This is a genomic window from Pseudomonas putida (assembly GCA_029953615.1).
Classification (GTDB): domain Bacteria; phylum Pseudomonadota; class Gammaproteobacteria; order Pseudomonadales; family Pseudomonadaceae; genus Aquipseudomonas.
This window is the reverse complement of the sequence record CP124529.1, coordinates 2,415,616-2,473,286: the sequence shown is the minus strand read 5'-3', so window position 1 is coordinate 2,473,286 and position 57,671 is coordinate 2,415,616. Positions and strand designations below refer to the sequence as shown.

The following is a 57,671-nucleotide window of genomic DNA, read 5'->3' as shown; positions in this document are numbered from 1 at the left end:
CAGGGTACTTAGATGTTTCAGTTCCCCTGGTTCGCCTCTTGCACCTATGTATTCAGTACAAGATACTCAGCTTATGCTGAGTGGGTTCCCCCATTCAGAGATCTCTGGATCACAGTCTGTTTGCCGACTCCCCAAAGCTTATCGCAGGCTACCACGTCTTTCATCGCCTCTGACTGCCAAGGCATCCACCGTATGCGCTTCTTCACTTGACCATATAACCCCAAGCAATCTGGTTATACTGTGAAGACGACATTCGCCGAAAATTCGCACGTTGCGCTTTCGCGCAGAACTCACAAATTTTACCTTAGCCTGATTAACCAGCAGTGAAACTGGTCATCAGTCTATATCTATCACATATCCGAATTTTTAAAGAACGGTCTGACAAAAGCCAGAAATCAACATTCGATGCGAATGTTCATTTCCAGGTTCTGATCAGGAACAACACAAGACCTGTTCAAGGCCCTGATCGTCTTCAACCATGAATCAAGCAATTCGTGTGGGAGCTCATCAGCAGGCTGATGTCGTCGATTAAGGAGGTGATCCAGCCGCAGGTTCCCCTACGGCTACCTTGTTACGACTTCACCCCAGTCATGAATCACACCGTGGTAACCGTCCTCCCGAAGGTTAGACTAGCTACTTCTGGTGCAACCCACTCCCATGGTGTGACGGGCGGTGTGTACAAGGCCCGGGAACGTATTCACCGCGACATTCTGATTCGCGATTACTAGCGATTCCGACTTCACGCAGTCGAGTTGCAGACTGCGATCCGGACTACGATCGGTTTTGTGAGATTAGCTCCACCTCGCGGCTTGGCAACCCTCTGTACCGACCATTGTAGCACGTGTGTAGCCCAGGCCGTAAGGGCCATGATGACTTGACGTCATCCCCACCTTCCTCCGGTTTGTCACCGGCAGTCTCCTTAGAGTGCCCACCATAACGTGCTGGTAACTAAGGACAAGGGTTGCGCTCGTTACGGGACTTAACCCAACATCTCACGACACGAGCTGACGACAGCCATGCAGCACCTGTGTCAGAGTTCCCGAAGGCACCAATCCATCTCTGGAAAGTTCTCTGCATGTCAAGGCCTGGTAAGGTTCTTCGCGTTGCTTCGAATTAAACCACATGCTCCACCGCTTGTGCGGGCCCCCGTCAATTCATTTGAGTTTTAACCTTGCGGCCGTACTCCCCAGGCGGTCAACTTAATGCGTTAGCTGCGCCACTAAAATCTCAAGGATTCCAACGGCTAGTTGACATCGTTTACGGCGTGGACTACCAGGGTATCTAATCCTGTTTGCTCCCCACGCTTTCGCACCTCAGTGTCAGTATCAGTCCAGGTGGTCGCCTTCGCCACTGGTGTTCCTTCCTATATCTACGCATTTCACCGCTACACAGGAAATTCCACCACCCTCTACCGTACTCTAGCTCGCCAGTTTTGGATGCAGTTCCCAGGTTGAGCCCGGGGCTTTCACATCCAACTTAACGAACCACCTACGCGCGCTTTACGCCCAGTAATTCCGATTAACGCTTGCACCCTCTGTATTACCGCGGCTGCTGGCACAGAGTTAGCCGGTGCTTATTCTGTCGGTAACGTCAAAACAGCAAGGTATTAGCTTACTGCCCTTCCTCCCAACTTAAAGTGCTTTACAATCCGAAGACCTTCTTCACACACGCGGCATGGCTGGATCAGGCTTTCGCCCATTGTCCAATATTCCCCACTGCTGCCTCCCGTAGGAGTCTGGACCGTGTCTCAGTTCCAGTGTGACTGATCATCCTCTCAGACCAGTTACGGATCGTCGCCTTGGTGAGCCATTACCTCACCAACTAGCTAATCCGACCTAGGCTCATCTGATAGCGCAAGGCCCGAAGGTCCCCTGCTTTCTCCCGTAGGACGTATGCGGTATTAGCGTTCCTTTCGAAACGTTGTCCCCCACTACCAGGCAGATTCCTAGGCATTACTCACCCGTCCGCCGCTGAATCAAGGAGCAAGCTCCCGTCATCCGCTCGACTTGCATGTGTTAGGCCTGCCGCCAGCGTTCAATCTGAGCCATGATCAAACTCTTCAGTTCAATACTGCTTGGATTTTTAAGAAACCCTAAACTTGGCTCAGCAATCTCAAATGACTATGTGATTTCTCGCATGGCCACTTGTGATGCTGATAATCTTTTTGACTATCAGTCCGTACTCACAAGCACCCACACGAATTGCTTGATTCGATTTGTTAAAGAGCGTTTGGTTAAGAGCTTTTCGTCTCAACCGAGGCGCGCATTCTACGCTTTCCTCATTTGCTGTCAAGCGTTTATTTTGAAGTTTTTTGCGAAAACTCGTTTAGCTTCAAACACTTGACTCGCTGCGATCTCTCGTAGCGGGAGGCGAATCATACAGCGTTTAGAAGCGCTGTCAACCACCATCTCAACCGCTATCGATCATTCGACCGAAGCACTCCTGATACTACCTGAATTGCTTAACTAATTGATTTTCAAGAAGTTTTGCGCTTCGACTACGTCAGAAGTGGGGCGCATTATAAGGGGATTCGAAACCGCGTCAACCCTTAATTTCAAGAAACCCTGAAATCGCTGAAAAGCAAAGCGGGGAGGCCTGACGGCCTCCCCGCTTTTCACCAAGGCCACACGCCCTTAAAGCACGCCGGCACTGCGCAGCCGTTGCACCTCATCGGCATCCAGCCCCAATACATCCTCCAGCACCACCTCGGTATGCTCACCCAGCAGCGGCGGCGCCCGACGGTACTCCACCGGCGTCTCCGACAGCCGTATCGGGCTCGCCACCTGCGGCACACTTCCCGCCAACGGATGCGGAATGTTCACCGCCAACCCGCGCGCCAGCACCTGCGGATCCTGGAACATCTGCGCCAGGTCGTTGATAGGCCCGCACGGCACCCCAGCAGCCTCCAGCTGGCTCACCCACTGCGCCGTGGTCTTGAACACCGTGGCCTGGCGAATCAATGGAATCAGCTCGGCCCGGTTGGCCACTCGCAGCTTGTTGGTAACGAAACGTGGATCGTCCGCCCATTGCGGCTGCCCGGCCACCTCGGCGAACTTCCGGAATTGGCTGTCGTTGCCCACGGTAAGAATGAAGTCGCCATCCGCCGTCGGGAAGTCCTGATAAGGCACGATATTGGGGTGGGCATTACCCAGACGACGAGGCGGGTTGCCCGTGGTCAGGTAATTCATGGCTTGGTTCGCCAGGCACGCCACCTGCACATCGAGCAATGCCATGTCGACATGCTGGCCCACCCCGGTCTGCTCCCGATGGGCGAGGGCAGCGAGGATCGCCACCGTGGAATACAGCCCGGTCAGGATGTCGGTCAGCGCCACCCCAACCTTGACCGGCCCCGCACCTTCTTCACCCTCCGGGCGGCCGGTCAGGCTCATCAGCCCGCCCAACCCCTGGATCATGAAGTCATATCCCGCGCGCTTGGCATAAGGCCCGGTCTGGCCAAACCCGGTGATCGAACAATAGATAAGCCGCGGATTGATCGCCTTCAGGCTCTGGTAGTCCAGGCCATAGGCAGCCAACCCACCGACTTTGAAGTTTTCGATGACGATATCGGACTTCGCCGCCAGTTCACGCACCAGGCGCTGCCCCTCGGCCTGAGTGAAGTCGATGGTCACCGAGCGCTTGTTGCGGTTGGCCGACAGGTAATAGGCCGCCTCACTGGTGTTCTCACCCTCGGCATCCTTGAGGAAGGGCGGCCCCCATGAACGGGTATCGTCACCACTGCCAGGGCGCTCGACCTTGATCACATCAGCGCCAAGGTCAGCGAGGATCTGGCCAGACCATGGGCCGGCCAACACGCGAGAAAGGTCCAGCACCCGCAGATGTGATAGCGCGCCCATAGGCTGGCTCCTTATCAATAGAAGGCCTGGATGCCGGTCTGCGCACGCCCCAGGATCAGTGCATGCACATCGTGGGTACCTTCATAGGTGTTGACCACCTCCAGGTTGACCAGGTGACGGGCTACGCCAAACTCGTCAGAAATACCGTTGCCACCCAGCATGTCACGCGCCATGCGGGCAATATCCAGCGCCTTGCCGCAGGAGTTGCGCTTCATGATCGAAGTAATCTCCACTGCAGCCGTACCTTCGTCCTTCATCCGCCCCAGACGCAGGCAGCCCTGCAGCGCAAGGGTGATTTCGGTCTGCATGTCGGCCAGCTTTTTCTGGATCAACTGGTTGGCCGCCAACGGACGGCCAAATTGCTGACGGTCCAGGGTGTACTGACGCGCGGTGTGCCAGCAAGCTTCGGCGGCACCCAGCGCACCCCAGGAGATGCCATAGCGGGCCGAGTTCAGACAGGTGAACGGGCCTTTGAGGCCGCGCACATCCGGGAAGATGTTTTCCTCCGGCACGAACACGTTGTCCATGACGATTTCGCCAGTGATCGAGGCGCGCAGGCCGACCTTGCCGTGGATCGCCGGGGCGCTGAGGCCTTCCCAACCCTTTTCCAGGACAAAGCCGCGAATATCACCCGCATCATCCTTGGCCCAGACCACGAACACATCGGCGATCGGGCTGTTGGTGATCCACATCTTGCTACCGGTCAGGCGGTAGCCGCCATCGACCTTCCGGGCACGGGTGATCATCGAGCCCGGGTCGGAGCCGTGGTTAGGCTCGGTCAGGCCAAAGCAACCGATCCACTCTCCGCTGGCCAGCTTGGGCAGGTACTTCTGCTTTTGCGCCTCGGTACCGAACTCGTTGATTGGCACCATCACCAGCGACGACTGTACGCTCATCATCGAACGGTAACCCGAGTCGATGCGCTCTACCTCGCGAGCAATCAGGCCGTAGCACACATAGTTCAGGCCACTGCCACCGTATTGCTCGGGAATGGTGGCGCCCAGCAACCCGACCTCACCCATTTCACGGAAGATCGCCGGGTCGGTCTGCTCATGACGGAAGGCCTCGAGCACACGCGGGGCCAGCTTGTCCTGGGCGAACTGATAAGCGCTGTCACGCACCATGCGCTCTTCTTCAGTGAGCTGCTGATCGAGCAGCAGCGGGTCGATCCAGTTGAAGCTTGCTTTACCGGCCATGAGCGAAATCCTCGAAATAGGGGGCAGTTTCTTGTGCCTTTGAGCCTAGGCCTGATCGGCCGCCGGGACAAACGAGGATTGCGCACCAATTAGTGATAATTTATCACTTCGTAAATCGGCAAAATGCCATATTGACAGCCTTACGAGTGAGGTTGACGTACATGCGCCGCAAGATTCCCAGTACCGCTGCCCTGGTTTGCTTCGAGGCGGCGGCGCGCAACGAGAGCTTTACCAAGGCCGCCCAGGAACTTGCCCTGACCCAGGGCGCCGTCTGTCGGCAGATAGGTGGCCTGGAAGCCTTCCTTAATGTGGAACTGTTCCGCCGCTCTCGCCGTGGCGTGAAGCTGACCGAAGCCGGCCTTTCCTACAGCCGCCAGGTGGCAGCCCAACTGGACGCGGTAGAGCGCGATACGCTGTCGGTAATGCGCCAGCAGGGCGCCAACGTGATCGAACTGGCCGTGGTGCCTACCTTCGGTACTCAGTGGCTGCTGCCGCGGCTCAAGGACTTCCAGCAGCGCCACCCGGAGGTCACGGTCAATCTCACCAACCGCACCCGGCCTTTCCTGTTTGCCGACACCACCTTCGATGCTGCCATCTATTTCGGCGATGCCGACTGGTCCGGGACCCAGTCGCACCGGCTGATGGGGGAAAACCCGGTACCGGTGTGCAGCCCGGCGCTGCTGGGCGGGCAGGGTGCGCTTGACGCGCAGCGCATTGCACAACTGCCACTGCTGCAGCAGAGCACGCGCCCCTATGCCTGGCGGCAGTGGTTCGACAGCGTCGGCATGAATGTGGAGCGCGACATGACAGGCCCGCGCTATGAACTATTCTCGATGCTCGCCCAGGCGGCCATGCATGAGATGGGCATCGCCCTGATTCCGCCGTTCCTGATCCAGCGCGAGTTGGAGGAGGGTAGGCTGGTGGTCGCTAACAGGCATGCCCTGAGCAGTGACAAGGCCTACTATCTGATGATTCCGGAGCGCAAGGTGGAGTCGGCTTCGCTACGCGCGTTCCGTGACTGGCTGGTGAGCCAGGCTCAGGCGTACACGGCAAAGACGTAGGGAAGCGCGACAAGCTGACCCCGTAGTCAAATATTTTAAACACCTACAGATATATGTATTTGTCGCATCTGCATAAACTGTTATGCAGGCGCAAAAATCCTCTTCAACCCTGCTTAAAGCGCGGCTTTGCGGGCTATTTTGCGACATTCACAAAGCCGTAAGCGAATTGACCGGAAATTTTTTGGTTTTTTCTCCTAATCTGCCAATAGCCTGTGTTTGACGGGCCGCAGCCTGACCGTTGCGACATACGGTCACAGGGTGACTTGTAGTTTTGACTTCGTTTCGCTCCAGAACCGGTTGAAGGCCCCTGGCTTCGTCTGCAAAATGCTTCGCCCGCCCGGGATTCGGCGGGTCGGCGCTCCACAGCCGCCCCAGCGCACCATCCGAAGTGTGCTGGCTTTTACAAAGACAAAAGGTCACCGCAGGAGAAATAGTCGTGCACATTGGTGTTCCTCTCGAGACGCAGACCGGTGAGACAAGGGTCGCTGCGACCCCGGAAACCATCAAGAAACTGATTGGCCAGGGCCATCAGGTCACCGTCCAACGGGGGGCAGGGCTCAACGCCAGCATTCCGGACAGTGCCTATGAGGCCGTGGGCGCTTCCCTGGGGAACGCAGCCGATGCCTACGGCGCTCAATTGGTACTGAAAGTGGTCGCCCCCAACGACCAGGAACTGGCCCTGATCAACAGTGGCAGCGTCCTGGTGGGCATGCTCAATCCCTTCAACAGCGAGCTGATCGGCAAGATGGCCGAACGCGGAATTACCGCCTTCGCCCTGGAAGCCGCGCCGCGCACCTCACGGGCGCAGAGCCTGGACGTGCTGTCGTCGCAGGCCAACATCGCCGGTTACAAGGCGGTGTTGCTGGCTGCCCATCACTACCCACGTTTCATGCCCATGCTGATGACCGCCGCCGGTACGGTAAAGGCCGCGCGCGTGCTGATCCTGGGCGCGGGTGTTGCCGGCCTGCAGGCCATTGCCACGGCCAAGCGCCTGGGTGCAGTGATCGAGGCGTCCGATGTACGCCCGGCCGTGAAGGAGCAGATCGAGTCGCTAGGCGCCAAGTTCATCGACGTGCCCTACGAGACCGATGAGGAGCGTGAGTGCGCCGAAGGTGTCGGCGGTTATGCCCGGCCGATGCCGGCCAGCTGGATGCAACGCCAGGCCCAGGCCGTGCACGAACGCGCCAGGCAGGCGGATATCGTCATCACCACTGCGCTGATCCCGGGGCGCAAGGCGCCGACCCTGCTCAGCGCCGAAACCGTGGCACAGATGAAACCCGGCTCGGTAGTCATCGACCTCGCAGCAGCCCAGGGTGGCAACTGCCCGCTGACCGTCGCTGACCAGGTGGTAAAGGAGAACGGCGTGATCATCGTCGGACCGACCAACCTGCCGGCTCAGGTGGGCGCCGATGCCTCGGCACTGTATGCCCGCAACCTGCTGGACTTCATGAAGCTGCTGTTCGACAAGGACGGCGCGCTGGTCATCAACCTCGAAGACGACATCGTCGCGGCCTGCCTGATGTGCCGTGATGGCCAGGTCGTCCGCAAGAACGGCTAAGGAGCACGACAATGGAAGACATGCTGATTTCCCATGGCATCTACAACCTGATCATCTTCGTGCTGGCCATTTATGTGGGCTACCACGTGGTGTGGAACGTCACGCCGGCGCTGCACACGCCGCTGATGGCCGTGACCAACGCTATCTCCGCGATCGTCATCGTCGGTGCCATGCTGGCCGCTGCCCTGACGGTAACCCCGGCCGGCAAGCTGATGGGCACCCTTGCAGTGGCCTTGGCCGCGGTCAACGTGTTCGGTGGCTTCCTGGTCACCCGTCGCATGCTGGAGATGTTCAAGAAGAAAACCAAGAACGAGGCGCAGAAGTAAGCATGAGCATGAATCTGGTAACGCTCCTCTACCTCGTCGCCTCGGTGTGCTTCATCCAGGCGCTCAAGGGCCTGTCGCACCCGACCACCTCGCGGCGCGGCAACCTGTTCGGCATGATCGGCATGGGCATCGCCATCGTCACCACGGTCGGCCTCATTTATAAGCTCGGGGCCGAGCTTGCTACCGCCGGTATCGGCTACGTGCTCGTCGGCCTGCTGGTCGGCGGCACCGCCGGCTCGATCATGGCCAAGCGCGTCGAGATGACCAAGATGCCGGAACTGGTCGCCTTCATGCACAGCATGATCGGCCTGGCTGCGGTGTTCATCGCCATCGCCGCGGTGCTGGAACCGCAATCGATGGGCATCGTTGCCGCCATCAGCGACCCGATCCCCACCGGCAACCGCCTGGAGCTGTTCCTCGGCGCAGCCATCGGTGCCATTACCTTCTCCGGCTCGGTGATCGCCTTTGGCAAGCTGTCGGGCAAGTACAAGTTCCGCCTGTTCCAGGGCGCACCGGTACAGTTCGCCGGCCAGCACAAGCTGAACCTGATCCTCGGCCTTACCACTATCGCCCTGGGCCTGCTATTTACCTTTACTGGCCATTACAGTGCCTTCACCCTGATGCTGGTTTTGGCCTTCATCATGGGTGTGCTGATCATTATTCCGATCGGCGGCGCCGACATGCCGGTGGTGGTGTCGATGCTCAACAGCTATTCGGGCTGGGCCGCTGCCGGTATCGGCTTCTCACTGAACAACTCGATGCTGATCATCGCAGGCTCCCTGGTCGGCTCGTCCGGTGCCATCCTCTCGTACATCATGTGCAAGGCGATGAACCGTTCGTTCTTCAACGTCATCCTCGGTGGCTTCGGTGGTGATACCGATGCCGGCGCCGCGCAAGGCTCGAAAGAGCAGCGCCCGGTGAAGTCTGGTTCGGCCGACGATGCCACCTTCCTGCTCAGCAACGCCGACAGCGTGATCATCGTCCCGGGCTACGGCCTGGCGGTAGCCCGCGCCCAGCACGCGCTGAAGGAACTGACCGAGAAGCTGAGCCACAACGGTGTGACCGTGAAGTACGCGATCCACCCGGTGGCGGGCCGTATGCCCGGGCACATGAACGTGCTGCTGGCCGAGGCCGAAGTGCCGTACGACCAGGTGTTCGAAATGGAAGACATCAACGCCGAGTTCGGCCAGGCCGATGTGGTGCTGGTGCTGGGCGCCAACGACGTGGTCAACCCGGCGGCGAAGAACGATCCCAAGTCGCCGATCGCCGGCATGCCGATCCTCGAAGCGTTCAAGGCCAAGACCATCATCGTCAACAAGCGCTCGATGGCCAGCGGTTATGCCGGCCTGGACAACGAACTGTTCTATCTCGACAAGACCATGATGGTGTTCGGCGACGCCAAGAAGGTCATCGAAGACATGGTGAAAGCGGTAGAGTGACAGCGGCCGCTGCAAACCAGCTGATATAAAGGAAGCCCCGGTCAGAATCTGCCGGGGCTTTTCTTTTATTGATCCGGATCAACGGCTCTATTCCCGGGCTTCTCATACGACCATGGTCGTGGGACGGCAGGGGGCGAAGTCTCTAGACTGCGCTGCAGTAGTTTCAGTAGCCCGAGATAACAATCCATGTACCGTGATCGTATCCGCTTGTCCTCCCTGCACAGCAAGGTAATGAGTGCGGCTGATGCCGCTGGTCTGATCGAGGACGGCATGACCGTCGGCATGAGCGGTTTCACCCGCGCCGGCGAAGCCAAGGCCGTACCGCATGCACTGGCCGAACGTGCCAAGCAATCGCCACTGAAAATCAGCCTGATGACCGGCGCCAGCCTGGGCAACGACCTGGACAAGCAACTGACCGAGGCCGGCGTGCTGGCTCGCCGCATGCCGTTCCAGGTCGACAGCACCCTGCGCAAGGCCATCAACGACGGCCAGGTGATGTTCATCGACCAGCACCTGTCGGAAACCGTCGAGCAACTGCGCAACCAGCAGCTGAAGCTGCCGGACATCGCGGTCATCGAAGCCGTGGCCATCACCGAGCAAGGCCACATCGTACCAACCACCTCGGTGGGCAACTCGGCCAGCTTCGCAATCTTCGCCAAGCAGGTAATTGTCGAGATCAACCTCTCGCACAATACCAACCTCGAAGGCCTGCACGACATCTATATCCCGACCTACCGCCCGACCCGCACGCCAATCCCGCTGATCAAGGTCGACGACCGTATCGGCAGCACCGCCATCCCGATCGACCCGGCCAAAATCGTCGGCATCGTCATCAGCGACCAGCCGGACTCGCCGTCCACCGTACTGCCACCGGATGACGAAACCCAGGGCATCGCCGACCACCTGATCAACTTCTTCAAGAAAGAAGTCGAAGCTGGCCGCATGACCAACAAGCTCGGCCCACTGCAGGCCGGTATCGGCAGCATCGCCAATGCGGTGATGTGCGGCCTGATCGAGTCGCCGTTCGAAGACCTGACCATGTACTCCGAAGTACTGCAGGACTCCACCTTCGACCTGATCGATGCCGGCAAACTGAGCTTCGCCTCGGGCAGCTCGATCACCTTGTCGACCCGCCGCAACGCCGATGTGTTCGGCAACCTGGAGCGTTACAAGGACAAGCTGGTACTGCGCCCGCAAGAAATTTCCAACCACCCGGAAGTGGTCCGTCGCCTGGGCATCATCGGTATCAACACCGCGCTGGAATTCGATATCTACGGCAACGTCAATTCCACCCATGTCTGCGGCACCAGGATGATGAACGGCATCGGCGGCTCGGGTGACTTCGCCCGTAACGCCCACCTGGCCGTGTTCGTCACCAAGTCGATTGCCAAGGGTGGCGCGATTTCCAGCGTGGTGCCGATGGTCAGCCATGTCGACCACACCGAGCACGATGTGGACATCCTCGTCACCGAGCAAGGCCTGGCCGACCTGCGTGGCCTGGCGCCACGGGAGCGCGCCCGGGCGATCATCGACAACTGTGTGCATCCGGACTACCGCGCGGCACTGAACGACTACTTCGATCGTGCCTGCCAGCGAGGCGGCCATACCCCGCACATCCTGCGCGAAGCGCTGAGCTGGCACGAAAACCTGGAAGAAACCGGGCGCATGCTGGCTAGCTGATGCAGTGGTGGTACGGAACGGCGGCCCCGCTTCCGCTGTTCCGGCCTCTTCGCGGGCTTGCCCGCTCCCACAGGTCATGTGCACCCCTCAAGGGCAGCCCATTACCAGTGGGAGCGGGCAAGCCCGCGAATGGGCCATAGCAGTCAAACCCTTCTCTCGATGCACTCTGCCGCCTTCACTAGAACGAACTGTACTACTGTACTGGTATTTTCACGCCTTCCCGGCTGGCAAATCCCCACCCTTGGCTAAAAACGCACCAAATATGGGCGGACCAGTACAGTTGCGCCAGTTTCGGGTGCAACAGTAGGGTTACACAGTTAACTGGACCATCGTCTTTCAACTGAACTGTATCTACTGTTATGGACGACAGAGGAGGATCATTGGCATCAGTTAAATCACTACCTAATCCCGCCATAAGCGGAAGGATGAAACATCATGGAACGTACCCTCAGTTCCGGTCTGGTTTTCGAAAGCAACGCCCAACAATCCAACGCTTCGTTGCCGCTGCGCGCCCTGTCCACCCTGCTGCTGTGGCAGCGCCGCATGGCTAGCCGCCGTCAACTGGCTCGCCTGGACGCCCGTCTGCTGGCCGACGCCGGTATCAGCGAGTCGCAGCGTTACGAAGAGCTGAGCAAGCCTTTCTGGCGCTAAGCTCCGGCTTGCCGGCTTCGGCCGGCACCGCTAATTCCCAAAACCCGTCGCAGGTGACTGCGACGGGTTTTTTGTTTGCAGGCGGCATGATAGAGCCTTTTCCAAGCCAACCTGTACAGTTTCAAGAATACATAAACAAACCATAACAGTTTGTTGGCGCGCTGTTCATTAACATCCAGAAACACCGGCGCGTGATACGCTTGGCGTAACAGTCTGTTAGAACGCACTGTTGAAAAGTACCGCGACGAGCTGTGCGAGCGTCCGATAAAGCAGAACCACCCGACCCTAGTCCAGGAGTCCACGATCATGTCCCGTAAATACCTGATTGGCGCCGCCCTGATGCTGAGCCTGGCCGGCACCGCAAACGCCACCAGCTTCGTTGTCACCACTGACGCCGTCGTGGGCGCAGTAGCCGCGTCCACCGATGCCACTTCCGATATTTCATCCTCGTTCCGTGACGACAAGATCGTCCAGGCTGCCCGTGACGACGCCGCCAGCTTCGTTGGCAGCCAGGGCGACATCCGCGGTGCAAAGCTGGAAAGCGCTTTCCTGCACATCCGCTCGCAAATGCCAGCCCTGCAGGCCAGCGACGCACAACTGGCCCAGGCCATCCTGGCGCTCTGACCCGCGCTGAGCCGTTCGGCTGTGCTGGCCATTACCAGCACAGCCGTACCCATCTTGGTTGCCCACGTTTCCAGCTGTTGTAGAAACCATGCGTTATCTGTTGCCGTTGCTGTTCGCCGTTGCTGGCATGGCCAGTGCCCATGCCATGGATACCACCACGCAAGGCCTGGTCATCACCGGCTATGTCACCAGCCAGGTCACCACCGCACCGTTCGACCGCAAACTGGTCCGCCAGGCCCAGGACGATGCCGCTGCCTTTGTCGCCAGCGACGGCCAGATCCGCGGTGCGCGGCTGGAAGCAGCGCTGGAATCATTACGCCACAATTGCGCACGGCATAACGTCGGCGACCTGGAACTGGCGCAGGCAATTCTCGTCCAATAACTCATCTGACTCCCTGTATTTTTCGGAGATGCTCCATGCGTAAACCGCTGATTGCCGCTACCCTCGGCATGTTGCTGCTGGCCGACCTGGCCCAGGCACAGACCCTGGTGGCCACCAGCAATATCATCGTGCGGGCCTTTGGCCGTTCGATCGATTTCACCTCTGATACCACCACCTCGATCCGCGATTCCAAAGTGGTGCGCGAAGCCCATGACGACGCCGCCAGCTTTGTCGCCAGCAACGGCGACATCCGCGGAGCCCAGCTCGAGGCTGCCTTCAACACCTTGCGCGAACGCGTGCCGCAAGCGCGCGATGCCAGCGACCAGGTACTGGCTGAAGCCATCCTCGCGCTGTGAACCGCGTGCGCGCCTGGCTGCTCGGCTGCGCCCTGACGTTGCTCGGCAGGCCCGCCCTGGCCGACCTGCAGCTCGAGCTGCAGGCATCCGGCCTTGACCCGCAGCAGGCCCAAGCCACTCAGGCTCTGCTCGACGAAGCCATGGGCAAGCTGCCCCCTCGCTTCAAGCAACAGCTGAACCGCCCCGTGCGGGTCAGCTGGAGCGACAACATGCCGGCCGACGCCTATGGCCAGGCATCGCTGGTATCCACGCTCGAACTCAATCGCCGTCTGCTGCCCGGCCTCACCGATGGCAGTGCTGCCACCGAGCGCACCAACCGCCCGCATGGCACGGTGCGCGAAGAGCTGCTGGCCACCGTGCTGCACGAGCTCACCCATATCTACGACCGCGCCCGCCTGTGGTCCAGCAACGAAAACACACTGATCACACGCTGCAAGCGCCAGCAAGGTACGTTGGGCAAGGTCGGCCTGCCCGAGGCCTGCCGTGGCCAGGCCGAACGCCGCTTCACCCTCAGCGACGACCCGCGCCTGCTCGACCTGGCCGGCTGGCAACAGTATGTAGGCCGACGCGGCGAGCGCGAGCAGCACAACGGCCAGTTCGTGCGCAGCCCCGACAGCTATGAACTGAACAGCCCCAAGGAGTACATCGCGGTCAACATGGAGTATTTCCTCCTCGACCCGAGCTACGGCTGCCGCCGTCCGGCGCTGAACCAATACCTGCGCGAACACTTCGGCTGGGCACCGCAACAGGACACTTGCGCCAAGGGCCTGCCGTTCATCAATGCCGGCAGCGACTTCGCCCGCCAGCCACTGGGCGAAATCGACCCCGAGCGGGTCTATGAAGTGGACTACCTGCTCGCCGAAGCCAACCAGAACCTGGTCAGTCGCTGGGGTCACAGCATGCTGCGCCTGGTGATCTGCAAGCCGGGCCGCCCACGCGGGCCGGACTGCCGTCTGGACCTGGACCAGAGCCTGGTGCTGTCGTACCGGGCCTTTGTCAACGACGTGCAGCTTTCCAGCTGGGACGGGCTGGTCGGTGCCTACCCCTCGCGCCTGTTCGTGCTGCCACTGGGCCAGGTGATCGACGAATACACCAAGACCGAACTGCGTAGCCTGGCCTCGGTGCCCTTGCGGCTCAGCCGCGACGAAATCGAAAACCTGGTGCGCCAGGCCGCCGAAATGCACTGGAGCTACGACGGCAACTACTGGTTCCTGTCCAACAACTGCGCGGTGGAGTCGTTGAAGCTGCTGCGCAGCGGCACCGCCAACCCACGCCTGAACGACCTCGACAGCATCATGCCCAATGGCTTGCTGGCCGTGCTCAAGGGCAGGGGGCTGGCCGACACCAGCGTGCTCGACGACCCCCGCGAGGCGCTGCGCCTGGGTTATCGCTTCGACTCCTACCGCGACCGTTATCAAGCCATGTTCGAGGTGTTGAAGAAGCAGCTGCCCATCAGGCAGAGCAAGGTCGAGGACTGGCTGGCCCTGGACGCCGAGCAACGACGGGGCTGGTTCGCCCAGGCCGACCTGCGCACCAGCGCCGCCTTGCTGCTGCTTGAACAGGCCAGCCTGCGCCGGCAACTGCTGCTGGCCCAGGACGAGGTCAAGCAGCGTTATCTGAATGCCGCCGCGCTGAACGATGGCAGCGTCAGCAAGGCTGATGCGACCCTCAGGCAGATGCTTGCCAACAGTGGCTTCCTCAGCCGCCCGGCAGAGTTGCTCGATAGCAAGGGCTACGGCCTGCCGCAGCCGCAGGAGCGCAAGCACCTGGAACAGGTCAGCAGCGAGCGGCAGGCGCAGTTGCTGCGCTTGAGCACGAGCCTGGACAAGGAGGTGAGGGCGCTGCTGGAGCCGTCGCGGGCCAGGGAAATTGCGGCGGTGGAGGCCAATGTGAAGCAGGTGGGCGAGCATCTGCGGGCACTGCACAAGGCCGCCGGTGGCCTGCAATTGTAACGCCCACTGTGCCGGCCTCTTCGCGGGCATGCCCGCTCCCACAGGATTTGTACAACACCTGAGATCTGCGCCGTCCCTGTGGGAGCGGGTTTACCCGCGAAAGGGCCGGCACAGACAGCACAAGGCCTACAGGTTCTCCTCCGCCTCCGAAGGCAAATCCTCATCCAGATGCAACCAAGGCAACCGGCTGCCCACCCAGATATGCCGGTTGGCCCTGACCCGCTCCGGGTGGTCCAGGGTCGCTACCGTCACATCCACCGTCTCCGGGCTATGTGTAGTCACCAACGCCACATGCGCCCCGCAATGCCCACAGAAGTACCGGCTGCAACTGGCCGGCGCCACGTAGCAGTTCGGCTCGCCCGCCAACCAGCTAAACCCCGAACGGGGCAGGGTGAGCCAGGTCACCACCAGCCCTCCGCTGACCCGCCGGCAGATCGAACAATGGCAATGGGCAATATCCGTCAGGTCGCCCTCCAGCCGATAACGCAAGGCGCCACAATGGCAGCCGCCCTCGGTCACATCCTGCATCACCTACCTCTCGTCGCCTTTGCTTCGGCGAAAGCTGGCTGAAAGCTTGCCCTCATAGGATAGCCCCCACTACCGGCACAAGACCGGTCAGCCAGCGCACCCGGTAACCACCGCGCCCGGCCCAATCAACAACAACAATGGTGATTCTGATGTATTTCTGTGCCCCACTTTCCGTAGCCCCCCTCCGCATGCTCCCCGCGCAGCGCCAAACGCGCTGATCCGCCCGAATCGACGTTCCTTTCGCCGCGCCACGCCAGGAGTATTGCCATGCTGACCTTCCTCGGCTTTGCCATGGTCATCACCTTCATGTACCTGATCATGACCAAGCGCCTGTCGGCCTTGATCGCGCTGATCCTGATACCGATCCTGTTCGCCCTGTTCGGCGGCTTTTCCGCCAAGATCGGCCCGATGATGCTCGAGGGCATCAGCAAGCTCGCACCTACCGGTGTGATGCTGATGTTCGCCATCCTCTACTTCGCCCTGATGATCGACTCCGGCCTGTTCGACCCGGCCGTGCGCAAGATCCTCAAGCTGGTCAAGGGTGACCCGCTGAAAGTCTCCGTCGGCACCGCAGTACTGGCCCTGGTGGTCTCGCTCGACGGTGACGGCGCCACCACCTACATGATCTGCTGCGCCGCCATGCTGCCGATGTACAGCCGCCTGGGCATGAGCCCGCGAATCATGGCCGGCCTGATCATTCTCGCCGGCGGGGTGATGAACATGACCCCCTGGGGTGGCCCGACCGCGCGCGCCGCCAGCGCCTTGCACGTGGACCCGTCGGACATCTTCGTACCGATGATCCCGGCCATGCTGTTCGGCGTGCTGGCGATCCTGGCCATCGCCTACCTGTACGGCAAGCGCGAACGTGCCCGCCTGGGCGAGTTGCACCTGCCTACCGATGACATCGACCACAGCGAAATCACTGTTTCGCAGTACCCGGACGCACGCCGGCCAAAACTGTTGTACTTCAACGGCGCACTGACAGCGGCCCTGATGGTAGCTCTGATCGCCGGCGTGCTGCCGCTGCCGGTGCTGTTCATGATCGCCTTCAGTATCGCCATGATCGTCAACTACCCGTGCCTGCAGCAGCAGAAAGACCGCATCGCCGCCCACGCCGGTAGCGTGCTGGCGGTCACCGGGCTGATCTTCGCCGCTGGCATCTTCACCGGCATCCTGTCGGGCACCGGGATGGTCGACGCCATGTCCAAAAGCCTGCTGGCGGTCATTCCCGAGGCGCTGGGCCCATACCTGGCGGTGATCACCGCGATCGTGAGCATGCCGTTCACCTTCTTCATGTCCAACGACGCGTTCTACTACGGCGTGCTGCCGGTGCTGGCCGAAGCCGCCAGCCACTACGGCATCACCCCGGTGGAAATGGCCCGCGCGTCGATCGTCGGGCAGCCGGTACACCTGCTCAGCCCCTTGGTACCCTCCACCTACCTGCTGGTGGCCCTGGCCGGCATCGAGTTCGGCGATCATCAGCGCTTCACCTTGAAGTGGGCAGTGCTGGTGTGCGTGTGCATAATGCTCGCCGCGCTGCTGATGGGCATTTTCCCGCTGTTCAGTAGTCTTTAATAAACGCGTAGTTCCCTAACGCGACGCGCCCTGATCCGGGCGCGTCGCCTTTACCGTTCGAAGGAAAACACATGGAATGGCTGACCAGCCCGGAAATCTGGGTTGCCTTTTTTACCCTTACCGCGCTTGAGATCGTCCTCGGTATCGACAACATCATCATGATCTCGATTCTGGTCAGCCGCATGCCCAAGCACATGCAGCCACGCACCCGGATCTTTGGCCTGGCGCTGGCCATGGTCACCCGTATCATGCTGCTGCTGTCGATTACCTGGGTCATGCGCCTTACCGCCGACCTGTTCGTGGTTCTGGGCCAAGGCATCTCCGGGCGTGACCTGATCCTGTTCTTTGGTGGCCTGTTCCTGCTGTGGAAGAGCTCGCAAGAGATCTACCACGGCCTGGAAGGCGAGGACGAGAACGCGGAAGAGCCGAAAGGCGCGGGTGGCAAGTTCTTCTATACTATCATCCAGATTGCCATCATCGACATCGTGTTCTCGCTGGACTCGGTGATCACTGCGGTGGGCATGGTGTCCCACGTCCCGGTGATGATCGCCGCGATCATTGTCGCCGTGCTGGTGATGATGCTGTGCGCCGGCACCATCAGCGACTTCATCGACAAGCACCCGTCGCTGAAGATGCTCGCATTGTCGTTCCTGATCGTGGTCGGTACCGTGCTGATCGCCGAGGCGTTCGACGTGCATGTGCCGAAGGGCTACGTCTACTTCGCCATGGCGTTCTCGCTGGCGGTGGAAGCCATCAACATCCGCATGCGCACTGCCTTGGCCCGCAAGAACGGCAAAGAGCATGAGCCAGTGAAACTGCGCAAGGACATTCCGGGTCAATAAGATCAGGAAGTGCAGGACACAAAGGGCCCTTCGGGGCCCTTTTTCATTTCTGCAGTATTTCAAACAAATGACAGCCATGCGAAGCTGGCGACAGCTGCGCAAAACAACTAAAGCTTTGAGTGAGCAAAGAAAACTCTTCAAACGCTCACGCTTCGTCTCTTGGCCCTCCAGGCCAATGCAACAGGGGGCCGTCGCCATGCTGACCCTGCTCAACCTGCTCTCGGCCGTTACGCTTCTGGTCTGGGGCACCCACATCGTGCGTACCGGCATCCTCCGGGTATTCGGCTCGAGCCTGCGGCGCATCATCAGCCAGAACATGAGCAAACGCCCGCTGGCGTTCGTCGCCGGCATTCTGGTCACGGCCATGGTGCAAAGCAGCAACGCCACCGCCATGCTGGTCACCTCGTTCGTCGGCCAGGGCCTGATGGCCATGACCCCGGCCCTGGCGATCATGCTAGGTGCCGACGTAGGTACCGCGCTGATGGCGCGGGTACTGACCCTGGACCTGTCCTGGCTGTCGCCGCTGCTGATCTTCCTCGGTGTGATCTTTTTCCTCTCACGCAAGCAGACGCGGGCCGGCCAGCTGGGCAGAGTGGGCATCGGGCTTGGCCTGATCATCCTGGCATTGGAGCTGATCGTGCAGGCAGCTACACCGATTACCCACGCCCAAGGCGTAAAAGTGCTGTTCGCCTCGCTGACCGGCGACATCCTGCTCGACGCCCTGGTTGGCGCACTGTTCGCCATGATTTCCTATTCCAGCCTGGCCGCCGTCCTGCTCACCGCGACGCTGGCCGGTGCCGAAGTGATCAGCCTGCCGGTGGCTATCGGCCTGGTGGTCGGCGCCAACATCGGCAGCGGGCTGCTGGCCTTCATCAGCACCAGCATGCAAAACGCCGCCGGGCGTCGAGTGGCACTGGGCAGTCTGTTGTACAAGCTGATCGGCCTTCTGCTGATCATCCCCGTGCTGCACCCGCTGGTGGGCTGGATGGACTCACTGAGCTTCAGTGCACAGGAACTGGTCATCGGCTTCCACCTGCTCTACAACACGCTGCGTTGTCTGATCATGCTGCCCACGGTCAAACCCATGGGCCGGCTGTGCAACACCCTGCTACCCGAACGGGAAAACGGCAACGGCCAGATCCGCCCACGCCATCTCGACACTTCGGCGCTGGAAACCCCAAGCCTGGCCTTGGCCAATGCCTCCCGCGAAACCCTGCGCCTGGGCGATATCGTCGACAGCCTGCTCGAAGCCATGCTCGGTGCCCTGCGCGGTACCCAGGCCGCCTTGCCGCAGCAAGTCCGCGCCTTGGGCGAAGACGCCGAAGCCTTGTATAGCGCGATCAAGCTGTACCTGGCGCAGATGTCGCGTGAAGACCTCAGCGAACAGGACAACCGCCGCTGGGCAGAAATCATCGAACTGGCGATCAACCTCAAGCTGGCCTGCGACCTGATCGAGCGCATGCTGCGCAAGGTCCAGCAGCAGAAAACCAGCCAGCGCCGGGAGTTTTCCCAGGTGGGCCTGGAAGAGCTGACCGGCTTGCAGGAACAGCTACTGGCCAACCTGCGCCTGGGCTTGTCGGTGTTCCTCAGTGCCGACCCGGAAAGTGCCCGCCTGCTACTGCGGGAAAAACGCCGTTTTCGCGCCCAGGAGCGGCGCCTTGCCCATGCCCATGTCAGCCGCCTGCAGCGCAAGGTAGTGCAAAGTATCGAGACCAGTTCGCTACACTTGGAGCTGATCGCCGACATGAAACGGTTGAACTCTTTGTTCTGTAGCAGTGCCTATGTGGTACTAGGCGGCTCGGACACGGGCGGGCTGATGCTCGACAGCGTGCCGGACGAAGCCCGTCTGCCGTGATTTTCGCCTACCTGAGGACCCACGCTCGCCCATGCGTTGCCTGATGTTCGTTTGCCTGCTGATCTGCAGCCTGCCCTCATTCGCCCTCGACCGCTCGCGGGTTGAAGGTTACCTGTTGCCCAATGGCCTGCAGGTCATCCTGAAAAACGGCTATGAACGGGACCATGTGGCGATTCGCCTGGTGGTCGGCGTCGGCCTGGATGACTTCAATTGCGAGCAGAAAGAGCTACCGCACCTGCTCGAACACCTGCTGTTCAGCGGCATCGACGCAACCGGCGAGGGCGGCCTGGAAGAGCGCCTGCAATCGCTGGGCGGCGAGTGGAACGCCTACACCAGCAGCGCCGACACCACCTTCGTCATCGAAGCCCCGGCGCGCAACCAGCGCAAGGTCCTCGACCTGCTGCTGGCGGTGATTCGGGACACCCGTATCGATGCCCAGACCTTGGCCGACCGCCAAGCGCATCATCGAGCGCGAGGATGGTGGCCACTACGGCCACCTGCAGCGCTGGCTCGACCGTCAGGACATTGGCCACCCCGCCAGTGACCAACTGGCCACCGAGCTGGGCCTGAAGTGCCCGGAACGCTCCAACCTCGACGACATGACCCTGGAGCAGGTGAATACCTTGCGCGACCGCTGGTACGCGGCCAACAACATGACCCTGATCGTGGTCGGCGGACTCGACCGCCTGCTGCCGGCCTACCTGGAGCGCACCTTTGGCGAACTGCCCGCCACCGAGCCGGAGGAACGCCGGACTCTGGAAAGCATCGGTCAGCATGCGGAGCAGCGCCGCAACCTGACCCGCGGCTGGCTGGGTGATAGCGTCAAGCTGCACTGGTTGTTCGTCGAACCGGTGCTGGACAACGATCACCAGGCCACCCTCGACCTGCTGTCGCACTATCTGGACTGGGCGCTGTACGACCAGTTGCGCCTGCGCAACGGACTGTCCTACGGCCCCTCGGCAAAACGCGAGAGCTTTGGCGACACCGGCCTGCTCAGCCTCAACGCCGACCTGGAGCGCGAGGGCATCGACCAGGCGGTCGAGGTAATGCAGAAGTTGTTCGACCACCTGCGCAAGGAAGGCCTCGACCCGGACACGTTCGAGCGTATCAAGTACGCCAGTGTCGCCAAGGAGAGCTGGAGCACCCAGGGCAACAGCGCCTTGGCCGACTACTACTGGGGCGCATTGAACGACTATAGCGACGGGCGCTTCGCCAACCCGGTGCGCAAGTTGCGCCAGGTAAGTCTGGCGCAGGCCAACGAGGCGCTGAAGGAGCTGCTCAAGGAACAGGGCTATGTACGTATCGAGAAGCCATTGCTTGGCTATGATGAACTCTACGGGCTGGTTGCCTTGCTGCTGGGGCTGATCCTGGCAGCGGCGCTGCTGCGCTGGCGCCGGCATGGTCCGGAAAAACCGAGTGGTGCTACACGCGAGCAGTGAAACGACGGTATCCTTTTGCCAGTACCGGCCCCTTCGCGGGCACGCCCGCTCCCACAAGGACCGCGTTATCGCTGAACCCTGTGGGAGCGGGCATGCCCGCGAAGAGGCCGGCACAGCCACCCATCCTTTCTGTTGTAGACCCAATGCCCCAAATCCCCCACATCGTCCAGCGCATCATCGAACTGCTCAAACGCTACCCCGGCATCATCGCGCTCGGCGGTTTCCTATCCGGCATCGGCAGCTTCATCCTGGTCGACCGCCAGGCTGGCCTGGCCAGCTGGATCGCCGTGCTGATGCTGGTCAGCTGGCTCTGGCTGATGCTGGAAAACACTCTCACCGGCCTGTTCGCACGCACCTTCAACCGCGAAATCCCGCAGCCGTTGCTGCGCTACGCGACACAGATGATCCACCAGGAATCGCTGTTCTTCGTGCTGCCGTTCTTCTTCATCACCACCACCTGGAACAGCGGCCAGCTGGTTTTTACCGGCCTGCTCGGTGCCGCCGGGCTGATTTCGATCATCGACCCGCTGTACTACAAGTGGCTGGCACCGCGGCGCTGGCTGTTCCTGGCGCTGCATACCCTGACCCTGTTCGCCGCCCTGCTGACTGCGCTGCCGATCATTCTGCACCTGACCACCGCGCAAAGCTTCAAGCTGGCCCTGATCGCGGCCATGGCCCTGTCGTTCCCCAGCCTTGTCAGCAGCTTCCCGATCAACAACTGGCGCCGCGCCGTGGCCCTGGTAGTGGTCACCCTGTCGGTCGGTGGCGGGGGTTGGCTGCTGCGCTCCTGGGTGCCGCCAGCGACCTTGTGGATGACCGAAGTTGCGGTAAGTACCGAAGTGCTGAACCGTCAGCCGGGTGATTCGCTGGACGAAATCGCCGCCAGCCGCATCCGTAGCAGCGGCCTGTACGCCTACACCGCGATCAACGCGCCACGCGGCCTGAACGAGCGGATCTACCACGTGTGGCAAAAAGACGGTCAGGAGGTCGACCGCATTGCCCTGGACATCCACGGCGGGCGCAAGGAAGGCTATCGGGCCTGGACCCACAAGCAGAACTTCCCGCCAAACCCGGTCGGCAAATGGCAGGTGAGGGTACTGACCGAGGATGGGCAGGTCATCGGCGTGCTGCGCTTCAAGGTGGTCGACGACGCGCAGGCGCAATGACTGAAAGGGGCTGCTTCGCAGCCCCTCTGGCCTCAACAGACAGCACATAATCACCAAACAGCCCACGCCCGCTGCGCTATGATCAGCCCCTGAGCCTTAGCGCCGAGTCAGTAGCATGGAGCAGACGACCACCCCCAACGCCACCCTGGACACCAGTAACCAACCGGCCTGCCTGCGCATTACCGGTGACTGGACCTTGGCGCATTACGCCCACCTCAAGCGGGAGAGCGAGCGCCTGCGCGCGCAATACGCTGCCGATACCGTCGCCGACCTCAGCCAACTGGGCCGCCTGGATACCGCCGGCGCGTCGCTGCTGGCCGAACTGCTCGGCTCCGAGCGCCTGTCGCGCTGTACCCACGACCTGCCGGAAGCCAGCCGTGCACTGCTCAAGAACGTCTACTGCTCTGTGCAGGATTACTGCATCCCGGTCAAGGAGCCCGAGCGTAACGTGTTGCTGTTGCTGCTGGAACGCATCGGCTGCGCCGTCGGCACCTTGTGGCAAGACACTCTGCAGGTACTCGGCTTCGTTGGCCTGGTTCTGGAAACCCTGCTGCGCCGTGCCCTGCAACCGCATCGCTGGCGCTTCACCCCGGTCGTGGCGCACATCGAACAGACCGGCCTGGATGCCGCGCCTATCGTCGCGCTGCTGACCTTCCTGGTAGGCGCGGTGGTGGCCTTCCTCGGCGCCACGGTGCTGGCCGATTTTGGCGCGACCATCTTCACCGTCGACCTGGTGGCGTTCTCGTTCCTGCGCGAGTTCGCCGTGCTGCTGACCGCCATCCTCATGGCCGGCCGCACCGCCAGCGCATTCACCGCGCAGATCGGCTCGATGAAGGCCAACGAGGAAATCGACGCCATCCGCACCCTGGGCCTGAACCCAATGGAACTGCTGGTGGTGCCGCGAGTGCTGGCGCTGTTGATTTCGCTACCCTTGCTGACTTTCATCGCGATGATCTGCGGTATCGTCGGCGGCGCGGTAGTGTGCGCGCTGACACTGGACATCTCGCCAGCCATGTTCCTGTCGCTGCTGCAAAGCGACATCGGCGTGCAGCATTTCCTGGTCGGCCTGGCCAAGGCACCGTTCTTCGCTTTTCTGATCGCTTCCATCGGCTGCCTGGAGGGTTTCAAGGTCAGCGGCAGCGCCGAATCGGTAGGGGCACACACCACTTCGGCGGTGGTGCAGTCGATATTCGTGGTCATCGTGCTGGACGCGGTGGCCGCCCTGTTCTTCATGGAGATGGGCTGGTGACTGGCCAGGAACGCGTGATCGAGGCCCGCGGCATCTGCAACCGCTTCGGCCGCCAGAGCGTGCACGAAAACCTCGACCTTGACCTGTACCGCGGCGAGATCCTCGCGGTGGTTGGCGGGTCGGGCAGCGGCAAGTCGGTGCTGTTGCGCAGTATCATCGGCCTGCGGCGGCCCAACGAAGGGCAGATCAAGGTGTTCGGCCAGGACCTGGCCGGCCTGCGCGAAGAGCAGCGCTCGCTGGTCGAGCGGCGCTTCGGCGTGCTGTTCCAGAAAGGCGCGCTGTTCTCGTCGCTGACTGTCACCGAAAACGTGGCATTGCCGCTGATCGAGCACGCCGGGCTGTCCCGCGCCGATGCCGAGCACCTGGCCGGAGTGAAGCTGGCCTTGGCCGGGCTGCCGATCTCGGCCGCCGACAAATACCCGGCGTCGCTGTCCGGAGGCATGATCAAGCGCGCAGCGCTGGCCCGTGCCTTGGCACTGGACCCTGACATCCTGTTCCTCGATGAACCCACCGCTGGGCTGGACCCGATCGGCGCCGCTGCCTTCGACCAGCTGATCCTGACCCTGCGTGACGCCTTGGGCCTGTCGGTGTTCCTCATCACCCACGATCTCGACACCTTGTACACCATCACCGACCGCATCGCCGTGCTGTCGCAGAAGAAGGTCCTGGTGGCCGGCCCGCTGGCCGAAGTCGAACAGACCGACGACGCCTGGATTCAAGAATACTTTCATGGCCCACGCGGGCGCGCAGCCGAGCAGGCCGCCAGCCGTGCCGGGCAGGAGCGCTGAGCAATGGAAACCCGAGCCCATCACGTCCTTATCGGCCTGGTCACTGTCCTGGTGGTGGCCGGTGCCATGCTGTTCGGCCTGTGGCTGGCCAAATCCAGTGTCGACGACGCCTTCAAGGATTACGAAGTGGTGTTCAACGAGGCCGTCTCCGGCCTGTCCCGCGGCAGCCCGGTGCAGTACAACGGCATCAAGGTGGGCGACGTGTCCACCCTGCGCCTGGACCCGAAGGACCCGCGCCGGGTCCTGGCACGGGTGCGCCTGAGTGCCGACACCCCGGTGAAGGAAGACACGCAGGCCAAGCTGACCCTGGCCGGCGTGACCGGCAACTCGTTCATCCAGCTCAGCGGCGGTACCCCGCAAAGCCCCGAGTTGAAAGGCAAGGACGGCAAGCTGCCAGTGATCATCGCCTCGCCCTCGCCAATTTCGCGCTTGCTCAATGACAGCAGCGATCTGGTGACCAACATCAACCTGCTGCTGCACAACGCCAACCAGATGTTTTCCGAAGACAACATCGGCCACCTCAGCAACACCTTGGCCAACCTCGACAAGACCACCGGTGCCTTCGCCGGCCAGCACGGCAGCATCGCCCAGGCCATCGAGCAACTGGTGCAGGTGGGCAAGCAGGCCAGCGCCACCCTGGCCGAAACCCAAGCCCTGATGCACAACGCCAACGGCCTGCTGGGCAGCGAAGGCAAACAGGCAATCGGCAACGCAGAGCAGGCCATGCAGTCGCTGGCCGAGAGCGCCGCCACCATCAACCGCCTGCTCCAGGACAACCACGAAGCCATCGGCGACGGTGCCCAAGGCCTGAACCAGCTGACCCCGGCGATTCGCGAGCTGCGCGAAACCCTCAACGCACTCAAAGGCATTTCTCGGCAACTGGAGGCCGACCCCAGCGGCTACCTGCTCGGCCGCGACAACAACAAGGAGTTCCAGCCATGAAACCGTCGCTGCGCCTGCTAGCCCTGGCGGCTGCGCTGAGCCTGGCCAGTGCCTGCTCGATCCTGCCGCAGAGCGAACCCGTCGACCTGTACCGCCTGCCGGTAAACCAGCCCAGCCGCACGGCGCCGGCGCTGGAGTGGTCATTGCGCCTGAACAAGCCGCTGGCCAGCGAAGTGCTGGCCGGGCCCCGGATTGCCGTGATTCCCCAGGGTGATGTGGTCAGCAGCTACAAAGGCGCGCGCTGGAGCGATGCAGTGCCGGTGTTGCTGCGCAACCGCCTGCTCGACGGTTTCCAGCGTGACGGCCAGGTCCAGCGCCTGAGCGCCGACGACAGCAACCTGCAGGCCGACTACGAGCTGGCCGGCGAGCTGCAGGCGTTCCAGACTGAATACCGCGCGGGTGGGGCGGTGGAGGTAGTGATCCGCTATGACGCACGCCTGGTCCAGGGGCGTAACCAGCGCATTTTGGCCAGCAAGCGCTTTGAAATCCGTCAGCCGCTGGTCGACAAGCAGGTGTCAGCGGTGGTTGCCGGCTTCGGCAAGGCCTGCGACCAGCTGACCGGGCAGGTGGTGGGCTGGACCATTGCGCAAGCAGCCAGCGTTCCCGCTCACTGAAGCCCTGCCTGCTTTTGTAGGAGCGGCCTTGCGTCGCGATGGGCCGCAAAGCGGCCCCGACGATTTCTGCATTGACGCTAACTTTCGGGGGCCGCTTCGCGCCCCGTCGCGACACAAGGCCGCTCCTACAAATGCCCGCGCATACCAAGCAGGTAAGTCAGGCGAAGAACCAGTAGCAGACGAAGATCGCCGCGATCACACCGGACAACTCCGCCAACAACGCGCAACCGACGGCATGCCGCACGCGCTGGATACCCACCGCACCGAAGTACACCGCCAGCACGTAGAAGGTAGTTTCGGTACTGCCCTGAATCGTCGCTGCCACCAGCGCCGGGAAGCTGTCCACGCCGTGGGTCTGCATGGTCTCGATCAGCATCGCCCGCGCCGCGCTGCCGGAGAACGGCTTGACCAGCGCCGTGGGCAGGCCCTCGACAAAGCGCGTATCCAGGCCCAGCCAGGTCACGGCATGACGGATACCGTCCAGAGCCAGCTCCAGGGCACCTGAGGCCCGCAGCACACCCACCGCCACCAGCATCGCCACCAGGTAAGGCAACAGGCCCTTGGCCACGTCGAAGCCTTCCTTGGCGCCTTCAACAAAGGCTTCATATACCTTCACCCGCTTCAAGGCACCGACCACCAGGAACAGGATGATCACGCCAAACAGCGTGAGGTTGCCCAGGATCGACGACAGGCTGGCCAGCGCAGCCGCCGACAGGGTGCCGAGGAAGGCCATGAAGCCGCCCAGCAGCAAGGCTCCGGGAATCAGATAGGCAAGCACCACCGGGTCCCACAGGCGCAGACGCTGCATCACCGCCACCGACAGCAGGCCGACCAGGGACGAGACGCTGGTGGCCAGCAGGATCGGCAGGAACACCATGGTCGGGTCCGCCGCACCTTGCTGGGCCCGGTACATGAATATGGTCACCGGCAGCAAGGTCAGCGACGAGGCGTTGAGCACCAGGAACAGGATCTGGGCGTTGCTCGCCGTGGTGCTGCTGGGGTTCAGTTCCTGCAGCGCGCGCATGGCCTTCAGGCCGATAGGCGTAGCGGCGTTGTCCAGGCCCAGGCCATTGGCGGCGAAGTTCATGGTGATCAGGCCCAGGGCAGGGTGGCCCGGCGGCACCTCCGGCATCAGGCGGGCAAACAGCGGGCCCAGCACCTTGGCCAGCCATTCGACGATGCCAGCCTTCTCGGCGATCTTGAGAAAGCCCAGCCACAGGGTCAGCGTGCCGAACAGCAGCACCATCACCTCGACCGACAGCTTGGCCATGGCGAAGATGCTCTCGACCATCGCCGCGAATATGCCTGCGTTGCCGCCTACCAGCCATTGGGCCAGGGCGGACACTGCCGCCACCAGGAAAAAGCCAAGCCAAAGGCCGTTGAGCATCCGAGTGTTCCCCCTGAAAAATGCCCGAATGATAGCGTATCAGGGCGTAAGGCTGGAGACCGCAGCCGCACACAGGCCCCTGTGGGAGCGGGCGTGCCCGCGAAGCAGTCAACGCGGTGGATGGCACCGGCTTCGCCGGTGTTCGCGGCGGTTCGACGCCTCGACAAGCCCGCTCCCACAGGGATGGAGCAGGGTATCGAGAAAAGGGGCCGCGAGCGGCCTGGACTCGCACAGACAACAAAAAGCCCCGACAGGTCGGGGCTTCTTGTTCAGCACATCAGGCTCAGCGCTTGGCAGCTTCGCCAACCATGGCCGCTTCCTGCTTGCCGGCCATCAGCGAGGCGTAGTACTTCTCACCTTTGGGCTGCGTCGTACATGCCTTCCCAACGGGCGATGACCAGGGCTGCCAGAGCGTTGCCGACAACGTTCAGCGCGGTACGGGCCATGTCCATGATACGGTCGACACCGGCGATGAACGCCAGGCCTTCCAGCGGAATACCCACGCTGCCCAGGGTGGCCAGCAGGACCACGAAGGAAACACCCGGTACGCCAGCGATACCCTTGGAAGTGACCATCAGGGTCAGTACCAGCAGCAACTGCTGGCTCCACGACAGGTCGATACCGTACAGCTGGGCAATGAAGATGGCCGCGATGCTCTGGTACAGGGTGGAGCCGTCGAGGTTGAACGAGTAGCCGGTCGGAACCACGAACGAACAGATCGACTTCGGTGCACCGTACTTCTCCATCTTCTCGATCACGCGCGGCAGCACGGTCTCCGAACTGGAGGTGGAGTAGGCGAGGATCAGCTCATCTTTCATGATGCGCATGATCTTGATCACCGAGAAGCCGAACAGGCGGGCAACCAGGCCCAGCACCATGAAGGCGAAGAAGGCGATGGCGAAGTACACCAGCAGCACCAGCTTGGCCAGCGGCAGCAGCGAGCTGAAACCGAAGTTGGCGACGGTCACGGCGATCAGGGCGAACACGCCGATCGGGGCGTAGTTCATGATCATGTGGGTGACCTTGAACATGGTCTCGGAAACCGCCTGGAAGGTACGCACCAGCGGGTCGCGCAGCTCTGCCTGCAGGCTCGACAGGCCCAGGCCGAACATTACCGAGAAGAAGATGATCGGCAGCATTTCGCCACGCATCAGCGCTGCGAAGATGTTCGACGGGATCAGGTTCAGCAGGGTTTCGATGAACGCATGCTCATGCTGCACTTCAGCCGCTGTGGCCTGGTACTTGGAGATATCCACGGTACCCAGGGTGCTCATGTCGATGCCGGCGCCCGGGTGGAACAGGTTGGCCAACACCAGACCGACGACAATGGCGATGGTGGTCACCACTTCGAAGTAGATGATGGTCTTCAGGCCGATACTGCCTAGTTTCTTCGCATCGCCAACCCCGGCGATACCCACGATCAGCGACGAAATCACGATCGGGACGACGATCATCTTGATCAGGCGAATGAAGATGTCACCAGCTGGCTGGAGGACGTTGCTGATCCACCATGCCTTTTCTGCACTGAAATGATTCAGTAGAGCGCCGATTGCAACACCCAGGACCAGACCGATGACGATCTGCCAGGCGAGGCTCAGTTTTGCCTTCTTCATGTCTTTACCCTTTGTTCTAGTGGTCATGGGCACCCAACGGAAACGCGCGTAACAGAGCCCTTGGCTAGGTCACGGGCAGCAGATGCTTCCGTCCGGCGACTTCATGTAAGGACACCGCAGGCGAGCGACAGGGCGCTCGGGCCAGCGAAAAAGGCGGCAACTATTGCGATGGCCAAGGGGGAAATCTAATGCCGGAAGCGCATACCCTATGCCGCTAACGCATAATGTTTCTGACCAAAACGCGAGGTTCGCAAGTCCTTGATTTACAACGTTCGGATTCCCGAACAAGACCAAACCGCCATATTTAGGCAGATTTGGCAGGGCGAAAAGCACAGAGAAGATGACCTGTTCGACAAACCGAATGGCTGATATGCCGCTTGAACAAGCGCCACACTGGTCGAAAAAAAGTTGATGTACGGTCGAGACAAAATGTGTCTCGGAGAGGAAATCGCGCAGGGAAAGAGACGTGTCCTACATGGCTCCTCGGAAGCCAGGTCTGGCCAGGTGCCCCAATGACACCGCCGACCTGAAACTTCCGATTCCGCCTTTCCTGACCCGGCCCATTGCTGGAGGCACTCCCTGTACCCCTAGGCCACTCCGATCCTGCAACAATCAGAACAGCCCGGCCCCTTGGTCATGTGCAGCCCCTCCTCGGGGCGGCGCATCATAGAAGGCTGAAATATAGAAAGGTTCAGCTTCTATTATGTGACAGTGCATGACTTTTCATCCGTACCGGGTGCAAACCCTCAGTACCAGTTCGGGTCACGCTTCAGCTGCTCCTTCAACATTGCCTTCATGCCATCATCCGGCTCACCCAGCCAGCGGTACTGCGCATGGCGAGTGGGCGACTTGTCGTTCGGCAAACCTTCGGGTACTTCCACGAGCATCCCGTAGGCATCGTCCTTGTCCCAGCTGAATGCCACGATCAGGCGCTTGTAAGTGCAGTTGTCCTGGCCTTCGCACAACGGGCCGACCAGGTATTTGTCGCCATCCTCGGTAACGGCGGACATCTGCTGCTGGGCACTGCCGGTCAGATTGACTACCCAATCGGGCAGGCGTTCCTCGCCTTTGATAGTGTCCTGCCAGGTTTCCCGGTACTCCGGGTCCGAGCCGAGCAGCTGGTCGACCCGGACCTGGCCGTCATTGGCCGCCATTGCCGTCGCGCTGCCACCCATTAACAGGGCGGCAGCCAAGGCTGTCCAACGCTTGCTGCCCATCTTCAACCTCGTCCACGTCCAAAGAAGAAAGAGGCTACGAACAGCACCAGGAAGACGATGAACAGAATCTTCGCGATACCCGTGGCAGCGCCCGCAATACCACCGAAGCCCAGTACGGCGGCGACAATGGCGATGATGAGGAAAGTGATAGCCCAACTCAGCATGGTGGTTCTCCTTTCTTTTTCGGAATCGGTCCGGCCGGCGATCAGAACACCCAGCGATCCTGGGGTACGACATTATTCAGAGTGGCCGGTGAGCCAGTGGCCTGCCCGGTTGGCAGCGGGTCGGCGGCTTTGATCAGGGTGTTGGCACGGGTTGCCTGAATCTGCGTCAACAGGGCGGTCTGCGCCGCCACTTGCTCGGCCAGGCGCGCGGTCTGCCAGCTGTAATAGAAGAGGCCAGCGGCCAAGGTCAGCAGCAGCGCCAGGCCGAGTGACAGCATCTGGCGCAGAGGCAGTGCGGCGCTCTGCGAGCGGTTGACGGATCTGCGGTTCATGCCGGCTCCTCCTGCTGTAATTCTTGTTCAAACCTGAACAGGTAATTGCAGCCTGCGTGCCAGTCTTTCTCCGGAATAAAAATCCTTTTAAATCAAAGGTTTACGTACATTGCGCAAGATCGGAAAGGACGTATCCTGCACGATGCCGCACTGGCCGTCGTGCGAATTGCACGATCAGCCCTCGACCTTGGTCGCCACCTTGAGCAGGTCGGCATCCACCCCGCGCACGCCAATGATCTGCCGGGCGATCTCCACCGCAATGGTTTTCTGCTCGCTGCTGACCACCTCGCCCGACAGCCGAACCAGGCCTTCTTCGCTTGCCACTTTCAGGTTCAGGCCATCGAGGTTGCGGCTGAAACGGTAGCTGTTCTGGATCTTGTCGATGATCCAGCTATCGCTCGGTTGCGGCCCGGTCGGCGCTCCCACCGGGTTTTCCCGGGCCTTGGCCATGGCGGCGGTATCGAGGCTGACCAGGTTGTTGACCAGGTGCACGCCCTCGGTGGTGCGCGCTACCACCCCTGCCAGCTCCTTGGCCTCGGCACTGTCCACCTTGCCGCGCAGGGTCACTACACCTTCGCTGCTTTGTACATCTATAGGCGCCTTCTCGGTGGTGCGACTCCAAAGCAACCGCGCACGGATCACTGCGGCCAAGGTGGCATCCTCCAGGCGCTGAGCGTAGGCACGCAGCTCCAGCGGGCGCTCCACCAGCCGGGCATTGACCCGCAGCTGGTTGTCCACGTGTTCGATGCCACGGGTAGCCAGGGCTACATGCTCGGCCAACTGGCGCTCGACGTCGTTCTCCACCTCACCGGAAAGCCGCGCCTGCTTGCCGTCCACCTCGACCTCGATACGGAACGGGTCGAGCATGCGGTTCAGAGACAGGGCAGTTTGCAGGGCCCCCTCCAGGCGGGCGTCCTGCACCGGGTCGGCGAATACCGGGGTGAACACCGGCAACAAGGTGGCTGTCAGCACGGCGGCGCGGATAGACAAGGACATGGCAGGGCCTCCTTTTGTGAAGCAAAAGCTGAAAATCCTCGCAACCAATGTGCCATCGACGACCTCTAAGGAAATCATCGGGATATCGCGGCCTAAAGGCGCTGATGGGCCATTGGCTAGCATGCAAAGGACAGGTTCCTTCACAATGGACCATGCAACTTGCCCGATTTTTCCCACACTAAATGAAGATCTATCCCAAAGGAGCGTAGGAAATGGAATCAGCCCAGGACAACCAAGGCCGCATTCTGCTGGTGGATGACGAGTCCGCGATCCTGCGCACCTTCCGCTACTGCCTGGAGGATGAAGGCTATAGCGTGGCCACGGCCAACAGCGCCGCCCAAGCCGAAACCCTGCTGCAGCGACAGGTATTCGACCTATGCTTCCTTGATCTGCGCCTGGGCGAAGACAACGGCCTCGATGTGCTGGCGCAGATGCGTATTCAGGCGCCCTGGATGCGAGTAGTGATCGTCACCGCGCACTCGGCGATCGACACGGCGGTGGACGCGATCCAGGCCGGTGCCGCCGATTACCTGGTCAAACCGTGCAGCCCCGACCAGCTGCGCCTGGCTACCGCCAAGCAGCTGGAAGTGCGTCAGCTTTCTGCTCGCCTGGAGGCCCTGGAAGGTGAGGTTCGCAAACCCAAAGACGGCCTCGACTCGCACAGCCCGGCGATGATGGCGGTGCTGGAAACCGCCCGCCAGGTCGCCACCACCGACGCCAACATCCTTATCCTGGGCGAGTCGGGCACCGGTAAAGGTGAGCTGGCCCGAGCCATCCATGGCTGGAGCAAGCGCGCGCGCAAAGCCTGCGTGACCATCAACTGCCCATCGCTGAACGCCGAGCTGATGGAAAGCGAGTTGTTCGGCCACACCCGCGGCGCCTTCACCGGAGCCAGCGAAAGTACCTTGGGGCGAGTCAACCAGGCTGATGGGGGTACGCTGTTCCTCGACGAAATCGGCGATTTCCCACTCACCTTGCAGCCCAAACTGCTGCGTTTCATCCAGGACAAAGAATACGAGCGCGTCGGTGACCCGGTCACTCGCCGCGCCGATGTGCGTATCCTCGCCGCCACCAACCTCAACCTCGAAGAGATGGTGCGCGAAAGCCGCTTCCGTGAAGACCTGCTGTATCGCCTGAACGTCATCACCTTGCACCTGCCGCCGCTGCGCGAGCGCAGCGAAGACATCCTGACCCTGGCCGACCGCTTTCTCGCCCGCTTCGTCAAGGAATACTCCCGGCCTGCCCGCGGCTTCAGTGATGAAGCCCGCACGGCCCTGCTCAACTACCGCTGGCCCGGCAATATTCGAGAATTACGCAACGTGGTGGAGCGGGCCAGCATCATCTGCCCGCAGGAGCGTGTGGAAATCAGCCACCTGGGCATGGGCGAGCAGCCGGCCAGCAACGCCCCGCGTGTCGGCGCAGCGCTGAGCCTGGATGAACTGGAACGCGCCCATATCGGTGCGGTGCTGGCCGCCAGCGACACCTTGGACCAGGCCGCCAAGACCCTGGGGATCGATGCCTCCACCCTGTACCGCAAACGCAAGCAGTACAACCTGTGAGGTGGCCGCCCATGAAGCTGCGCACGCGGCTTTTTCTCAGCATTTCGGCGCTGGTCACGGTGGCCCTGCTCGGGTTGCTGCTGGGCCTGGTCAGCGTGCTGCAGATGGCTACGGTGCAGCAGCGGCTGGTGCGCGATACCACCCACGCCCTGGAGGTAGGGCTGAAATTGCGCCAGAACCTTGGCGAACAGCTGACCCTTATCCTTGATGAAGACACCGCCCCGGAGAGCCTGCGGCTGCTGCAGGACAACTTTCAGATGCTGCTCAACCAAGGGCTGGAACAAGGCGGCGAGCGCACGGGCTTCAGCAAGGCCAGCAGCAATTACCAGGCCTTCCTCCAGGCCTACCGCGATAGCCCGGCGCCGGCCCGTAGCATGGGCGTGGAGCAGCCCCTGGGCGCCGCGTTCAACCAGGTGCGCACCGACCTGATCGAATCGCACAAGGAGGCCCTGGAACACATCACCCGCAGTGAGGAGCACACCCGCGACCATGCCCTGCTGGTCAGCGGCGTACTTGGCCTGATGGGCCTGGTGGTGCTGGTCCTGGGCTTCATTACTGCGCACAACATCGCCCGGCGCTTCGGCCAGCCGATCGAAGCCTTGGCCCAGGCGGCCGATCAACTTGGCAAGGGCAATTTCGACGTCACCCTGCCGGTCACCCAGGCCACCGAACTGAACCAGCTGACCCGCCGCTTCGGCTTGATGGCAGAAGCCTTGCGCAAGCACCAGGCCACCAACGTCGACGAGCTCCTGGCCGGCCAGCAACGCTTGCAGGCGGTACTGGACAGCATTGACGATGGCCTGCTGATCATTAACCGCCAAGGCCGCCTGGAACACCTCAACCCAGTAGCACAGCGCCAGCTGGGCTGGACCGACAGCCGTGTCGGCAGCAGCCTGGCCGAAGCCCTGCAGCGCCCGGAGCTGGAACAGCAGCTACGCCAGGTGCTGCGCGGCGGCAATCTGGACCGCCAGCCGGACGACCTGAGCATTGAGGTCGATGACGAAACGCGCCTGCTCGCCTACAGCCTTACCCCGGTCAGCCATCCCCAAGGGCCGATCCTTGGTGCGGTGATGGTGCTGCACGATGTCACCGAGCAGCGAGCCTTCGAACGCGTGCGCAGCGAGTTCGTGCTGCGCGCTTCCCACGAGCTGCGTACCCCGGTGACCGGGATGCACATGGCCTTCGGCCTGTTGCGCGAGCGGCTCAGGTTCCCCCCCGAGGCGCGCGAGCATGACCTGCTGGAAACCATCGGCGAGGAAATGCAGCGCCTGACCCAGTTGATCAACGACCTGCTCAACTTCAGCCGCTACCAGAGCGGAATGCAGAAGCTCGACCTGGCCCCGTGCGCCATCGACGAGCTGCTGGAGCGCGCACAACAGCGCTTTGCCGAACCGGCGGCGCACAAGCAGATCGAGTTGATCACCGAACTGGAGCCGCCGCTGCCGCGTATCCAGGCCGATGTCACCCAGCTGGACCGGGTGCTGGATAACCTGTTGCACAATGCCATCCGCCATACCGCCAGCGGCGGGCGTATCCGCCTGCACGCACGACGGCATGCGGAACGGGTGATCATCAGTGTCGAAGATAACGGCGAGGGCATTGCCTATGGGCAACAAGGCCGCATCTTCGAACCCTTTGTCCAGGTAGGGCGCAAGAAAGGCGGCGCGGGGTTGGGGCTGGCCTTGTGTAAAGAGATCGTGCAGCTGCATGGCGGGCGCATGGGCGTGTTTTCCCGGCCAGGGCAGGGGACCCAGTTCTACATGGCGCTGCCGGTCTGACGGCTCGTGACACGCCCCTTGCAGGAGCGGCCTTGTGTCGCGATGGGCTGCGCAGCAGCCCCCTGCGATTTATGCACTGTGGCCTGGATCCTGGGGCTGCTTTGCAGCCCATCGCGACACAAGGCCGCTCCTTGTATGTTGTGTCTGGCCTAGCGGGAGAGGTTATTCTCGTCGGGCTGAAGAAGCACTTCCGGGGAGGCCGATCGCTCCTGAAGGCAGGTATTGCCCCTGACCTTGTATGTAGAGAGGCCCCCCGCCTCATTGCCCCACTGCGAAGAGTATCGAGAAGCCGACAAGTCGGACTTCGCATTACAAGGTTGCAGCAGCATGAAGTTCGAGGTCGGGGAACCGGAGGCCATTGTTACCTAACTCGCTTGGGAGAGGGAAGGAATGAGTGTCTGGGTTGGCGTCGATATCGGCTCACGTACTTCGGTCGTTGGGGTGCGTAAAGATGGGCGTCCGGCCGGACAGTGGGATATCGCTCAAACCCCTGCAGGCCGTAAGGCTGCGGTGAAAAAGCTGCTGGCACTCAAACCCAAGTCGATCGTGATGGAGGCGACCGGAATCTATTACCTGGACTTGGCCCTTGAGCTACATGCGGCTGACCTCCCTGTATCCGTGATCAACCCCAAGAGCTTCCACAATTTCGCCAAACTGATGCTGGTGAACAGCAAGACCGATGCAATAGATGCTCAACTGCTGTCCGAGTACGGCGAGCGTATGACACCGCGCTTGTGGACACCTCCAAGCCTTGTGCAGCTTGAACTGAGGGCTCTGGGGCGACACATCAATCGTTTGGTGGGGCATCGTACAAGGGCGAAGAACGAACTGCATGCATTGCAGGCGACCGCTACAACCGTGTCGATGCTGATCGAGGATCAGGAGGAAGCGATTGCTTCACTGGATAATCGAATTGAGCGCTTTCGTAAGGCGGGCCGCGAGCTGGTCGCCCAGTGTCCGACGCTTACTCGGCAGTACAAGCAGCTGCTCGCAGGGCCTGGGATGGGAGAAGTCTCTGCACTTGCGGCATTGGCTGAACTGACCATCCTTCCTCAAATGCTCAAGTCCTCGCAGGTAGCTCGCCACGCGGGTCTCGATGTTCGACAGACCCAATCGGGAACGAGCATTGATAAGCCCGGCAGACTCGGCAAAAGTGGGAATGCTTATCTACGGGCAGCCATGTACATGCCTGCCTTGACCGCAGTGCGCTGCGACCCTTATGCGAAGGCTTTTTACGAGTCGTTGGTCAACAGGGGCAAGAAGAAAATGCAGGCTATCGCTGCTGTCATGCGCAAGTACCTGACAGGCATCTGGGCATGTATGCGCGGGGATGAGCCATTTGATACGGCCAAGCTTTTCAGCTCTGAACACCTCAGAAAAGCTTGACCGCCAACAGAGTATCTACAGGGATCTCGCAGGCCAGCAGCAATCGCTCAATGCTCAACCCGCCGCGGCAGCTGTCCGCGGGTCACCAGTTCGGCAAACTGCCGGGCATTGAGTGGCCGCGCAAACAGCCAGCCCTGGCCATAATTGACCCCTTCGCTGTTCAGCAGCACAGCCTGGTCTTCACACTCGATGCCTTCGGCAATCACCCGCAAGTGCAGGTCATGAGCCATGCGGATGATATGCGGGGCAACACCGCTGCTGGCGGCATCGTGTCCCAAGGCATCGATAAAGGCCTTGTCGATCTTCAGGCAGTCCACTGGCAGGGTCTGCAGGTAGGCCAGGCTGCAGTAGCCCGTACCAAAGTCATCGATCAGCACCTGATGCCCCACCGCGCGCAGCGCCTGCAGGTTGTCGCGGGCCACCACCACGTCGATCAGCCCGCGCTCAGTCACTTCGAAGGCAATCTGGCTGGCCGCCACCCGGTGCAACGCCAGCAAGCGCGCCGCCACCCGGCCAATGCGCGGCACCATCACATCGCAGGCCGCCAGGTTCACCGAAATGTACAAGTTTGGGTGCGAGCGCAGCAACTGCCCGAGTTGCTCCAGCACACGCTGCAGGACAAAGTCGGTGATCTGCCGAATCTGCCCGGTGTTCTCCGCCAGCGGAATGAACAGGTCCGGGCTGGTCAGGGTGCCATCCGGGCGACGCCAGCGCACCAGGGCCTCGGCCCCCACACAGCGCCGGCTGTCGAGCTCGAAGATCGGCTGGTAGAGCACCTGCAGCTCGCCGCGGCGCAAGGCATTTTGCAGTTCCGAGCTCATCGAGCGCCGCTGCAGGATCAGTTGCAGCACCAGCCAACCGATGCAGCAGGCTGCCAGTACACTGCCAGGGAACAGCAGCCAGAGCATGCCGTTCATCCTCAACGGCAGACTCGCCCGTGGGGCGATAAGCACCAACTGGTAATCCGGCGACTTGGTTGGCATGCGATAGATCAGGCGGTCGCTGAGTTCGAGCAGCGCCTTGTGGCTGGTCGACCAGGCCGAGGGCGGCGGCCATACCTGCGGTGGGCCCAGCACGGGGATCGCCCGGGTGCCGTGGTCCAGCACCACCACCAGGCTTCCGCCCGGTGGCAGGTCGACTACATCGGTCAGGTGCCCACGGGAGGTGGACACCACGAACTTGCCCCGCCCCAGCATCAGCGCGGCCAGGTTCTCGTTCGGTTCGGTCGTGGTGTTCAGCCAGTAGCTGTAGGTCGGCCCCTGGATATCGGGGGCGCGCAACGGCTCGAACGCGCGCTCATCACCGCGGTTGGAGCACACGACATCACCGTCCACGTAGGCGGCTTCATAAATGAAGCGTGAACTCAGGCCTACCTGCTGCAATGCCGTCAGCATCGCCGGGCTGCAGCCGCGCAAGGGCTGCGCCTGCAGCAGGTCGACCCCTTCGCGCAACTGGCCGAACACCTGCTCGAGGCGCTCGAGAAAGCGTTCGCCCTGGGCATTCATCTGTGCACTCTCGCTTTGCTTCATCTGTTGCAAGGCAATGCCGATGCTGGCAGAAAGCAACAGTGCCGCGCTGGCCAGTGCTGCCAATGTGGCCAGCATCCAGGGACGGTAAAAAATTTGGCGCAGCAAGGCGATGAGGGCTGACATCGAAGGCATCCGGTTGATAACTAAGGTATAGCAACTGGATCAGGAATCACCTTCGCCGTTGGGCGCTTCGTTTCCTTGTTGGGATATTGGCCACCTCCCAAGGCTGCGCTGTCGCGCAGAGAACTCGGTATGCAAGCGCGACACGGACCCTGTGGGAGCGGGCGTGCCCGCGAAGAAGTAAACGCGGTGGCTGGCACCGGCTACGCCGGTGTTCGCGGGCGCGCCCGCTCCCACAGCGTCCGCGTAGCCTCGCTGACGGCTCAACGCATCCGGTTGAGCACTTGCAGCATCGCCGCCGTCTGCGCATCCGGCATGCCATCGAAGCGCTGCGGGCGGAAACGCATCTGGAACGCGGCGATTACATGGCGGGTGGCAACATCCAGTACCCCAGTCTGCTCGATCGCATAGCCAAACCGCGCCAGCTCCTGCTGGTACCAGCCAACGCTGGGCGGGTTGACGCTGAAATAGGCCTGCTGCCGTGCCACGGCATTGGCGTCCGGCCAGACACCCAGCCCGGCGTCGGCCAGGCGCTTCCACGGGAACAGCGGCCCCGGGTCCAGCTTGCGCAGCGGCGCGATATCGCTGTGGCCAATGATGTGCCGTGGCTCGATGTTGTTACGTTTGACGATGTCCTTGAGCAGCGCGATCAGTGACTGGACCTGCGTTTCGCTATAAGGGTGCCAGACCCGGCCATTCGGCGTGTCGGTGAAGCCCGGGTTGACGATTTCGATACCAATGGAGGATGAGTTCAGCCAGGTTCGCCCCTGCCACTGGCTATCACCGGCATGCCAGGCGCGGCGGCTTTCATCCACCAGCTGGTACACCGTCGCCGGGCCGTCACCGATCAGATAATGGCTGCTTACTTCGCCATGGGTGAGCAACGCCAGGGAACGCTCCAGCGAAGCATTGGTGTAGTGCAGGACAACGAACTGGATGCGGTTGTCCTGATTGGCCGAAGGGTGGCTACGGTCGATGCGCAGGCCCGTCGAGCAACCGGCAACAGATAACAGCAGGAAGGAAATCAGGGTTTTTTTAAGCGTGGAAAGCACGTCAATGGCCTCAGCTAATGAGCGCTACAGTATAACGTGCTCGCCAAGGGGCGTGCTTGCCGCGAGTCTGCGGCTGGCGGCTATGCCTGTTCCACGCGATTGCGCCCCAACTCCTTGGCCCGGTAGAGCGCCGCATCTGCGCGCTTGAGCACCTGGTCACCGCGCTCGCCAGAACGGAATGCACCCAGGCCGATGGACGTGGTGATCACCACCCTTTCGCCCTTGAAGTGGAACGGGCATGCCTCGACCGCGGCCCGCAGCGCCTCGGCCATCTGGGCGGCGACGGCCGGCGAGGTCTGCGGCAGCAGCAGGACAAACTCCTCGCCGCCAAAGCGGGCGATGAAATCACGGCTGCGCAGGCGCTTGCGCAACTGGTCGGCGACGATCTTCAGTACCTTGTCCCCGGCCAGGTGCCCATAGCCGTCGTTGATACGCTTGAAATGGTCCAGATCGAGGATCGCCATCGCCAGATGACCGCCGTGCGCCTGCCATTCGAGTATCTCTCGCTCGACCCGCTCGCTCCACGCCGCGCGGTTGGGCAGGCCGGTAAGGGGATCGAGCAGGGCCTTCTGGCGCTGCTCTTCCAGGTGCTCGCGGTAGCCGAGCGCCTCCTGCTCCATGTTCGCCACCCGTTCCGACAGCCCTTGCAGGCGCCCGGCCAGCTCCTGCTCGCGGCGATCGCGCTCGTGCTTGTGCTCGTCCATGGTCACCAGCAGGCCTTCCAGGCGGTTTTCCAGAATGTGCTTGAGGCTGTCCACATCGGCGGCACCTTGCACACTGCTCTGCAGCCCATCGACGTGCTCACGCAACTGGGTATCCAGTTCGCGGGCGGCCGAGCTGTTGTCGGCATGACCGGCGCTGGCCTCGTGCAGGTGGCTCTGGAAACCTTCCAGCCGTTCGTTGAGCTGCTGCAGGTAGGTTTCGAATTCGTGCTGGCCGCTGTCAGTGATCGCCAGCATGAGCACCGCCAGGTCATCCAGCACGGGGATCAGCTCATACCAGTTCAAGCCGCGGGCCACCCGCTCGCGCATGTTCAGTGCCTGGGCCTTGTGCCGCTCCGGCAAGCTGAGGTCATCGAGCAGACCGATCAGGGTATGCTCGATGTGCGCGGCGACCTGGCTGTAAGGCGGCTCTACCGCGTAGGGCAGGGCATAGGGGCCGTCTTCGCCGAAGCTTTCCTCGAGGGTTTGTACCGGTTCTGCTTCAGCTGGCGGCTCGCTGGCGGCAACTTCCGGGGCTGGCTCCAGTTCGGCCGTTTCGATCAGCGCCGGGCCAGCAGCCTCCAGCTCGGGTGTGGGCGCCACGGGCACCTCGCCAACAGCTGGCAGCGGCTGCAGCGCGTCCACGTCGTCGGCATCGACCCTGCCCGGCGCCACCTCGGTAACAGGCAGCGCCACAAGGGCTGGCTGGCCTTGCGCGTCATCCTCGCGGCTACCGAACAAACGCTGCAGGAACCCGGGCCGGGCGTCTTCTTCCGACTTGCCCAGCGCTGACAGCGCACGGCCCTGCAAGCCACTCAACTCACCTAGCAACGGCGGCAGGTCGCGGGACTGGGCCACGCCACCGTCGAGCTTCTTCGCCAGTTTTTTCAACGGCCGCGATACATCGTTTGGCAGCGGCAGGCCTTGCAGTTGAGCGACCAGCGCGGCCAGTGCATCGCTGACCTGATTCATGCGGGTTTCCCGGCGGTGCTCGGAGTCCAGCACCGCTTTCTCAAGGCGCGGAATGAGCCCGGCAAGGCCGGCATCCATGTTGTCGCTGCGGATGACCTCGCGCATTTCCTTCATGCACTCGTCCACTACCTTGTCGCTGCCTTCGGCAGCCAGGGTGCTGCGTACCAGGCCGCGGCGCAGCAGGTCGAGACGGGCGTCCCAACGGCGCTCGAGCTTTTCCTGCTGCTCGATGCTTTTCAGGTATTTTTCTTTCCAGCGCTCAGCGTCTTCAGTCATGCCCGGGTCCGCAAACGGTGATGGCAATTAGCTCAGGACCGGCAGCGTATCCACAGTCAATGCATCAGGCAATCGAATCTCGACAGCAACGGGAAGGTGGTCGGAAATCGGCTGCGCCAGCACCTCGACACGCTCCAGCGTGAGGCTTGGGCTGAGCAGGATGTGGTCCAGACAACGCTGTGGGCGCCAGCTGGGGAAGGTGGCCTCGACTTGCGGGGCAATCAGGCCCAGGTCGCGCAACGGTGAGTGCTGCAGCAGGTCGGTAGCATGGGTATTCATGTCACCCATCAGCACCTGGTGGCGGTAGCCGCCAATCAGCTCGCGGATGTAGCCCAGCTGCAGGGCGCGGGTCTTTGCGCCGAGGGCCAGGTGCATCATCACCACGATCAGCGCATCTTCACCCTCGCCAAAACGCACCAGGATCGCGCCACGCCCAGCCGGGCCAGGCAACGGGTGGTCCTCGAGCAACTGCGGCTTCAGGCGGCTGAGCACGCCATTGCTGTGCTGGGCAAAACGGCCAAGGTTTCGGTTGAGTTGCTGGTACCAGTAGGGGAAAGCGCCAAGATGGGCCAGGTGCTCGACCTGGTTGACGTAGCCCGAGCGCAGGCTGCCGCCATCGGCCTCCTGCAAGGCCACCAGGTCGAAGTCGCCCAACAGTTGGCCGAATCTTCTGCAGGTTGCCGGCACGCCCGTTGTGCGGCAGCAGGTGCTGCCAGCTGCGGGTCAGATAATGCCGGTAGCGCTCGGTGCTGATGCCAACCTGGATATTGAAGCTGAGCAGCCGCAGGCGACCATCCTCGGGCAGGCCAGGGGCCTGCAGGTGATGTTCGTTGACCTGCGGCTGGTGCAGGCCAATGCCACGCGCGGTTCTGAAGCGGCGCATGGGTAACGCCGCTTACTTAGCGGCGCGCTCCTTGTCGATCAGTTGGTCGGCAACGTTCAGTACGCCTTCCGGCCCGCCGGCGGTACCCAGGTCGAAGCGGTACTTGCCGTTGACCACCATGCTCGGTACGCCGGTGATCTCGTACTTCTTCGCCAGTTCCTTGGCCTGGTTGACCTGGCCTTTGATGGCGAACGAGTTGAAGGTGGCGAGGAACTTGTCCTTGTCCACGCCCTGGGTGGCGAGGAAGTCGGCCATGTCCTGCGGGTCGGTCAGGCGCTTGCGCTGGTTCTGGATGGCATCGAACACTGCGGCGTGCACCTTCTGCTCGACGCCCATGGCTTCGAGGGTCAGGAACATCTGGCCGTGGGCATCCCATGGGCCACCGAACATGGCTGGCACGCGCTTGAAGTTGACATCCTTGGGCAGTTTCTCGACCCACGGGTTGATGGTCGGCTCGAAGTGGTAGCAGTGTGGGCACCCATACCAGAACAGCTCGACCACTTCGATCTTGCCAGGCACGGAAACCGGAACAGGGTTGCTCAGCTCGAGGTATTCCTTGCCGGCGACAGGCTCGGCGGCCTGGACGGCAGTCATACCGAGTACGCTGGCAGCGACCAGCGCGGCGCTGAGAATCAGTTTACGCATGCTTTACTCCTGGGCAGTCATTGGTCGCCACGACGCGACCTGCACTGAGACAGGCCGGGAAGGGGCCGAGTTCTGTAGTGTAACGGCTGCGGACGGAAAAAAGGGCGGTCCGGCCGCCCTTTAATCATTGGCCTGCAACATTAACTGAAAGTTAATGCAGCCCCTGGATGTAGCTGGCCAACGCCTCGATGTCGTGGTTGCTCAGCTTGCCGGCGATGGTGCGCATGGTCATGGCATCGCCATCGTTGGTGCGGTTGCCTTCGCGGAAGTCGGTGAGCTGCTTGGTTACATACTGCGCGTGCTGCCCCCCCAGGTGCGGGAAGCCGGCCAGGGCGATACCCGCGCCGTTCGGCGAGTGGCAGCCGGTGCAGGCAGGCATGCCTTTTTCCAGGTCACCGCCGTTGAACAGCGCCCGGCCGCGTTCGACCAGCTTGGGATCGGCGGCGCCCACGCTGCCTTTCTGGCTGGAGAAGTAGGCGGCGATATCGGCCAGGTCCTGGTCGCTGAACGCGGCCAGCATGCCGGTCATTTCCAGCACGGTTCGCTTGCCCGACTTGATATCGTGCAGTTGTTTTTCGAGGTAGCGCTGACCTTGGCCGGCCAGTTTCGGGAAGTTCGGTGCCAGGCTGTTGCCGTCGGGGTTGTGGCAGGCGCCACAGACGGCAGTCTTGGCCTGGCCGGCGGCGGCATCGCCTTTGACGGGTTGCGCAGCAGTGGCCGCACCTGCGACACCCAGGGTCAACAGCAGACTCACGACTAGTTTGTTCATCAGCTAATCCAACACGGCTAAGGGTGAAATGTTATGTATCGGGACTGCCACTCATCCAAAGGATGACCAAACGGTAGTCCTCGGCACTGCAGTCCATGCACAATCCACGCGGCGGCATAGCCTTGAAACCCTGGGTCACGTGCTTCACCAGTACATCCATGCCTTGCGCCAGCCTTGGCTCCCATGCTGCCCGGTCACCCTGCCTGGGTGCCTGTGGCAACTGCCCGGCGTGACAGGCCGCACACGTGCGGTTGTACAACACCTCGGGATCCTGTGTAGCCTGTGCGCTGTAAAACGGCAGGAACATACCGACAGCAAGCAGCCATTTCGCCATGCGGAACGACCTTCAGGGTTGGGGGCCGCGCTGCGTTCTGTTGCGCGAGCTATTGTTCGACACCCCATGCCCGTTCTCCTTCGCCGGGAGAATGAGCACACAAAAACTGGGGCATTATATACTTCCGCCATCCAAACGGAAACGACACCGCTTGCCAGGCTCGGGCCCAAAGAGTCAGGCAACACCCACATCGGATATCCCATGCAAGTCAAGAACCCCATCCTCGGCCTCTGCCAGAAAGCCAAATTCGCCCTCAGCGCTGCCAAGGTCGAACAATGCCCGGACGACCAGGGTTACGAGGTGGCTTTCGCCGGCCGCTCCAACGCCGGCAAATCCAGCGCCCTCAATACCCTGACTCATGCCAGCCTGGCGCGCACCTCGAAAACCCCCGGGCGCACCCAGCTGTTGAATTTCTTCAGTCTGGACGATGAACGGCGTTTGGTCGACCTGCCGGGCTACGGTTATGCAAAAGTCCCGATTCCGCTCAAGCAGCACTGGCAGAAACACCTGGAAGCCTACCTGGGCAGCCGGGAGTGCCTGCGTGGCGTGATCCTGATGATGGACGTGCGCCACCCGATGACCGACTTCGACAAGATGATGCTCGACTGGGCCAAGGCCAGCAGCATGCCGATGCACATCCTGCTCACCAAGGCTGACAAGCTGACCCACGGCGCGGGCAAGAACACCCTGCTCAAGGTGCAGTCGGAAATCCGCAAGGGCTGGGGCGATGGCGTGACCATCCAACTGTTCTCGGCGCCCAAGCGCCTGGGCGTGGAGGAGGCCTACCGAGTGCTGGCGGACTGGATGGAGCTGGAAGACAAACCAGTAGCCTGAGGCCTGCATCGCCCCCTCTGGGGACATTACTGTGGGAGCGGGCGTGCCCGCGAAGAATCCAGCGCGGAGCATGGCCTGGGCTTCGCCCAGGTTCGCGGGCACGCCCGCTCCCACAGTGTTCATCACCAGACTCAAGCCAAATTCCGGGCAAAAAAAACCCCGGACTTCGTATGGGGAGGGGGAAGTTCGGGGTCCAAGTCCGGACCGCTAGGGCGGGGTCCAGATATCTGCCAACACTTAACACAACATAGGAGCATCGAAAGGCTTCACCAGCCATTCAGTTACTCTGAGTTCCGCTTCACTGGTTTAGTTCCAGAGCCCTGAAAACTATTTGCGATAGTTTCATGAAAGCTCAGCACCACTGGCACTGAGCAGTGCCAGGATCCGCATCCCTACCCCATGGATCCTATACAGCTTTCCCGGCCCGATCAGTGAGCTTCGTCCCAATTCGCGCCAATTCCTGCCTCGACCAGCAGCGGCACATCCAGTTGCGCGGCCTTGCTCATGTGCTGGCGAATTTCATCTTTCACCTGCTCCACCAGGTCCTCGCGCACTTCAAGCACCAGTTCGTCGTGTACCTGCAGAATCACCCGGGCATCCAGCCCACTCTCGCTCAGCCAGTTATCCACGTTGACCATGGCCCGCTTGATGATGTCGGCCGCAGTGCCCTGCATCGGCGCGTTGATCGCCGTACGTTCGGCGCCTTTGCGCAAGGCCGGGTTCTTGGCATTGATATCCGGCAGGTACAGGCGGCGGCCGAACAGGGTTTCGACAAAGCCTTGCTCTGCCGCCTGGGCGCGGGTGCGCTCCATGTAGGCCAGCACGCCCGGGTAACGGGCGAAATAGCGGTCGATATAATCCTGCGACTGCTTGCGATCGACGCCGATCTGCTTGGCCAGGCCAAAGGCGCTCATGCCGTAGATCAGGCCGAAGTTGATGGCCTTGGCACTGCGGCGCTGGTCGGTGGTGACGTCTTCCAGAGCTACGCCGAATACTTCCGCCGCCGTAGCGCGGTGCACGTCCAGGTCGTTGCGGAAGGCATGCAACAAGCCTTCGTCCTTGGCCAGGTGGGCCATGATACGCAACTCGATCTGCGAGTAGTCCGCCGCCAGCAGCTTGTAGCCCGGGCTGGCAATGAAAGCCTGGCGGATGCGCCGGCCTTCGGCGGTACGGATCGGGATGTTCTGTAGGTTCGGGTCGCTCGACGACAGCCGGCCGGTGGCCGCCACCGCCTGCTGGTAGGAGGTGTGGATGCGCCCGGTGCGCGGATTGATCTGCCCCGGCAGCTTGTCGGTGTAGGTGCTCTTGAGCTTGCTCAGGCTGCGGTACTGCATCAGTACCTCAGGCAACGGATAGCCTTGCTCGGCCAGTTCGTCGAGCACCGCTTCTGCAGTGGATGGCTGGCCCTTGGTGGTCTTGCTCAGCACCGGCATGCCCAGCTTGTCATAGAGGATCGCACCCAGCTGCTTGGGCGAGCCTAGGTTGAACGCCTCGCCGGCCAGCTCATAAGCGCGCTGCTCCAGCTCGGCCATCTTCTCTCCCAGCTCACCGCTCTGCACCTGCAGCAGCGCGGCATCGACCAGCGCACCCTGGCGCTCGATCCTGGCCAGCACCGGCACCAGCGGCATCTCGATGTCCATCAGCACCGGTTGCACGCTCGGCGTCTGCGCCAGGCGCGCCTGCAGCGCCTGGTGAAGGCGCAGGGTGATGTCGGCGTCTTCGGCGGCGTAGGGGCCGGCCTTGTCCAGGTGGATCTGGTTGAAGGTGAGCTGCTTGGCACCCTTGCCGGCAATGTCCTCGAAGGCGATGGTGGTGTGGTCGAGGTACTTCTGCGCCAGGCTGTCCATGTCGTGACGGGTGGCCGTTGAGTTCAGCACGTACGACTCGAGCATGGTGTCGTAGGCCACGCCGCGCATTTCGATGGCGGGGGAGCCGTTGGCGAGGATGTTGATGTCATACTTGGCGTTCTGCCCGACCTTGGCCTTGGCCGGGTCTTCCAGCAGCGGCTTCAGCGCCAGCAGCACGGCAGCGCGGTCCAGTTGAACCGGCGCCCCCTCATAGTCGTGGGCCAGCGGCACATAGGCCGCTTCATGCGGCTCGACGGCGAACGACAGGCCGACCAGCTGCGCCTGCTGAGCGTCCAGGCCGGTGGTCTCGGTGTCGAAGGCGAACAGGGGTGCCTGGCGCAGCTTCTCCAGCCAGAAGTCGAAACGGGCCTGGTCGAGGATGGTTTCGTACCTGGGCTCGACCTTCGCCGCCGGCTCAGCCAGCGGCGCGATGTCGTCACCGGCCTTGGCCGCGTCGCGTTGCACCTCGGCGACCCAGCTCTTGAACTCCATCTCGGTATACAGCGCCAGCAACGCTTCACGGTCCGGCTCGCCGCACACCAGGGCATCCACTTCGATGTCCAGGGGTACATCGACCTTGATGGTCGCCAGCTCATAAGACAGGAACGCGGCGTCGCGATGCTCTTCAAGCTTGGCCGGCAGGGTCTTGGCGCCGCGAATGGCCAGCGTCGGAACCTTGTCCAGGTTGGCGTACAAGTCGCTGAGGCCGCCGCCGATGCCGGTCAGCAGGCCCACTGCGGTTTTTTCGCCCACACCCGGCACGCCGGGGATGTTGTCGACCTTGTCGCCCATCAGCGCCAGGAAGTCGATGATGTGTTCCGGACCGACGCCAAACTTCTCGTGCACGCCGGCCACGTCCAGCACGCTTCCGGTCATGGTGTTGACCAAGGTAATGTGCCCGTCCACCAGCTGCGCCATGTCCTTGTCACCGGTCGAGATGATGACCGGCCGGCGCAAGGCTGCACTGCTGCGCGCCAGGGTGCCGATCACGTCGTCGGCCTCGACCCCTTCGACACACAGCAGCGGGTAACCCAAGGCCTTGACGCTGGCGTGCAGCGGCTCGATCTGCACCCGCAGGTCGTCCGGCATGCTCGGGCGGTTGGCTTTGTATTCGGCGAACATGGCATCGCGGAAAGTACCGCCCTTGGCGTCGAACACCACCGCGAACAAGCTGTCGGGGTATTGCTTGCGCAGGCTCTTGAGCATGTTCAGCACGCCCTTCACGGCCCCGGTCGGCATGCCCTTGGAAGTAGTCAACGGCGGCAGCGCATGGAAGGCGCGGTACAGGTAGGAGGAACCGTCCACCAGGACGAGGGGCGCTTGGCTCATGAGCAGAATCAACCTTTTCGACGGGTCCGGCGCTAGAATAGCCAGAATCATTGACGACAAAGGGACAAGGTTATCATGCGTACACTCAATCGCCTGTTACTGCTCGGTCTGTTGGCAACCATGCCTGTCGTCACCCTGGCGGCGGACGACGCCCCCTCGGCCGATCCCGAGGTGACCATTCGCACGGAAGGCGACAAAACCATCCAGGAGTACCGGCAGAACGGGTTCCTGTATGCGATCAAGATCACGCCGAAAAACGGCAAGCCTTATTTCCTGGTACGCGCCGATGGCTCTGATGGCAATTTCATTCGATCCGACCAGCCGGACATGCTGATTCCGTCCTGGAAGATCTTTGAGTGGTAATCTGACGCGCACCGTTCACATCAACCCGGCACTTCCCGGCGGAGTGCCCGTATGGGCAAATTTTCATCATGTCAGTTTTCACCCCCGTGACCCGGCCTGAGCTGGAAACCTTTCTGGCGCCGTACGCGCTGGGTCGTCTGCTCGATTTCCAGGGCATCGCCGCCGGCACCGAGAACAGCAATTTCTTCGTCAGCCTCGAACAGGGGGAGTTCGTCCTGACGCTGATCGAGCGTGGGCCCAGCGAGGACATGCCGTTCTTCATCGAGCTGCTCGATACCCTGCACGCTGCCGACATGCCGGTGCCCTATGCGATACGTGACCGCGACGGCAACGGCCTGCGCGAGCTGTGCGGCAAGCCGGCACTGCTGCAGCCACGGCTGTCGGGCAAGCACATCAAGGCACCGAATGCCCAGCACTGCGCACAGGTTGGCGAACTACTGGCGCACATTCACCTGGCCACCCGCGAGCACATCATCGAGCGCCGCACCGACCGCGGCCTGGACTGGATGCTGGCCTCGGGTGCCGAGCTGCTGCCGCGTCTCACCGCCGAGCAAGCCGCACTGCTGCAGCCGGCACTGGATGAAATCAGCGCACACAAGGTGCAGATCCTGGCCCTTCCACGGGCCAACCTGCATGCCGACCTGTTCCGCGACAACGTGATGTTCGAAGGCACCCACCTGACCGGTGTGATCGACTTTTACAATGCCTGTTCCGGGCCGATGCTGTATGACATCGCCATCACTGTGAACGACTGGTGCCTGGATGAACACGGCGCGATCGATGTGCCACGCGCCCAGGCATTGCTGGCGGCCTATGCGGCGCTCCGGCCGTTCACCGCCGCCGAAGCCGAGCTGTGGCCGGAGATGTTGCGGGTAGGCTGCGTGCGCTTCTGGCTGTCGCGCCTGATTGCAGCGGAATCGTTTGCCGGGATGGATGTGATGATCCATGACCCGAGCGAGTTCGAAGTGCGTTTGGCGCAGCGTCAGCAGGTGGCCTTGCACCTGCCGTTTGCCCTCTAGACCGCGTTTGCTTCTTCGCGGGCAAACCCGCTTCCACAGGTATGGTGACAGGCTTGAGATTTGTGCTGTCCCTGTGGGAGCGGGTTTACCCGCAAATAGGCCGGTACAGGCTTACAACTGCTCCAGGCACCCAACCAGGTCGCCACCCAGCTTCTCCAGCAAGCGCTCATAGCCCTTGCCATCCACCGGGTCGGTACCGCCCAGTGCATCCAGCTCGGCCAGCCGCACCGGCAGCCCGGCGGTCAAGGTCTCGGCCAGCCGTGGCCGCAATGGCGGTTCGCTGAACACACAGGTCTTGCCTACTTCCTGCAGGCGCTTGCGCATGGCTGCCACATGCTGCGCGCCCGGCTGCACCTCGGACGCCACGCTGAACACCCCGGTGTGCTTCAGGCCATACTCGGCCTCGAAATAGTCGAATGCTTCGTGGAACACGAAGTACGGCTTGCCGGCAATCCCGGCCACCCGCGCCTTGATCCGTCCATCCAACGCGTCCAGGCGTTCCTCGAACGCCTTCAGGTTGCTCTGGTAACGCGCCGCATTGGCCGGATCGACTTGCGCCAGGTCAGCCGCCATTTTCGCTGCGATAACCCGCGCGTTGACCGACGATAGCCACAAGTGCGCATCCAGGCTGCCCGGACGATGGTCATGATCATGGTCATCGTGGTCTTCTTCCTCATGCGACTGGCTGTCCTCGCCAAAGTGGCGCAGCTTCATGCCCGGCAGTGACTGCACGGCTACTGTGGTCTTGCTGCGGCTACCCAGCACTCGCGGCAAAAAGCCCTCCATGTCCGGACCGATCCAGTACAGCAGGTCGGCATCGCCCACCAGCCGTACGTCAGACGGGCGCAGCGCGTAGTGGTGCGGCGAAGCGCCCGGCGGCAGCAATACCTCAGGGCTGCCAACACCGTCCTGCACGGCGGCGGCAATCTGCTGCAGGGGTTTGATACTGGTCAGCACGCGCACGTCGGCCTGGGCGGAAAATGCGATGAAAGCGACAAAAAGGACTAGGAATCGGGACACGGTGAATACTCGAGTCGTGAGAAACAGGTAACATAATAACGTCTCTATCCAGAACCGTCGCTGCCCATGTCCATCACGCCGCTGGCCAACCGCCCTCACGATCACTCCCATTGCGTGCACAACGCACTGGCTGAAGCCGACGCCTTGTGCACCCGCCAGGGCCTGCGCCTGACCGCGCTGCGCCGTCGAGTGCTGGAACTGGTGTGGCAGAGCCACAAGCCGCTGGGCGCTTACGACATCCTCGCCGTGCTCAGTGAGCAGGACGGCCGCCGCGCCGCACCACCCACGGTATACCGCGCCCTGGACTTCTTGCTGGAAAACGGCCTGGTGCACCGCATCGCCTCGCTAAACGCCTTCATCGGCTGCAGCCACCCGGAACACCTGCACCAAGGGCAGTTCCTGATCTGCCGGGCATGCCATGTGGCCATCGAGCTGGAACAGGACAGCATCAGCGAAGCCATCATCAGCAGCGCCAAGGGCGTGGGCTTCACGGTCGAGACCCAGACTGTGGAAGTGGTCGGCCTGTGCAGCAATTGCCGGAGCGCGGCATGAGCGATGCACTGATCCGCCTGGAGCAGGTCGGCGTCACCTTCGGCGGCGAGGCCGTGCTCGACAGCATCGACCTGTCGGTCGCACCCGGCCAGATCGTCACCCTGATCGGCCCGAACGGGGCGGGCAAGACCACCCTGGTGCGCGCCGTGCTTGGCCTGCTCAAGCCGCACCGCGGCAAGGTATGGCGCAAGCCGAAACTGCGCATTGGCTACATGCCGCAAAAAATCCAGGTCGATGCCACGCTGCCACTGTCGGTACTGCGCTTCTTGCGCCTGGTGCCTGGTGTAGACCGCGCGGCAGCCTTGTCGGCGTTGCAGGAAGTGGGCGCCGAGCAGGTTATCGACAGCCCGATCCAGACCATTTCCGGTGGCGAGATGCAGCGCGTGCTGCTGGCCCGCGCCCTGCTGCGCGAACCCCAGTTGCTGGTACTCGACGAGCCGGTACAAGGCGTTGACGTGGTCGGCCAGACCGAGCTGTACAACCTCATTACCCGCCTGCGCGACCGCCACGGTTGCGGCGTACTGATGGTTTCCCACGACCTGCACCTGGTGATGAGTGCCACCGACCAAGTGGTGTGCCTGAACCGCCACGTGTGCTGTTCGGGGCACCCGGAGCAGGTCAGCGGTGACCCGGCATTCGTCGAGCTGTTCGGCCAGACCGCAGCACCCAGCCTGGCCATCTACCATCATCATCACGACCACAGCCACGACCTGCACGGCTCGGTGGTCGCCCCTGGCACCCATGTTCACGGAGCGCACTGCAAGCATGGCTGATTTTCTTCTCTACGCCCTGCTTGCCGGCTTGTCCCTGGCACTAGTGGCCGGCCCGCTGGGTTCCTTCGTGGTGTGGCGGCGCATGGCCTACTTCGGCGACACCTTGTCCCACGCCGCGCTGCTGGGCGTGGCCCTGGGCTTTGCCCTGGACGTCAGCCCGGCGCTGGCGGTAACCGTGGGCTGCCTGTTGCTGGCGATCTTGCTGGTGACCTTGCAACAACGCCAACCGCTGGCCTCCGACACCCTGCTCGGCATCCTCGCCCCCAGCACCTTGTCGCTGGGCCTGGTGGCGCTGAGCTTCATGCACGATGTGCGCATCGACCTGATGGCCTACCTGTTCGGCGACCTGCTGGCCATCAGCACCACCGACCTGGCCTGGATAATTGGCGGCAGTGCGCTGGTGTTGCTGCTGCTCGCTGCCCTGTGGCGGCCGTTGCTGGCCGTTACGGTGCACGAAGAGCTGGCAACGGTCGAAGGCCTGCCGGTTGCCGGGCTGCGCATGGCGCTGATGCTGCTGATCGCGGTGGTGATTGCCGTGGCCATGAAGATCGTCGGCGTGCTGCTGATCACCTCGCTGCTGATCATTCCTGCCGCTGCGGCGCAACGTCACGCCCGTTCTCCCGAGCAGATGGCCTTGGGCGCCAGCCTGCTGGGCGTGACCGCGGTTTGCAGCGGCCTGGCCATGTCCTGGTTCAAGGACACCCCCGCCGGCCCATCGATCGTGGTCTGCGCGGCGGTGCTATTCTTGCTGAGCCTGGCCCTGCCGAAACGCTGAAAAAAGGGCGCATGCAGTTGCGCCTTGCAACCTTTTCGCACGTAAAGGGTCTGTAAGACTTGTTTTCGAGCGTGCGCACCTGGGTGTAGACTTGCTCGCTTTTTGCGCAAATAGAGAGTCGCAGGAATGAAGCCGTTCGCCTCCCGTTATCTGCTTGTTGCCGCGTTTTCCCTGTTCCTGGCCGCGTGTTCCAGCGCGCCGGTCGAGCAGGCCAGCGCACCTTCCCAAGCCGATGCCTGGCAGCTGTTGCAACAGAACATCGCCAGCAACGAGCTGGCCACCGCTGAGGACCAGCTGGCAGCCCTGCAGGCGCAGGCGCCGGATGACGCGCGCCTGGAGCAATACCAGCGCCAGCTCGCCGAAGCCTACCTGCAACGCAGCCAGATCTTCCTGCAAAAGGGTGACGTGAACGCTGCGGCCACCGCCCTGGCCCGAGCCCGGGCGCTGATGCCGCAGGCCCCGGCGGTGACTGGTGGCGATGCCGTGAGCCAGGCGCGCAAGGCCGAGCTGGAGAAGACTGAAGCAGCGTTGAAAGCGGCCGAAGCCAAGCCCAAGGCACGCATCATCGACCCGGCGGCACCGAGCACCGTGGTAGCCTTGAAGACCACCGACAGCCGCGCTATGCGCCGCCAGCTGGATGACATTGCCGCCGATGTGGTGAGCTACCAGTGCGACGTGGTGTTCCAGGTGCCGCGCACCGAGGATGCGCCCTGGCTCAAGACCTTGCTGGAGAAGCGCGTGCGCAAGATCGACAGCGGGTTCGAGCTGAAGCAAAAGCACGAGATCCAGCGGTCGCTGCCGGCGCAGGTGGTTCTGGTTCCGCATCAGCGTTAAGAATCTGGGGGCGCTGCGCGCCCCTTTCGCGACACAAGGCCGCTCCTACAAGGGAATGCGATCTCCTGTAGGAGCGGCCTTGTGTCGCGATGGGCTGCAAAGCAGCCCCTAGGCCGGCACAGCCTCCGCCGCCGCCTCCCGCTCCCACACCCGATGCCCCTCTACCGCTTTGACAAAGCCATCCACCACTTTCTGCTCATCCCCCAGCAGCAACCCTTTGTCCTCCTTGAGCCCCAAGCTGCCCAAAAGCTCTTTGGTCAACACCATCGCCTTCAGGTGCTTGTAGCCCTCCAGCAGGAAATGCCTGGCCAACCCGCTGGCCGCCAGCGCATCGGTCGAAGGCTTGCCCCCAGGCACGACAACCCCATCGAACATGATCGATGGCATCCCCTCCATGGAAGCATCCACCGGCAGTTGCTTGCCGTCCGCAGCCTTCACCGGTGCCGATGTCGGCCCTAGAAGCATTGGCCGGGCACTGTGCGCTTCCAGCGCCTTGACCAGCTTGTCTACGCTCGCAGCATCTACGCCATCTGCCACCAGCACGGCAATCTTGCGCCCCTTGATACCCACCGAACCCGGGTGGTTCATCTGGCTCAATGCAGGAGACTGCGCAAGCTGGCTGCCCTTCACTTGCACCGTGCCCGCGCCTGGCGCAGGCAAGCCGAGGTTGGCAGCCACTGCGGCCGCCAGCTTCAGGTCGATATTGGCAAGAATTTCATTCACCTCCCGAGCACGAATCGTCTCACGCTCCACTTTGCCCAGCTCAAAGCTGTATGCCTTGATGATGTGCTGCTGCTCGGTCGGGCTCATGCTCTGGAAGAACAGCCGCGCCTGCGAGAAGTGGTCGCCGAACGACTCGCTGCGCTGGCGGATCTTGTGCGCATCGATACGCTCCTGGTAACTCTCGAAGCCGCCATCCTGGGCTGCAGGTGGCGTTTCCTTCGGCCAGCCGCCGTCGATGGAATTGGGCTCGTAGGATGCGCGGCCCTTGTGCACCACATGCTGATGCAGGGCGTCGCGTTGGTTGTTGTGGTTGGGAGCGACGGGGCGGTTGACCGGGATCTGGTGGAAGTTGGGCCCACCCAGGCGGCTAAGCTGGGTGTCGGTATAGGAGAACAGCCGCCCCTGCAGCAACGGGTCGTTGGTGAAATCGATGCCTGGGACGATATGGGCCGGGCAGAACGCCACCTGTTCCACTTCGGCAAAGAAGTTGTCCGGGTTGCGGTTCAGAACCATCTTGCCCAATGGTGTAACCGGCACCAGCTCTTCCGGGATTATCTTGGTCGGGTCCAGCAGGTCGAAATCGAACTTGTGCTCGTCGGCTTCCGGAACGATCTGCACACCCAACTCCCATTCCGGGTAATCGCCCGTCTCGATAGCCTCCCACAAGTCGCGACGCTGGAAGTCAGCATCCTTGCCTGCCAGCTTCTGCGCTTCGTCCCATAGCAGGGAGTGCACACCCTGGCGCGGTTTCCAGTGAAATTTGACGAAACTGGCTACGCCCTGGGCGTTGATCAGGCGGAAGGTATGCACCCCGAACCCTTCCATCATCCGCAAGCTGCGCGGGATTGCACGATCCGACATCGCCCACATCACCATATGAGCCGACTCCGGTACCAGCGAGACGAAATCCCAGAAGGTGTCATGGGCCGAGGCACCGGTCGGGATCTCATTGTGCGGCTCCGGCTTTACGGCGTGGACGAAATCCGGGAATTTGATTGCATCCTGAATGAAGAATACCGGCATGTTGTTGCCCACCAGGTCGAAGTTGCCTTCGTCGGTGTAGAACTTGACCGCAAAACCCCGCACGTCACGCACGGTGTCGGCTGAGCCGCGCGGCCCCTGCACCGTGGAAAACCGCACGAAGACGGGAGTGATTTTTTCCGGGTCCTGCAGGAAGCCAGCCTTGGTCAACTCGGCGTGGTTGCCATAACTCTGGAAGTAACCATGCGCGCCGGTGCCTCGCGCATGCACGATGCGCTCAGGGATGCGCTCGTGGTCAAAATGCGTGATCTTCTCGCGCATGATGAAATCTTCGAGCAACGAGGGGCCTCGGTCACCGGCCTTCAGCGTGTTCTGGTTGTCAGCGATGCGTACCCCTTGGTTGGTACGCAGCGCATGCCCTGTGGCATCGCTGCGGTCAGCCTCCAGGCTTTGCAATTTGGCGTTGGTATTGGCCCGGTCCGGGGTCTGGGTGCCGGCGGCCTCGCTGTGCTTTGGCGCGTCCGTGTTCTTGCTGGGCATGGTCGGCTCTCCTCATCAGTCTGCAGGCGTGCCCGTTCGGGCTTGTTCAGGTAGTGACCGGAGCGCTTTGCCAAGCGTTCAATCAGAATTACCGGTTGTCGCGATATGCCCGAAGGATTGGTGCATTACGAAATAAATGCTAAGAACAGCTATGGGAAAAGGCTAAAATGCGCGACCCCAGCTAACCGCTGACCCAAATTCCATGCGCCCCACAAGGTTCGCTACGTGATCGAGTTCCAACAGGTACACAAGACCTACCGCGTCGCCGGTAGGGAAATCCCCGCACTGAATCCGACCAGCCTGACTATTGAAGATGGCCAGGTGTTCGGCCTGATCGGCCATTCCGGCGCCGGCAAAAGCACCATGCTGCGCCTGATCAACCGCCTCGAAGAGCCTTCCGGCGGCAAGATCATCGTCGATGGTGAAGACGTCACCGCGTTCAACGCCAGCCAGCTGCGCGGTTTCCGCCAGCAGGTCGGGATGATTTTCCAGCACTTCAACCTGCTGGCCTCCAAGACCGTCGCCGACAACGTCGCCCTGCCACTGACCCTGGCCGGCGAGCTGTCACGCAGCGAGATCGACAAGCGCGTGACCGAACTGCTGGCCCGTGTCGGCCTGTCCGACCATGCCAGAAAGTACCCGGCTCAGCTGTCCGGCGGCCAGAAGCAGCGCGTCGGTATCGCCCGCGCCCTGTCCACCAACCCGAAGATCCTGCTGTGCGACGAGGCCACCAGCGCCCTCGACCCGCAAACCACCGCCTCGGTCCTGCAATTGCTGGCCGAAATCAACCGTGAGCTGAAGCTGACCATCGTGCTGATCACCCACGAAATGGACGTGATCCGCCGGGTATGCGACCGCGTGGCAGTGATGGACGCGGGCCAGATCGTCGAGCAAGGCTCGGTGGCCGAGGTGTTCCTGCACCCGCAGCACCCCACCACCAAGCGCTTCGTCCAGGAGGACGAGCAGGTCGACGAAGGCGAGCAGCGTGACGACTTCGCCCATGTGCCGGGCCGTATCGTGCGCCTGACCTTCCAGGGCGACGCCACCTACGCGCCGCTGCTGGGCACCGTGGCCCGCGAAACCGGTGTGGACTACAGCATCCTCGCCGGGCGTATCGACCGCATCAAGGATGTCCCCTATGGCCAGCTCACCCTCGCCCTGATCGGCGGTGACATGGAAGCGGCGTTCGCCCGCTTCAAGGCAGCTGACGTACATATGGAGGTACTGCGTTGATGGACGCCCTGAGTTTCTTTGCCAACGTCGACTGGGCCGAAATCTGGCTGGCCAGCGTCGACACCATGATCATGCTGTTCGGCTCGCTGTTCTTCACCGTGCTGCTCGGTTTGCCGCTGGGTGTGCTGCTGTTCCTCTGCGGGCCGAAGCAGATGTTCGAGCAGAAGGGCGTGTATGCGCTGCTGTCGCTGATCGTCAACATCCTGCGCTCGCTGCCGTTCATCATCCTGCTGATCGTGATGATTCCGATCACCGTGCTGATCACCGGCACTTCGCTGGGCGTGGCCGGTGCCATTCCGCCGCTGGTAGTGGGTGCCACGCCGTTCTTCGCGCGCCTAGTGGAAACCGCCCTGCGTGAAGTGGACCGCGGCATCATCGAGGCCACCCAGTCGATGGGCGCCACCACACGCCAGATCATTACCAGCGCACTGCTGCCAGAGGCCCGCCCGGGCATCTTCGCCGCCATTACCGTGACCGCCATCACCCTGGTGTCGTACACCGCCATGGCCGGTGTGGTCGGTGCCGGCGGCCTGGGCGACCTGGCCATCCGCTTCGGCTACCAGCGTTTCCAGACCGATGTGATGGTCGTTACCGTGGTGCTGTTGCTGGTACTGGTTCAAGTCCTGCAAAGCGTGGGCGACAAACTGGTCGTGCATTTTTCCCGTAAGTAACCCCAATGGGGTCGGCCCGGCCGACCCGTTCGGGGGCCGTCGCGGCCCTCACAAGGAGTGATCAATGAAGAAGCTGCTTGCTGTTGTCGCCGCTGTCGCGGCCTTCTCGGCCCACGCCGAATCGCTGACTGTCGCCGCTACCCCGGTGCCGCACGCCGAGATCCTCAACTTCGTCAAACCTGCCCTGGCGAAACAGGGCGTGGAGCTGAAGGTCAAGGAATTTACCGATTACATCCAGCCGAACGTGCAGGTTGCCGAAAAGCGCCTGGACGCCAACTTCTTCCAGCACCAGCCGTATCTGGATGAATTCAACAAGGCCAAGGGCACCAACCTGGTGAGCGTGGCCGGCGTGCACATCGAGCCGCTGGGCGTGTACTCGGCCAAGAT

The 57,671-nt window shown here is 62.1% G+C and carries 48 protein-coding genes, 2 rRNA genes and 3 pseudogenes (2 of these 53 only partly in view); 32 read left to right on the top strand and 21 right to left on the bottom strand.

Translation table 11 applies throughout. The features are described from left to right. From QIY50_11360 to QIY50_11345, 4 genes are all read right to left on the bottom strand, one after another. Positions 1-212 (bottom strand): 23S ribosomal RNA (locus QIY50_11360) (it extends 2,683 nt beyond the left edge of the window). A 317-nt stretch (positions 213-529) separates the two neighbouring features. Continuing rightward, positions 530-2,066, bottom strand: a 16S ribosomal RNA gene (locus QIY50_11355). Together the 16S and 23S rRNA genes form the textbook arrangement of a ribosomal RNA operon. 567 nt (positions 2,067-2,633) lie before the next feature. Next, on the bottom strand, positions 2,634-3,854 hold the full coding sequence (locus QIY50_11350; GenBank protein ID WGV22707.1) for a CaiB/BaiF CoA-transferase family protein: 1,221 nt from the start codon (positions 3,852-3,854) through the stop codon (positions 2,634-2,636). A 14-nt stretch (positions 3,855-3,868) separates the two neighbouring features. Continuing rightward, the gene (locus tag QIY50_11345; protein ID WGV22706.1) at positions 3,869-5,050 is read right to left on the bottom strand and encodes an acyl-CoA dehydrogenase; all 1,182 of its coding nucleotides are present in this window, start codon (positions 5,048-5,050) and stop codon (positions 3,869-3,871) included. Positions 5,051-5,211: 161 nt separating this feature from the next. Between QIY50_11345 and QIY50_11340 the strand changes: the two genes are divergently transcribed. From QIY50_11340 to QIY50_11295, 10 genes are all read left to right on the top strand, one after another. Further along, positions 5,212-6,111, top strand: a complete 900-nt coding sequence (locus QIY50_11340) for a LysR family transcriptional regulator (GenBank protein ID WGV22705.1) — start codon at positions 5,212-5,214, stop codon at positions 6,109-6,111. A gap of 436 nt (positions 6,112-6,547) precedes the next feature. Beyond that, the gene (locus QIY50_11335) at positions 6,548-7,669 is read left to right on the top strand and encodes a Re/Si-specific NAD(P)(+) transhydrogenase subunit alpha (GenBank protein ID WGV22704.1); all 1,122 of its coding nucleotides are present in this window, start codon (positions 6,548-6,550) and stop codon (positions 7,667-7,669) included. Positions 7,670-7,680: 11 nt separating this feature from the next. Continuing rightward, positions 7,681-7,995: an NAD(P) transhydrogenase subunit alpha gene (locus tag QIY50_11330; GenBank protein ID WGV22703.1), complete on the top strand. Its 315-nt coding sequence runs from the start codon at positions 7,681-7,683 to the stop codon at positions 7,993-7,995. 2 nt (positions 7,996-7,997) lie between these two features. Continuing rightward, positions 7,998-9,434: an NAD(P)(+) transhydrogenase (Re/Si-specific) subunit beta gene (locus QIY50_11325; protein ID WGV22702.1), complete on the top strand. Its 1,437-nt coding sequence runs from the start codon at positions 7,998-8,000 to the stop codon at positions 9,432-9,434. Positions 9,435-9,620: 186 nt separating this feature from the next. Then, positions 9,621-11,114, top strand: coding sequence for an acetyl-CoA hydrolase/transferase family protein (locus QIY50_11320; GenBank protein WGV22701.1), 1,494 nt, complete (start codon positions 9,621-9,623; stop codon positions 11,112-11,114). Positions 11,115-11,549: 435 nt separating this feature from the next. Continuing rightward, positions 11,550-11,765, top strand: coding sequence for a DUF1127 domain-containing protein (locus QIY50_11315; protein ID WGV22700.1), 216 nt, complete (start codon positions 11,550-11,552; stop codon positions 11,763-11,765). A gap of 306 nt (positions 11,766-12,071) precedes the next feature. Next, positions 12,072-12,389: a DUF2388 domain-containing protein gene (locus QIY50_11310; protein ID WGV22699.1), complete on the top strand. Its 318-nt coding sequence runs from the start codon at positions 12,072-12,074 to the stop codon at positions 12,387-12,389. 88 nt (positions 12,390-12,477) lie between these two features. Next, entirely contained in the window at positions 12,478-12,771 is a 294-nt protein-coding gene (locus tag QIY50_11305) for a DUF2388 domain-containing protein (GenBank protein WGV22698.1), read from the top strand. Positions 12,772-12,806: 35 nt separating this feature from the next. Next, positions 12,807-13,127: a DUF2388 domain-containing protein gene (locus QIY50_11300; protein WGV22697.1), complete on the top strand. Its 321-nt coding sequence runs from the start codon at positions 12,807-12,809 to the stop codon at positions 13,125-13,127. Then, complete coding sequence (locus QIY50_11295; GenBank protein WGV22696.1) at positions 13,124-15,079, top strand: DUF4105 domain-containing protein; 1,956 nt, start codon at positions 13,124-13,126, stop codon at positions 15,077-15,079. The genes QIY50_11300 and QIY50_11295 overlap by 4 nt, the downstream gene beginning before the upstream one ends. 126 nt (positions 15,080-15,205) lie before the next feature. Here the strand turns inward: QIY50_11295 and QIY50_11290 are convergent, their stop codons facing one another. Further along, entirely contained in the window at positions 15,206-15,607 is a 402-nt protein-coding gene (locus QIY50_11290; GenBank protein WGV22695.1) for a GFA family protein, read from the bottom strand. A 267-nt stretch (positions 15,608-15,874) separates the two neighbouring features. On the opposite strand from QIY50_11290, the gene QIY50_11285 reads away from it, so the two are divergent. From QIY50_11285 to QIY50_11245, 9 genes and pseudogenes are all read left to right on the top strand, one after another. Further along, positions 15,875-17,182 carry a CitMHS family transporter gene (locus tag QIY50_11285; GenBank protein ID WGV22694.1) on the top strand — a complete coding sequence of 436 codons (1,308 nt, stop codon included), beginning with the start codon at positions 15,875-15,877 and terminating at the stop codon, positions 17,180-17,182. A 71-nt stretch (positions 17,183-17,253) separates the two neighbouring features. Continuing rightward, positions 17,254-18,024 carry a TerC family protein gene (locus tag QIY50_11280; GenBank protein ID WGV22693.1) on the top strand — a complete coding sequence of 257 codons (771 nt, stop codon included), beginning with the start codon at positions 17,254-17,256 and terminating at the stop codon, positions 18,022-18,024. 196 nt (positions 18,025-18,220) lie between these two features. Continuing rightward, positions 18,221-19,879, top strand: a complete 1,659-nt coding sequence (locus QIY50_11275; GenBank protein WGV22692.1) for a Na/Pi cotransporter family protein — start codon at positions 18,221-18,223, stop codon at positions 19,877-19,879. 31 nt (positions 19,880-19,910) lie between these two features. After that, positions 19,911-21,318: pseudogene (locus QIY50_11270) on the top strand (pitrilysin family protein). 143 nt (positions 21,319-21,461) lie between these two features. Next, positions 21,462-22,484 (top strand): DUF5924 family protein, encoded by a 1,023-nt coding sequence (locus tag QIY50_11265; GenBank protein WGV22691.1) that lies wholly within the window; start codon positions 21,462-21,464, stop codon positions 22,482-22,484. A gap of 115 nt (positions 22,485-22,599) precedes the next feature. Next, positions 22,600-23,733: an MlaE family lipid ABC transporter permease subunit gene (locus tag QIY50_11260; GenBank protein ID WGV22690.1), complete on the top strand. Its 1,134-nt coding sequence runs from the start codon at positions 22,600-22,602 to the stop codon at positions 23,731-23,733. Next, complete coding sequence (locus tag QIY50_11255; GenBank protein ID WGV22689.1) at positions 23,730-24,521, top strand: ABC transporter ATP-binding protein; 792 nt, start codon at positions 23,730-23,732, stop codon at positions 24,519-24,521. Before QIY50_11260 ends, QIY50_11255 begins: the two co-directional genes overlap by 4 nt. Before the next feature lie 3 nt (positions 24,522-24,524). Then, positions 24,525-25,463: an MlaD family protein gene (locus tag QIY50_11250; protein ID WGV22688.1), complete on the top strand. Its 939-nt coding sequence runs from the start codon at positions 24,525-24,527 to the stop codon at positions 25,461-25,463. After that, complete coding sequence (locus QIY50_11245; protein ID WGV22687.1) at positions 25,460-26,077, top strand: ABC-type transport auxiliary lipoprotein family protein; 618 nt, start codon at positions 25,460-25,462, stop codon at positions 26,075-26,077. Before QIY50_11250 ends, QIY50_11245 begins: the two co-directional genes overlap by 4 nt. Positions 26,078-26,234: 157 nt before the next feature. On the opposite strand, the gene QIY50_11240 is transcribed toward QIY50_11245, so the two are convergent. The 6 genes and pseudogenes from QIY50_11240 to QIY50_11215 form a co-directional block, all read right to left on the bottom strand. Beyond that, positions 26,235-27,464 carry a nucleoside recognition domain-containing protein gene (locus tag QIY50_11240; GenBank protein ID WGV22686.1) on the bottom strand — a complete coding sequence of 410 codons (1,230 nt, stop codon included), beginning with the start codon at positions 27,462-27,464 and terminating at the stop codon, positions 26,235-26,237. Between the two features lie 283 nt (positions 27,465-27,747). Continuing rightward, positions 27,748-29,077 (bottom strand): annotated as a pseudogene (gene gltP / locus QIY50_11235) (glutamate/aspartate:proton symporter GltP). 746 nt (positions 29,078-29,823) lie between these two features. Next, positions 29,824-30,294 (bottom strand): inhibitor of vertebrate lysozyme family protein, encoded by a 471-nt coding sequence (locus QIY50_11230; GenBank protein ID WGV22685.1) that lies wholly within the window; start codon positions 30,292-30,294, stop codon positions 29,824-29,826. A gap of 2 nt (positions 30,295-30,296) precedes the next feature. Continuing rightward, a complete protein-coding gene (locus QIY50_11225; GenBank protein ID WGV22684.1) occupies positions 30,297-30,458 on the bottom strand; it encodes a DUF1328 domain-containing protein in 162 nt (53 codons plus the stop codon). A 41-nt stretch (positions 30,459-30,499) separates the two neighbouring features. Next, a complete protein-coding gene (locus QIY50_11220; GenBank protein WGV22683.1) occupies positions 30,500-30,790 on the bottom strand; it encodes a hypothetical protein in 291 nt (96 codons plus the stop codon). 174 nt (positions 30,791-30,964) lie between these two features. Further along, complete coding sequence (locus tag QIY50_11215; GenBank protein WGV22682.1) at positions 30,965-31,786, bottom strand: BON domain-containing protein; 822 nt, start codon at positions 31,784-31,786, stop codon at positions 30,965-30,967. Between the two features lie 212 nt (positions 31,787-31,998). On the opposite strand from QIY50_11215, the gene algB reads away from it, so the two are divergent. From algB to QIY50_11200, 3 genes are all read left to right on the top strand, one after another. After that, positions 31,999-33,345: a sigma-54-dependent response regulator transcription factor AlgB gene (algB, locus tag QIY50_11210; GenBank protein ID WGV22681.1), complete on the top strand. Its 1,347-nt coding sequence runs from the start codon at positions 31,999-32,001 to the stop codon at positions 33,343-33,345. Positions 33,346-33,356: 11 nt separating this feature from the next. Continuing rightward, complete coding sequence (locus QIY50_11205) at positions 33,357-35,123, top strand: KinB sensor domain-containing domain (protein ID WGV22680.1); 1,767 nt, start codon at positions 33,357-33,359, stop codon at positions 35,121-35,123. Between the two features lie 390 nt (positions 35,124-35,513). Next, positions 35,514-36,509: an IS110 family transposase gene (locus QIY50_11200; protein WGV22679.1), complete on the top strand. Its 996-nt coding sequence runs from the start codon at positions 35,514-35,516 to the stop codon at positions 36,507-36,509. Between the two features lie 47 nt (positions 36,510-36,556). Here the strand turns inward: QIY50_11200 and QIY50_11195 are convergent, their stop codons facing one another. The 7 genes and pseudogenes from QIY50_11195 to QIY50_11165 all read right to left on the bottom strand — a co-directional run bounded on the left by QIY50_11195 (position 36,557) and on the right by QIY50_11165 (position 43,790). Beyond that, positions 36,557-38,161, bottom strand: coding sequence for an EAL domain-containing protein (locus QIY50_11195; protein ID WGV22678.1), 1,605 nt, complete (start codon positions 38,159-38,161; stop codon positions 36,557-36,559). A 260-nt stretch (positions 38,162-38,421) separates the two neighbouring features. Continuing rightward, a complete protein-coding gene (locus tag QIY50_11190; GenBank protein ID WGV22677.1) occupies positions 38,422-39,210 on the bottom strand; it encodes an N-acetylmuramoyl-L-alanine amidase in 789 nt (262 codons plus the stop codon). 80 nt (positions 39,211-39,290) lie between these two features. Further along, entirely contained in the window at positions 39,291-41,159 is a 1,869-nt protein-coding gene (locus QIY50_11185) for a diguanylate cyclase (GenBank protein ID WGV22676.1), read from the bottom strand. A 27-nt stretch (positions 41,160-41,186) separates the two neighbouring features. Further along, positions 41,187-42,042: pseudogene (locus QIY50_11180) on the bottom strand (endonuclease/exonuclease/phosphatase family protein). 12 nt (positions 42,043-42,054) lie between these two features. Continuing rightward, on the bottom strand, positions 42,055-42,687 hold the full coding sequence (dsbA, locus tag QIY50_11175; GenBank protein WGV22675.1) for a thiol:disulfide interchange protein DsbA: 633 nt from the start codon (positions 42,685-42,687) through the stop codon (positions 42,055-42,057). A gap of 151 nt (positions 42,688-42,838) precedes the next feature. Further along, positions 42,839-43,456 (bottom strand): c-type cytochrome, encoded by a 618-nt coding sequence (locus QIY50_11170; GenBank protein ID WGV22674.1) that lies wholly within the window; start codon positions 43,454-43,456, stop codon positions 42,839-42,841. Between the two features lie 31 nt (positions 43,457-43,487). Continuing rightward, positions 43,488-43,790, bottom strand: coding sequence for a c-type cytochrome (locus QIY50_11165; GenBank protein ID WGV22673.1), 303 nt, complete (start codon positions 43,788-43,790; stop codon positions 43,488-43,490). Between the two features lie 201 nt (positions 43,791-43,991). Here QIY50_11165 and yihA point away from each other — a divergent pair, with 201 nt between their 5' ends. After that, complete coding sequence (gene yihA / locus QIY50_11160; GenBank protein ID WGV22672.1) at positions 43,992-44,624, top strand: ribosome biogenesis GTP-binding protein YihA/YsxC; 633 nt, start codon at positions 43,992-43,994, stop codon at positions 44,622-44,624. 428 nt (positions 44,625-45,052) lie between these two features. On the opposite strand, the gene polA is transcribed toward yihA, so the two are convergent. Continuing rightward, a complete protein-coding gene (gene polA / locus QIY50_11155) occupies positions 45,053-47,800 on the bottom strand; it encodes a DNA polymerase I (GenBank protein ID WGV22671.1) in 2,748 nt (915 codons plus the stop codon). Between the two features lie 75 nt (positions 47,801-47,875). Between polA and QIY50_11150 the strand changes: the two genes are divergently transcribed. Together QIY50_11150 and QIY50_11145 are read left to right on the top strand one after the other, a co-directional pair. Further along, positions 47,876-48,163 (top strand): DUF2782 domain-containing protein, encoded by a 288-nt coding sequence (locus tag QIY50_11150; protein ID WGV22670.1) that lies wholly within the window; start codon positions 47,876-47,878, stop codon positions 48,161-48,163. A gap of 68 nt (positions 48,164-48,231) precedes the next feature. Next, entirely contained in the window at positions 48,232-49,182 is a 951-nt protein-coding gene (locus QIY50_11145; protein ID WGV22669.1) for a homoserine kinase, read from the top strand. Between the two features lie 111 nt (positions 49,183-49,293). Here the strand turns inward: QIY50_11145 and QIY50_11140 are convergent, their stop codons facing one another. Continuing rightward, positions 49,294-50,202: a zinc ABC transporter substrate-binding protein gene (locus QIY50_11140; protein WGV22668.1), complete on the bottom strand. Its 909-nt coding sequence runs from the start codon at positions 50,200-50,202 to the stop codon at positions 49,294-49,296. Between the two features lie 66 nt (positions 50,203-50,268). Between QIY50_11140 and zur the strand changes: the two genes are divergently transcribed. The 4 genes from zur (at position 50,269) to QIY50_11120 (ending at position 53,136) form a co-directional block, all read left to right on the top strand. Continuing rightward, a complete protein-coding gene (gene zur / locus QIY50_11135; protein WGV22667.1) occupies positions 50,269-50,754 on the top strand; it encodes a zinc uptake transcriptional repressor Zur in 486 nt (161 codons plus the stop codon). Then, complete coding sequence (gene znuC / locus QIY50_11130) at positions 50,751-51,527, top strand: zinc ABC transporter ATP-binding protein ZnuC (protein WGV22666.1); 777 nt, start codon at positions 50,751-50,753, stop codon at positions 51,525-51,527. Before zur ends, znuC begins: the two co-directional genes overlap by 4 nt. Beyond that, positions 51,520-52,302, top strand: a complete 783-nt coding sequence (gene znuB / locus QIY50_11125; GenBank protein ID WGV22665.1) for a zinc ABC transporter permease subunit ZnuB — start codon at positions 51,520-51,522, stop codon at positions 52,300-52,302. The genes znuC and znuB overlap by 8 nt, the downstream gene beginning before the upstream one ends. Positions 52,303-52,428: 126 nt before the next feature. Further along, entirely contained in the window at positions 52,429-53,136 is a 708-nt protein-coding gene (locus QIY50_11120) for a PA5502 family lipoprotein (GenBank protein WGV22664.1), read from the top strand. A 108-nt stretch (positions 53,137-53,244) separates the two neighbouring features. On the opposite strand, the gene katE is transcribed toward QIY50_11120, so the two are convergent. After that, positions 53,245-55,380, bottom strand: coding sequence for a catalase HPII (katE, locus tag QIY50_11115; protein ID WGV22663.1), 2,136 nt, complete (start codon positions 55,378-55,380; stop codon positions 53,245-53,247). Between the two features lie 225 nt (positions 55,381-55,605). Between katE and QIY50_11110 the strand changes: the two genes are divergently transcribed. The 3 genes from QIY50_11110 to QIY50_11100 all read left to right on the top strand — a co-directional run. Beyond that, positions 55,606-56,613 carry a methionine ABC transporter ATP-binding protein gene (locus tag QIY50_11110; GenBank protein ID WGV22662.1) on the top strand — a complete coding sequence of 336 codons (1,008 nt, stop codon included), beginning with the start codon at positions 55,606-55,608 and terminating at the stop codon, positions 56,611-56,613. Continuing rightward, positions 56,613-57,284: a methionine ABC transporter permease gene (locus tag QIY50_11105; GenBank protein WGV22661.1), complete on the top strand. Its 672-nt coding sequence runs from the start codon at positions 56,613-56,615 to the stop codon at positions 57,282-57,284. The genes QIY50_11110 and QIY50_11105 overlap by 1 nt, the downstream gene beginning before the upstream one ends. 64 nt (positions 57,285-57,348) lie before the next feature. Further along, positions 57,349-57,671, top strand: partial view of a MetQ/NlpA family ABC transporter substrate-binding protein gene (locus QIY50_11100; protein WGV22660.1) — the start only. Its footprint extends 448 nt past the window's final position; the window shows 323 of its 771 coding nt (coding positions 1-323); it begins with the start codon at positions 57,349-57,351; the stop codon falls past the right edge of the window.

Excerpts from the sequence above, each read along its gene's own strand:
- zur (WGV22667.1), top strand. The coding sequence starts at position 50,269 with ATGTCCATCACGCCGCTGGCCAACCGCCCTCACGATCACTCCCATTGC.
- QIY50_11105 (WGV22661.1), top strand. The coding sequence starts at position 56,613 with ATGGACGCCCTGAGTTTCTTTGCCAACGTCGACTGGGCCGAAATCTGG.
- QIY50_11350 (WGV22707.1), bottom strand. The coding sequence starts at position 3,854 with ATGGGCGCGCTATCACATCTGCGGGTGCTGGACCTTTCTCGCGTGTTG.
- QIY50_11345 (WGV22706.1), bottom strand. The coding sequence starts at position 5,050 with ATGGCCGGTAAAGCAAGCTTCAACTGGATCGACCCGCTGCTGCTCGAT.
- QIY50_11330 (WGV22703.1), top strand. The coding sequence starts at position 7,681 with ATGGAAGACATGCTGATTTCCCATGGCATCTACAACCTGATCATCTTC.
- QIY50_11165 (WGV22673.1), bottom strand. The coding sequence starts at position 43,790 with ATGGCGAAATGGCTGCTTGCTGTCGGTATGTTCCTGCCGTTTTACAGC.
- QIY50_11200 (WGV22679.1), top strand. The coding sequence starts at position 35,514 with ATGAGTGTCTGGGTTGGCGTCGATATCGGCTCACGTACTTCGGTCGTT.
- QIY50_11120 (WGV22664.1), top strand. The coding sequence starts at position 52,429 with ATGAAGCCGTTCGCCTCCCGTTATCTGCTTGTTGCCGCGTTTTCCCTG.
- QIY50_11195 (WGV22678.1), bottom strand. The coding sequence starts at position 38,161 with ATGTCAGCCCTCATCGCCTTGCTGCGCCAAATTTTTTACCGTCCCTGG.
- QIY50_11305 (WGV22698.1), top strand. The coding sequence starts at position 12,478 with ATGCGTTATCTGTTGCCGTTGCTGTTCGCCGTTGCTGGCATGGCCAGT.
- dsbA (WGV22675.1), bottom strand. The coding sequence starts at position 42,687 with ATGCGTAAACTGATTCTCAGCGCCGCGCTGGTCGCTGCCAGCGTACTC.
- QIY50_11310 (WGV22699.1), top strand. The coding sequence starts at position 12,072 with ATGTCCCGTAAATACCTGATTGGCGCCGCCCTGATGCTGAGCCTGGCC.
- QIY50_11205 (WGV22680.1), top strand. The coding sequence starts at position 33,357 with ATGAAGCTGCGCACGCGGCTTTTTCTCAGCATTTCGGCGCTGGTCACG.
- QIY50_11265 (WGV22691.1), top strand. The coding sequence starts at position 21,462 with ATGCCCCAAATCCCCCACATCGTCCAGCGCATCATCGAACTGCTCAAA.
- QIY50_11145 (WGV22669.1), top strand. The coding sequence starts at position 48,232 with ATGTCAGTTTTCACCCCCGTGACCCGGCCTGAGCTGGAAACCTTTCTG.
- QIY50_11300 (WGV22697.1), top strand. The coding sequence starts at position 12,807 with ATGCGTAAACCGCTGATTGCCGCTACCCTCGGCATGTTGCTGCTGGCC.
- QIY50_11290 (WGV22695.1), bottom strand. The coding sequence starts at position 15,607 with ATGCAGGATGTGACCGAGGGCGGCTGCCATTGTGGCGCCTTGCGTTAT.
- QIY50_11225 (WGV22684.1), bottom strand. The coding sequence starts at position 30,458 with ATGCTGAGTTGGGCTATCACTTTCCTCATCATCGCCATTGTCGCCGCC.
- QIY50_11215 (WGV22682.1), bottom strand. The coding sequence starts at position 31,786 with ATGTCCTTGTCTATCCGCGCCGCCGTGCTGACAGCCACCTTGTTGCCG.
- katE (WGV22663.1), bottom strand. The coding sequence starts at position 55,380 with ATGCCCAGCAAGAACACGGACGCGCCAAAGCACAGCGAGGCCGCCGGC.
- znuB (WGV22665.1), top strand. The coding sequence starts at position 51,520 with ATGGCTGATTTTCTTCTCTACGCCCTGCTTGCCGGCTTGTCCCTGGCA.
- QIY50_11320 (WGV22701.1), top strand. The coding sequence starts at position 9,621 with ATGTACCGTGATCGTATCCGCTTGTCCTCCCTGCACAGCAAGGTAATG.
- QIY50_11325 (WGV22702.1), top strand. The coding sequence starts at position 7,998 with ATGAGCATGAATCTGGTAACGCTCCTCTACCTCGTCGCCTCGGTGTGC.
- polA (WGV22671.1), bottom strand. The coding sequence starts at position 47,800 with ATGAGCCAAGCGCCCCTCGTCCTGGTGGACGGTTCCTCCTACCTGTAC.
- QIY50_11250 (WGV22688.1), top strand. The coding sequence starts at position 24,525 with ATGGAAACCCGAGCCCATCACGTCCTTATCGGCCTGGTCACTGTCCTG.
- yihA (WGV22672.1), top strand. The coding sequence starts at position 43,992 with ATGCAAGTCAAGAACCCCATCCTCGGCCTCTGCCAGAAAGCCAAATTC.
- algB (WGV22681.1), top strand. The coding sequence starts at position 31,999 with ATGGAATCAGCCCAGGACAACCAAGGCCGCATTCTGCTGGTGGATGAC.
- QIY50_11170 (WGV22674.1), bottom strand. The coding sequence starts at position 43,456 with ATGAACAAACTAGTCGTGAGTCTGCTGTTGACCCTGGGTGTCGCAGGT.
- QIY50_11285 (WGV22694.1), top strand. The coding sequence starts at position 15,875 with ATGCTGACCTTCCTCGGCTTTGCCATGGTCATCACCTTCATGTACCTG.
- QIY50_11220 (WGV22683.1), bottom strand. The coding sequence starts at position 30,790 with ATGAACCGCAGATCCGTCAACCGCTCGCAGAGCGCCGCACTGCCTCTG.
- QIY50_11150 (WGV22670.1), top strand. The coding sequence starts at position 47,876 with ATGCGTACACTCAATCGCCTGTTACTGCTCGGTCTGTTGGCAACCATG.
- QIY50_11185 (WGV22676.1), bottom strand. The coding sequence starts at position 41,159 with ATGACTGAAGACGCTGAGCGCTGGAAAGAAAAATACCTGAAAAGCATC.
- QIY50_11340 (WGV22705.1), top strand. The coding sequence starts at position 5,212 with ATGCGCCGCAAGATTCCCAGTACCGCTGCCCTGGTTTGCTTCGAGGCG.
- QIY50_11280 (WGV22693.1), top strand. The coding sequence starts at position 17,254 with ATGGAATGGCTGACCAGCCCGGAAATCTGGGTTGCCTTTTTTACCCTT.
- QIY50_11245 (WGV22687.1), top strand. The coding sequence starts at position 25,460 with ATGAAACCGTCGCTGCGCCTGCTAGCCCTGGCGGCTGCGCTGAGCCTG.
- znuC (WGV22666.1), top strand. The coding sequence starts at position 50,751 with ATGAGCGATGCACTGATCCGCCTGGAGCAGGTCGGCGTCACCTTCGGC.
- QIY50_11240 (WGV22686.1), bottom strand. The coding sequence starts at position 27,464 with ATGCTCAACGGCCTTTGGCTTGGCTTTTTCCTGGTGGCGGCAGTGTCC.
- QIY50_11275 (WGV22692.1), top strand. The coding sequence starts at position 18,221 with ATGCTGACCCTGCTCAACCTGCTCTCGGCCGTTACGCTTCTGGTCTGG.
- QIY50_11315 (WGV22700.1), top strand. The coding sequence starts at position 11,550 with ATGGAACGTACCCTCAGTTCCGGTCTGGTTTTCGAAAGCAACGCCCAA.
- QIY50_11260 (WGV22690.1), top strand. The coding sequence starts at position 22,600 with ATGGAGCAGACGACCACCCCCAACGCCACCCTGGACACCAGTAACCAA.
- QIY50_11230 (WGV22685.1), bottom strand. The coding sequence starts at position 30,294 with ATGGGCAGCAAGCGTTGGACAGCCTTGGCTGCCGCCCTGTTAATGGGT.